At 71.8% G+C, this 55,970-nt stretch carries 57 protein-coding genes (2 of these 57 only partly in view); 13 read left to right on the forward strand and 44 right to left on the reverse strand.

What is annotated here, in order from left to right; genetic code table 11:
• Nucleotides 1-490, forward strand: partial view of a winged helix DNA-binding domain-containing protein gene (locus OO62_RS24095; protein WP_033269657.1) — the final stretch only. It extends 701 nt beyond the left edge of the window; 490 of the gene's 1,191 nt are visible here — the last part of the coding sequence; its start codon lies off the left edge, out of view; the stop codon is at nt 488-490.
• Nucleotides 491-499: 9 nt separating this feature from the next.
• Here the strand turns inward: OO62_RS24095 and OO62_RS24100 are convergent, their stop codons facing one another.
• The 3 genes from OO62_RS24100 to OO62_RS24110 form a co-directional block, all read right to left on the reverse strand.
• Nucleotides 500-997, reverse strand: coding sequence for a MepB family protein (locus OO62_RS24100; protein WP_033269658.1), 498 nt, complete (start codon nt 995-997; stop codon nt 500-502).
• Nucleotides 998-1,018: 21 nt separating this feature from the next.
• Entirely contained in the window at nt 1,019-3,253 is a 2,235-nt protein-coding gene (locus tag OO62_RS24105; protein ID WP_033269659.1) for a protein kinase family protein, read from the reverse strand.
• 239 nt (nt 3,254-3,492) lie between these two features.
• Nucleotides 3,493-5,565, reverse strand: a complete 2,073-nt coding sequence (locus tag OO62_RS24110) for a serine/threonine-protein kinase (protein ID WP_033269759.1) — start codon at nt 5,563-5,565, stop codon at nt 3,493-3,495.
• Between the two features lie 207 nt (nt 5,566-5,772).
• On the opposite strand from OO62_RS24110, the gene OO62_RS24115 reads away from it, so the two are divergent.
• Nucleotides 5,773-6,957, forward strand: a complete 1,185-nt coding sequence (locus tag OO62_RS24115; protein WP_033269660.1) for a serine hydrolase domain-containing protein — start codon at nt 5,773-5,775, stop codon at nt 6,955-6,957.
• Here OO62_RS24115 and OO62_RS24120 read toward each other — a convergent pair.
• Nucleotides 6,954-8,660: a glycerol-3-phosphate dehydrogenase/oxidase gene (locus tag OO62_RS24120; protein WP_033269661.1), complete on the reverse strand. Its 1,707-nt coding sequence runs from the start codon at nt 8,658-8,660 to the stop codon at nt 6,954-6,956. The genes OO62_RS24115 and OO62_RS24120 overlap by 4 nt on opposite strands.
• Before the next feature lie 249 nt (nt 8,661-8,909).
• Here OO62_RS24120 and OO62_RS24125 point away from each other — a divergent pair, with 249 nt between their 5' ends.
• The gene (locus OO62_RS24125; protein WP_033269662.1) at nt 8,910-10,145 is read left to right on the forward strand and encodes a nucleotide sugar dehydrogenase; all 1,236 of its coding nucleotides are present in this window, start codon (nt 8,910-8,912) and stop codon (nt 10,143-10,145) included.
• A gap of 72 nt (nt 10,146-10,217) precedes the next feature.
• Here OO62_RS24125 and OO62_RS24130 read toward each other — a convergent pair whose 3' ends face one another.
• The 4 genes from OO62_RS24130 to OO62_RS24145 all read right to left on the reverse strand — a co-directional run bounded on the left by OO62_RS24130 (nt 10,218) and on the right by OO62_RS24145 (nt 14,563).
• Complete coding sequence (locus tag OO62_RS24130) at nt 10,218-11,333, reverse strand: GuaB3 family IMP dehydrogenase-related protein (RefSeq protein ID WP_033269663.1); 1,116 nt, start codon at nt 11,331-11,333, stop codon at nt 10,218-10,220.
• Nucleotides 11,334-11,455: 122 nt separating this feature from the next.
• Nucleotides 11,456-12,958 carry an IMP dehydrogenase gene (gene guaB / locus OO62_RS24135; protein WP_033269664.1) on the reverse strand — a complete coding sequence of 501 codons (1,503 nt, stop codon included), beginning with the start codon at nt 12,956-12,958 and terminating at the stop codon, nt 11,456-11,458.
• Between the two features lie 138 nt (nt 12,959-13,096).
• Entirely contained in the window at nt 13,097-13,672 is a 576-nt protein-coding gene (locus OO62_RS24140) for a sigma-70 family RNA polymerase sigma factor (protein ID WP_033269665.1), read from the reverse strand.
• 279 nt (nt 13,673-13,951) lie between these two features.
• Nucleotides 13,952-14,563 carry a response regulator transcription factor gene (locus OO62_RS24145; protein ID WP_003948568.1) on the reverse strand — a complete coding sequence of 204 codons (612 nt, stop codon included), beginning with the start codon at nt 14,561-14,563 and terminating at the stop codon, nt 13,952-13,954.
• 382 nt (nt 14,564-14,945) lie between these two features.
• Here OO62_RS24145 and OO62_RS24150 point away from each other — a divergent pair, with 382 nt between their 5' ends.
• Nucleotides 14,946-15,278: a WhiB family transcriptional regulator gene (locus tag OO62_RS24150; RefSeq protein ID WP_033269666.1), complete on the forward strand. Its 333-nt coding sequence runs from the start codon at nt 14,946-14,948 to the stop codon at nt 15,276-15,278.
• A 135-nt stretch (nt 15,279-15,413) separates the two neighbouring features.
• On the opposite strand, the gene OO62_RS24155 is transcribed toward OO62_RS24150, so the two are convergent.
• Nucleotides 15,414-16,340, reverse strand: a complete 927-nt coding sequence (locus OO62_RS24155) for a LysR family transcriptional regulator (RefSeq protein WP_033269667.1) — start codon at nt 16,338-16,340, stop codon at nt 15,414-15,416.
• A gap of 167 nt (nt 16,341-16,507) precedes the next feature.
• On the opposite strand from OO62_RS24155, the gene OO62_RS24160 reads away from it, so the two are divergent.
• Nucleotides 16,508-17,173 (forward strand): MOSC domain-containing protein, encoded by a 666-nt coding sequence (locus tag OO62_RS24160; protein WP_033269668.1) that lies wholly within the window; start codon nt 16,508-16,510, stop codon nt 17,171-17,173.
• Between the two features lie 56 nt (nt 17,174-17,229).
• On the forward strand, nt 17,230-18,003 hold the full coding sequence (locus tag OO62_RS24165; protein ID WP_033269669.1) for an SDR family NAD(P)-dependent oxidoreductase: 774 nt from the start codon (nt 17,230-17,232) through the stop codon (nt 18,001-18,003).
• Between the two features lie 11 nt (nt 18,004-18,014).
• Here the strand turns inward: OO62_RS24165 and OO62_RS24170 are convergent, their stop codons facing one another.
• Nucleotides 18,015-19,904, reverse strand: coding sequence for a DUF2264 domain-containing protein (locus tag OO62_RS24170; RefSeq protein ID WP_033269670.1), 1,890 nt, complete (start codon nt 19,902-19,904; stop codon nt 18,015-18,017).
• 278 nt (nt 19,905-20,182) lie between these two features.
• Between OO62_RS24170 and OO62_RS24175 the strand changes: the two genes are divergently transcribed.
• Entirely contained in the window at nt 20,183-21,169 is a 987-nt protein-coding gene (locus OO62_RS24175) for a hydroxyacid dehydrogenase (RefSeq protein WP_051733562.1), read from the forward strand.
• A gap of 148 nt (nt 21,170-21,317) precedes the next feature.
• Here the strand turns inward: OO62_RS24175 and groL are convergent, their stop codons facing one another.
• Nucleotides 21,318-22,943: a chaperonin GroEL gene (gene groL, locus OO62_RS24180; RefSeq protein WP_033269671.1), complete on the reverse strand. Its 1,626-nt coding sequence runs from the start codon at nt 22,941-22,943 to the stop codon at nt 21,318-21,320.
• 133 nt (nt 22,944-23,076) lie between these two features.
• A complete protein-coding gene (gene groES, locus OO62_RS24185; RefSeq protein WP_033269672.1) occupies nt 23,077-23,385 on the reverse strand; it encodes a co-chaperone GroES in 309 nt (102 codons plus the stop codon).
• Nucleotides 23,386-23,850: 465 nt separating this feature from the next.
• Between groES and OO62_RS24190 the strand changes: the two genes are divergently transcribed.
• Together OO62_RS24190 and OO62_RS24195 are read left to right on the forward strand one after the other, a co-directional pair.
• A complete protein-coding gene (locus tag OO62_RS24190; protein ID WP_033269761.1) occupies nt 23,851-25,206 on the forward strand; it encodes an FtsW/RodA/SpoVE family cell cycle protein in 1,356 nt (451 codons plus the stop codon).
• Between the two features lie 307 nt (nt 25,207-25,513).
• On the forward strand, nt 25,514-26,692 hold the full coding sequence (locus tag OO62_RS24195; RefSeq protein ID WP_033269673.1) for a class I SAM-dependent methyltransferase: 1,179 nt from the start codon (nt 25,514-25,516) through the stop codon (nt 26,690-26,692).
• A gap of 8 nt (nt 26,693-26,700) precedes the next feature.
• Here the strand turns inward: OO62_RS24195 and OO62_RS24200 are convergent, their stop codons facing one another.
• The 4 genes from OO62_RS24200 to tsaB all read right to left on the reverse strand — a co-directional run bounded on the left by OO62_RS24200 (nt 26,701) and on the right by tsaB (nt 29,508).
• Complete coding sequence (locus OO62_RS24200; protein WP_033269674.1) at nt 26,701-27,066, reverse strand: hypothetical protein; 366 nt, start codon at nt 27,064-27,066, stop codon at nt 26,701-26,703.
• Nucleotides 27,067-27,173: 107 nt separating this feature from the next.
• On the reverse strand, nt 27,174-28,286 hold the full coding sequence (gene tsaD, locus OO62_RS24205; protein ID WP_033269675.1) for a tRNA (adenosine(37)-N6)-threonylcarbamoyltransferase complex transferase subunit TsaD: 1,113 nt from the start codon (nt 28,284-28,286) through the stop codon (nt 27,174-27,176).
• A 5-nt stretch (nt 28,287-28,291) separates the two neighbouring features.
• Entirely contained in the window at nt 28,292-28,765 is a 474-nt protein-coding gene (gene rimI / locus OO62_RS24210) for a ribosomal protein S18-alanine N-acetyltransferase (RefSeq protein WP_051733563.1), read from the reverse strand.
• 83 nt (nt 28,766-28,848) lie between these two features.
• Complete coding sequence (tsaB, locus tag OO62_RS24215) at nt 28,849-29,508, reverse strand: tRNA (adenosine(37)-N6)-threonylcarbamoyltransferase complex dimerization subunit type 1 TsaB (protein WP_033269677.1); 660 nt, start codon at nt 29,506-29,508, stop codon at nt 28,849-28,851.
• Between the two features lie 95 nt (nt 29,509-29,603).
• Between tsaB and OO62_RS24220 the strand changes: the two genes are divergently transcribed.
• Nucleotides 29,604-30,173 (forward strand): L,D-transpeptidase, encoded by a 570-nt coding sequence (locus tag OO62_RS24220; protein WP_033269678.1) that lies wholly within the window; start codon nt 29,604-29,606, stop codon nt 30,171-30,173.
• A 33-nt stretch (nt 30,174-30,206) separates the two neighbouring features.
• Here OO62_RS24220 and OO62_RS24225 read toward each other — a convergent pair whose 3' ends face one another.
• The 9 genes from OO62_RS24225 to OO62_RS24265 all read right to left on the reverse strand — a co-directional run bounded on the left by OO62_RS24225 (nt 30,207) and on the right by OO62_RS24265 (nt 38,590).
• A complete protein-coding gene (locus tag OO62_RS24225; protein ID WP_051733556.1) occupies nt 30,207-30,407 on the reverse strand; it encodes a hypothetical protein in 201 nt (66 codons plus the stop codon).
• Between the two features lie 179 nt (nt 30,408-30,586).
• Nucleotides 30,587-31,123, reverse strand: coding sequence for a tRNA (adenosine(37)-N6)-threonylcarbamoyltransferase complex ATPase subunit type 1 TsaE (gene tsaE / locus OO62_RS24230; RefSeq protein ID WP_033269680.1), 537 nt, complete (start codon nt 31,121-31,123; stop codon nt 30,587-30,589).
• 47 nt (nt 31,124-31,170) lie between these two features.
• A complete protein-coding gene (locus tag OO62_RS24235) occupies nt 31,171-32,505 on the reverse strand; it encodes an alpha/beta fold hydrolase (RefSeq protein ID WP_033269681.1) in 1,335 nt (444 codons plus the stop codon).
• Nucleotides 32,502-33,707, reverse strand: a complete 1,206-nt coding sequence (alr, locus tag OO62_RS24240; RefSeq protein ID WP_033269682.1) for an alanine racemase — start codon at nt 33,705-33,707, stop codon at nt 32,502-32,504. Before alr ends, OO62_RS24235 begins: the two co-directional genes overlap by 4 nt.
• A 59-nt stretch (nt 33,708-33,766) precedes the next feature.
• Nucleotides 33,767-34,528, reverse strand: a complete 762-nt coding sequence (locus OO62_RS24245) for a L,D-transpeptidase family protein (RefSeq protein WP_228332471.1) — start codon at nt 34,526-34,528, stop codon at nt 33,767-33,769.
• Nucleotides 34,529-34,637: 109 nt separating this feature from the next.
• Entirely contained in the window at nt 34,638-36,062 is a 1,425-nt protein-coding gene (locus OO62_RS24250) for a bifunctional ADP-dependent NAD(P)H-hydrate dehydratase/NAD(P)H-hydrate epimerase (protein WP_033269683.1), read from the reverse strand.
• An 11-nt stretch (nt 36,063-36,073) separates the two neighbouring features.
• Entirely contained in the window at nt 36,074-36,442 is a 369-nt protein-coding gene (locus OO62_RS24255) for a holo-ACP synthase (protein ID WP_033269684.1), read from the reverse strand.
• Nucleotides 36,439-38,286 (reverse strand): glutamine--fructose-6-phosphate transaminase (isomerizing), encoded by a 1,848-nt coding sequence (gene glmS, locus OO62_RS24260; RefSeq protein WP_033269685.1) that lies wholly within the window; start codon nt 38,284-38,286, stop codon nt 36,439-36,441. The genes OO62_RS24255 and glmS overlap by 4 nt, the downstream gene beginning before the upstream one ends.
• 25 nt (nt 38,287-38,311) lie before the next feature.
• Nucleotides 38,312-38,590 (reverse strand): hypothetical protein, encoded by a 279-nt coding sequence (locus OO62_RS24265; RefSeq protein ID WP_228332472.1) that lies wholly within the window; start codon nt 38,588-38,590, stop codon nt 38,312-38,314.
• Nucleotides 38,591-38,785: 195 nt separating this feature from the next.
• Here OO62_RS24265 and coaA point away from each other — a divergent pair, with 195 nt between their 5' ends.
• Both coaA and OO62_RS24275 read left to right on the forward strand, forming a co-directional pair.
• The gene (coaA, locus tag OO62_RS24270; protein WP_033269687.1) at nt 38,786-39,775 is read left to right on the forward strand and encodes a type I pantothenate kinase; all 990 of its coding nucleotides are present in this window, start codon (nt 38,786-38,788) and stop codon (nt 39,773-39,775) included.
• Nucleotides 39,776-39,789: 14 nt separating this feature from the next.
• A complete protein-coding gene (locus tag OO62_RS24275) occupies nt 39,790-40,728 on the forward strand; it encodes a DUF389 domain-containing protein (RefSeq protein ID WP_033269688.1) in 939 nt (312 codons plus the stop codon).
• A 39-nt stretch (nt 40,729-40,767) separates the two neighbouring features.
• On the opposite strand, the gene glmM is transcribed toward OO62_RS24275, so the two are convergent.
• The 4 genes from glmM to OO62_RS24295 all read right to left on the reverse strand — a co-directional run bounded on the left by glmM (nt 40,768) and on the right by OO62_RS24295 (nt 45,218).
• Entirely contained in the window at nt 40,768-42,126 is a 1,359-nt protein-coding gene (gene glmM, locus OO62_RS24280; RefSeq protein WP_033269689.1) for a phosphoglucosamine mutase, read from the reverse strand.
• 141 nt (nt 42,127-42,267) lie between these two features.
• Nucleotides 42,268-42,771: a 30S ribosomal protein S9 gene (gene rpsI, locus OO62_RS24285; RefSeq protein ID WP_033269690.1), complete on the reverse strand. Its 504-nt coding sequence runs from the start codon at nt 42,769-42,771 to the stop codon at nt 42,268-42,270.
• Nucleotides 42,772-42,815: 44 nt separating this feature from the next.
• Entirely contained in the window at nt 42,816-43,259 is a 444-nt protein-coding gene (rplM, locus tag OO62_RS24290; protein ID WP_033269691.1) for a 50S ribosomal protein L13, read from the reverse strand.
• Nucleotides 43,260-43,583: 324 nt separating this feature from the next.
• A complete protein-coding gene (locus OO62_RS24295) occupies nt 43,584-45,218 on the reverse strand; it encodes an ABC-F family ATP-binding cassette domain-containing protein (protein ID WP_033269692.1) in 1,635 nt (544 codons plus the stop codon).
• 55 nt (nt 45,219-45,273) lie between these two features.
• Here OO62_RS24295 and OO62_RS24300 point away from each other — a divergent pair, with 55 nt between their 5' ends.
• Nucleotides 45,274-46,143 carry a membrane protein gene (locus OO62_RS24300; RefSeq protein ID WP_033269693.1) on the forward strand — a complete coding sequence of 290 codons (870 nt, stop codon included), beginning with the start codon at nt 45,274-45,276 and terminating at the stop codon, nt 46,141-46,143.
• Between the two features lie 60 nt (nt 46,144-46,203).
• Here the strand turns inward: OO62_RS24300 and truA are convergent, their stop codons facing one another.
• The 15 genes from truA to rplR all read right to left on the reverse strand — a co-directional run.
• Nucleotides 46,204-47,067, reverse strand: a complete 864-nt coding sequence (gene truA / locus OO62_RS24305; protein WP_033269694.1) for a tRNA pseudouridine(38-40) synthase TruA — start codon at nt 47,065-47,067, stop codon at nt 46,204-46,206.
• Between the two features lie 126 nt (nt 47,068-47,193).
• The gene (gene rplQ / locus OO62_RS24310; RefSeq protein ID WP_033269695.1) at nt 47,194-47,679 is read right to left on the reverse strand and encodes a 50S ribosomal protein L17; all 486 of its coding nucleotides are present in this window, start codon (nt 47,677-47,679) and stop codon (nt 47,194-47,196) included.
• 128 nt (nt 47,680-47,807) lie between these two features.
• Nucleotides 47,808-48,830: a DNA-directed RNA polymerase subunit alpha gene (locus OO62_RS24315; protein WP_003956430.1), complete on the reverse strand. Its 1,023-nt coding sequence runs from the start codon at nt 48,828-48,830 to the stop codon at nt 47,808-47,810.
• Between the two features lie 133 nt (nt 48,831-48,963).
• Complete coding sequence (gene rpsD, locus OO62_RS24320; RefSeq protein WP_033269696.1) at nt 48,964-49,590, reverse strand: 30S ribosomal protein S4; 627 nt, start codon at nt 49,588-49,590, stop codon at nt 48,964-48,966.
• A 27-nt stretch (nt 49,591-49,617) separates the two neighbouring features.
• Complete coding sequence (gene rpsK / locus OO62_RS24325) at nt 49,618-50,022, reverse strand: 30S ribosomal protein S11 (protein WP_004571845.1); 405 nt, start codon at nt 50,020-50,022, stop codon at nt 49,618-49,620.
• A 64-nt stretch (nt 50,023-50,086) separates the two neighbouring features.
• Entirely contained in the window at nt 50,087-50,467 is a 381-nt protein-coding gene (gene rpsM, locus OO62_RS24330; protein ID WP_030074809.1) for a 30S ribosomal protein S13, read from the reverse strand.
• A gap of 197 nt (nt 50,468-50,664) precedes the next feature.
• Nucleotides 50,665-50,778, reverse strand: coding sequence for a 50S ribosomal protein L36 (gene rpmJ / locus OO62_RS24335; RefSeq protein WP_003956441.1), 114 nt, complete (start codon nt 50,776-50,778; stop codon nt 50,665-50,667).
• Nucleotides 50,779-50,838: 60 nt separating this feature from the next.
• Nucleotides 50,839-51,060 (reverse strand): translation initiation factor IF-1, encoded by a 222-nt coding sequence (gene infA, locus OO62_RS24340; protein ID WP_003956442.1) that lies wholly within the window; start codon nt 51,058-51,060, stop codon nt 50,839-50,841.
• A gap of 209 nt (nt 51,061-51,269) precedes the next feature.
• Nucleotides 51,270-52,106 carry a type I methionyl aminopeptidase gene (gene map, locus OO62_RS24345; protein ID WP_033269697.1) on the reverse strand — a complete coding sequence of 279 codons (837 nt, stop codon included), beginning with the start codon at nt 52,104-52,106 and terminating at the stop codon, nt 51,270-51,272.
• Nucleotides 52,107-52,211: 105 nt separating this feature from the next.
• Entirely contained in the window at nt 52,212-52,865 is a 654-nt protein-coding gene (locus OO62_RS24350; protein ID WP_033269698.1) for an adenylate kinase, read from the reverse strand.
• Complete coding sequence (secY, locus tag OO62_RS24355; protein WP_033269699.1) at nt 52,865-54,178, reverse strand: preprotein translocase subunit SecY; 1,314 nt, start codon at nt 54,176-54,178, stop codon at nt 52,865-52,867. The genes OO62_RS24350 and secY overlap by 1 nt, the downstream gene beginning before the upstream one ends.
• A gap of 384 nt (nt 54,179-54,562) precedes the next feature.
• The gene (gene rplO / locus OO62_RS24360) at nt 54,563-55,024 is read right to left on the reverse strand and encodes a 50S ribosomal protein L15 (RefSeq protein WP_033269700.1); all 462 of its coding nucleotides are present in this window, start codon (nt 55,022-55,024) and stop codon (nt 54,563-54,565) included.
• Between the two features lies 1 nt (nt 55,025).
• The gene (gene rpmD / locus OO62_RS24365) at nt 55,026-55,208 is read right to left on the reverse strand and encodes a 50S ribosomal protein L30 (protein ID WP_006604889.1); all 183 of its coding nucleotides are present in this window, start codon (nt 55,206-55,208) and stop codon (nt 55,026-55,028) included.
• Nucleotides 55,208-55,810, reverse strand: a complete 603-nt coding sequence (gene rpsE / locus OO62_RS24370; RefSeq protein ID WP_006604888.1) for a 30S ribosomal protein S5 — start codon at nt 55,808-55,810, stop codon at nt 55,208-55,210. The genes rpmD and rpsE overlap by 1 nt, the downstream gene beginning before the upstream one ends.
• A gap of 46 nt (nt 55,811-55,856) precedes the next feature.
• On the reverse strand, nt 55,857-55,970 hold the end of the coding sequence (rplR, locus tag OO62_RS24375; protein ID WP_033269701.1) for a 50S ribosomal protein L18. It continues 270 nt past the right edge of the window; only the last 114 of its 384 coding nucleotides appear in the window; its start codon lies beyond the right edge, outside the window; the stop codon is at nt 55,857-55,859.

Below are 55,970 nucleotides of genomic sequence, written 5' to 3' on the forward strand. Positions count from 1 at the left end.
CGGCCCGGCGACCGTCGAGGACCTCAAGTGGTGGACGGGCTGGACGCTGACCGACACCCGGCGGGCGGTGGCCGCCACCGGAGCCGTCGAGGTGACCCTCGACGGCGGCGTCACCGGCCTCGCCCTGCCCGACGACCTCGCACCGCTCCCCGAGCCCGAGCCCGAGCCCTGGGCCGCCCTCCTGCCCGCCCTCGACCCCACCGCGATGGGCTGGAAGGCCCGCGACTGGTACCTCGACCCGGACCACGTACCGCACCTCTTCGACCGCAGCGGCAACATCGGCCCCACGGTGTGGTGGAACGGCCGGATCGTCGGCGGCTGGGCCCAGCGCCCGGACGGTGAGATCGTCTGGCGGCTGCTGACCGGCGAGGGCGGCAGTACGGCCGCCGCCGCGGTGGAGTCCGAGGCGGCCCGGCTGGCCTCCTGGATCGGCCCGGTCCGCGTCACGCCACGCTTCCGGACGCCGCTGGAACGGGAGTTGAGCGCGTAGCGGGCCCCCCTAGGGGTGGTACAGCGCGTGGGCGCGGGCCGGGTCGGCCGGGCCGTCGGCGGGGATCGGCAGGAAGTGCCGCACCTGCCACTCCTGGGTGGCGCGGGCCTGCCGGCTGGTCGTCGTCACCCACGGCGGGTAGACGCGGAACCCCCGCTTCCCGCCGACGCCGCCGCGCGCGACGACGCCCCGCTCGGCCAGCACCTCGCGCGGGAAGACGAAGTGCCCGAAGCCGTCCGCGTCGCGGGAGCTGATGACGAACAGGTCAACGGGATCCGCGACGTCGAAGGGCCGGATCGGCCCGCCCTCGTGCCGCTGCCACACCGTGACGAACTGACCCACCTTCGTCGGCGTGGTCTTCCCCACCCGGAACCGCACGGCACGGTCGTCCAGGGTGAAGGAGTGGGCCCCGTACTCGGCGCTCTCCGCCTCGGGCACCGGCGGCGAGCAGACGAAGCCGCACGGGTCGTACACCGCGGACCGGGCCGCGGTCAGTTCGTCGTGCATGCCGTCATCGTCCCACGGCGGTCAGCCGGTCCGGTACGAGCTGGACGCCTGCTCGTAGAGGCGGTCCACCTCGCGCCGCCCGCTGTCCGGGCCGATGACCAGGACCAGGTGGTAGCGGCCGTTCTGGATCATCGCGAGGTTGCGCACATAGACCTCGCGGCCGCTGCTGTCACGCCAGCTGAAGGTGCCCTCCGCCATCGCCGTCCGGCCGACGTCGATCCGCCGCAGACCGGACGCCGAGGCCCAGCTGGCGGAGCGGTACGGAGCCAGCTCCGGCTCCTTGTTCTGGAGGTAGGCCATCGGGTCCGCGCCGAACGCCGCCGTACGGTCCCGGCCGGGCACCACCAGCAGCTCGTAGTCGCCGCCGACGTACCGCACCTGGCCCTGGCCGGTGACGCCGCGGCGCTGCCAGCCGTCGCGGACCGCGATCCGGAAGCCCTTGGGGTCGGTGCGCAGCGCGAAGCCCTTGGCGACCTCCGGGGGCGCCGCGCTTTGCGGGTCCGCGGTGCCGGCCGCGCCGCCGGCCCCCGCCCCGTCCCGGCCGCCGGTCGGGGTGGGGCTGCCGCCGGGTGCCGCGCCCGACGTCGCGGTGTGCTCCGCGCCGCGCCGCCCGGCCTTGGAGTCCTGCCCGGCCTTCGGCATGAACGCCACCGCGTAGACGACCGCGCAGACCAGGAGCAGCAGGATCGCGGTGAGCAGCAGCTGGCCGAGGTTGCGCGGGCCACCGCGCGACGGGCGGGCCGGGCCCGGCGCGAGGTCGATGCCGACCTGGCCCAGCATCTGCTGCTCGTACAGCTCCCGGTCCGGCGTCGGCGCCCGCCCCGCCGGCTGCCTGGCGGGCCGGGCCGCACGGGGCTGCCGCAGCGGCTTGGGCTGCTTCGGGGGGCGCGGCAGGCGGGCCGGCGGGGCGGGGCGTCCCCCCTGCTCCCTTGAGCTCGGGAGAGGGAAGGTCTCCTCGGCGGGCGCGGTCCACCGGCCCGCCTCCGGTGTCCGCGGGGCGGGCGGCACCGGCGCGGCGGCGGGCGCCTGCGCCGCGGGTGCCGGCTGCGCGGCCCGGGACCGCCGCGGCGGCCGGCTCTTCTTGTGCCGCCCCCGGTGGACGAGTTCGCCGCGGCGCCGCAGGATCGGCAGCCGCCGCGGGTCGCCGCCCCGCTCCAGCGCCGGCATCGTCACCGCGCGGCTGCCCGTCTCCGGCTCCGGCGCCGTCCGCACCAGGGAGCGCAGCCAGCCGCGCAGCTCCTCGAAATCCGGCCGGTCGGCGGGGTCCTGACGCAGCAGCGACTCGACGACCGGACGCAGCGCCCCGCACTCCTCGGCGACCGCGGGCGGCTCGGAGCAGACCAGCTGGGCCAGTTCGGCGGCGCTCTCCTCGGGGAACGGCGGATGCCCCTGCACGCAGCGGAACAGCAGCGCGCCGACCGCCCACAGGTCGGTGGCCGGGCCGACCGGCGGCGCCAGCTGCCAGTTCTCGTGCACCGGGCCGGCCTGCTCCGGCGCCCAGCGCTCGGTGACCGGGCCGACGACGGTCAGCCGCGCCTGCCGGGCCCGTTCGGCGGCCAGGGCGCCGGTGGGCCGGCCGTACCCGGGCGCGGTGGCGGTACCGGCCCCGGCCCGCCCCTCCGACGGTGCCTTGGTCAGCGAGACCGCGGCCTCCGCCGGCGCGTCGTACCCGCACAGCGCCTCCTGCGCCGCGCCCACCGCCAGGCCGGTCAGGACGGCCCGGCCGTCGTCACAGACCAGGACCGTGCGGGCGGTGATGTTGTGGTGCAGCCGCCCGTCGGCGTGCAGCACCCGCAGCGCGGCGAGCAGATCGGATCCGATCTCCGCGGCACGGTGCGGGGACAGCGGCCGCTCGGCGAGCAGCGCGGACAGCGGGCGGGCGGTGAGGAGTTCGCCGACGACCCAGAGGCTGCCGTCCTGCACGAAGACGTCGAAGACCTGCTCCAGCCGGGGGTGGTCGGGCAGCTGCGCCACGGTCGTGGCGGCGTCCAGCGCGCGCCGCACGGTCGGGTCCCGGGGATCGCGGTCGGCCTTTCCCGCCGCCCGGCCGCCGACGGGATGCCCCTCCGCGAAGCGGGCCGCACCGTCCCCGACGACCTCCGCCTCGACGACCTCCGGCAGCGGCACCTGACGGACCAGCACCTCCTGCCCGCTGTAGGTGTCGAAGGCGCGGGTCTCGGGGAAGTCGTCATCGCCGAGCGGCCGCACGGGCAGGCGGTAGCGCTCGGCGAGCACTCTTCCTGCGTACTCGTCCACGACGCCTCCCCGCAGCGCGCGCTGTGTCTACCGTCGCGCCGGAGCCGCCCTCCGGCACCGACGCCGTTGGTCACTTCCGGTCGCGTTCCCGCCGATTGCGGATGCGTACGGTCCTTGATGTCTCAGATGTCTCACGATACGTGTCCGCACCGACAGTCGGGGCCCGGTCGGCCGAACGACGCGCGCCGTCTCGCTCCGGCACCGGGGTCTCCGGGGTCAGCTGCCCGCCCGCGCCCGGCTCAGTCCTTCACCGCGAAGGTCTTGAACGCGGTCGTGACCACGTTCTGGCATTCCTTGTCGGACCAGGTGTCCGCCTTGCAGGTGATCATGATGGCGTAGCCGTGGTCGTCGTCCGCCCGGAAGCCGCGGTTGAGGACCCGCACCTTCTCGCCGTCCTGCTTGCGCGTGAACGACCAGTCGGCGACGGTCGGGTAGTTCCGCCACTTCACCGACTTGATGCCGAGGAGGTGGTAGTCGGTGCTGGAGCCGCGCACGCTCGGCTCCAGGCTGCGCCAGGCGGCCGCCGCGTCCTTGCCGGGCTCGGCGTTGTAGTCGACCTGGACGCGCGGGAAGCCGCCCGAGGCGCTGTAGATCGCGCCGGAGTTCTGCCCCGCGGTGTCGGTCTGCCGGAAGCCCTTGGGCATCGCCATACGGAAGTGGAAACGGCCGTTGGAGAGCTCGGCGAAGCCGTCCGGAACGCCCTTGCCGTCCTTGCCGCCCTTGTCGTCCTTGCCGCCCTTGTCCTCGACCGGGGCGGCGTCCGGCGTCTGGCCGCCCGGCGTGCCGGGACCGTTCGTCGCGCCGTCACCCTTCGCGCCGGCCGGGTCCGTGGCGGGCTTGTCCCGGCCTGCGGACGGCGTGGTGTCGCTCTTGCCGGACGCCTTGCCGCCCTTCGGCGAGGAGTCGTCGCCGCTCAGCGCGAGCGCCAGGACCGTGCCCAGCACGGCGAGGGCGACGACCACGGCCACCACGATCAGCGTGCGGCGCGGGACGACGTCGGTCAGCGAGGCCCGCGCGGCGGACGGACGGCTCCCGTCGCCAGGTCTGGACTCGGCACGGGCCGCGGCGGCGGCCGCCGCCGCGTTGCGCACGGACTGCAGGGCGCCGCGCATCCGCTGCTTGGCGGCCTCGGTGTCGAAGCCGGTACGCGACGAGGGACGGTCCACCGTCCGGCTGCCCGCGTCCGCCGCGGCGGGAGCGGCGGGGCGCCCGGCGCTCTTCCTGGGGCGCTCCGGCGCGCTCGCCGGCGTGGCCACGGCCCGCTCGGTGCCGGCCTTCGCTTCCTTCGCCTTGCCCGCCCCGGCCTTCGCGGCCCGCTCACCGGCCGCCGGCCCGGCCACCGGAGCGGCCGGCTGCTTCGCCTTGGGGCCCCGCGGCTTGGGGGCGGCGGTCTTCTTGGACGTGCCCTTGGGCTTGGCAGCCCGCTCCGCGGGCACCGTCGGCAGCGCCATCGCCCGCGTCGCGTCCATCGGCGGCTCGGGCGCCTTCTCCGGGGTGTGCACGACGTCCAGCAGCAGCGCCCGCGCGCCCGCGTCGTCCAGCCGTGCGTCGGGGTCCTTCACCAGCAGGCCGTAGATGACCTCTTCCAGCGCGCCGGCGCTCTTCGGCGGCTCGACCGGCTCGGTCATCACCGCCGTCAGCGTGGCGATCGCCGAGCCCTTGTCGTACGGCGGCACGCCCTCGACGCAGGCGTACAGCAGCCCGCCGAGCGACCACATGTCGGCCGGCGGTCCCGGCTTCTGACCGCGGGCGCGCTCGGGGGAGATGTAGGAGGGGGCGCCGACCAGCATGCCGGTCGAGGTCACCGAGGGGTCGCCCTCGACCTGCGCGATACCGAAGTCGGTCAGCACGACCCGGCCGTCGTCGGACATCAGGACGTTGGACGGCTTCACATCGCGGTGCAGGATGCCCTCGCTGTGTGCGGCGCGCAGCACGTCGAGCACCGCCAGGCCCACCTCGGCGGCGCGGCGCGGGGTGAGCGGGCCGTCGTCGCGCACGACTTCGGCCAGCGAGCGGCCCTCGACCAGCTCCATCACGATCCACGGCCGGTCGTCCTCGTCGACCACGTCGTAGACCGTCACCGCGCCGTTGTTGCGGATCCGGGCGATCGCCTTGGCCTCGCGCAGCGTACGGGTGATCAGACGACGCTTCTCGTCCTCCTCGACCCCGCCCGGGAAGCGCAGTTCCTTCACTGCGACCGTACGGCCCAGCACCTCGTCGCGTGCCCGCCAGACGGTGCCCATGCCACCCCGGCCGAGAACATCGGCGAGCCGGTACCGGCCGGCGAGCAGCCTGCCGCCCTTGCCGTCCATCTCGACCTCGTCGCCCACTGAATCCCCTCGGCAATCCAGCCGAGTTGGCAGTTGTGACGTCTCATCGATCGTCAAACTGACTCAACTCGGACAACCCACCCTGGCAGAGCCTTCATTCTCTCTCATCCGCGGCCGTGCGGAAGGCCCGGGTCGGTGCCGGACGGCACCACCCGCCCGTCATGATGGCCCCGACGAACGGGAGTCCCGATGACGATGCGCTCGCGCCGGCCGGCCGCCGTGGCGGTCGTGCTGGCCGCCCTCGCCGCCCCGGCCCTGACGGCCTGCGCCCCGGCGCCGCCCGCCGCCCGCGTCCCGCCGGTCGGCACCGTCACGCGGCCACCGGCCGCCACCGTGCCCGCACTGCGCCGGCTGGTCGAGGACGGCGCGCCGGGCGCGGCCTCCCTCGTCACCCGCGACGGCCGCTTCCACGCCTCGCGCTTCGCCACCGTCGGCGTCGCCGACCTGCGCAACGGCCGCAGGATGGGCGCACGGGACCACTTCCGGGCCGGCAGCCTGACCAAGACCCTGGTCGCGACGGTGATCCTCCAGCTGGTCGCCGAGGGCCGGCTCGCCCTGGACGGCACCGCGGCCGCGCACCTCCCCCCGGGCGTACCGGCCACCGGCGGCGGCGACGGCAGCGACCTGCGCAAGGTGACGGTGCGCCAGCTGCTGGACCACACGAGCGGTTTGTTCAACTACACCGAAGACCGCCGGCTCTCCCGGCAGCTCTACGGCAACGGCTTCGGCGCCCACCGCTACGACCGCCACACCCCGGCCGAGCTGCTGCGGATCGCGCTGGGCCACCCGCCGGCCGCGGCCCCGGGCGCCCGCTACAGCTACTCCAACACCAACTATCTGGTGCTCGGCCTGATCATCAAGGCGGTCACCGGGCACCCGTACGCCACCGAGATCCGCCGCCGCATCCTCGTCCCCGCCCGGCTCGACGACACCTCCTTCCCCGGCACCGACCCGACGCTGCCGGCGCCGCACGGCCGCGCGTACTCCCGCATCGGCGACCGTCGGGTGGACGCGACGTCCCTGGACCCCAGCCGGGCCGGGGCGGCCGGCGAGATGGTCACCACCCTCGGCGACCTCAACCGCTTCTTCTCCGCGCTGCTCGCCGGCGCGTTCCTGCCGCCGCGCCAAATGGCCGAGATACGCAGCGAGAAACGCACCGGCGGCACCTACGGCCTCGGCCTCTACGCGACGAAGCTGCCCTGCGGCGTCACGGTCTGGGGCCACAACGGCGACATCAACGGCTCCTTCGCGCAGACCGCGGGCACCGCCGACGGCCGGCACGTCGTCAGCTACCGGGTCAACACCGACGCGGCCGACCGGGCACACGGCACGGACGTCCTGACCGCGGAGTTCTGCCGGGCACCGCGCGCCTAGAGCGGCACGATGTCCGGGGCGCCGAGCCGCGCCGCGTCCGCCGTCAGGTCGTCCGGCTGCCGCTGCGATTCGCGCTCCGCCTCCACCCGCTTCTGGTAGTGCGTGATCTCCTTCTCGATCTGGGCGTCATCCCAGCCCAGCGCGGGCGCCATCAGCTCGGCGACCTCACGGGCGCTGCGGGTGCCCCGGTCGAAGGTCTCGATCGAGATCCGCGTACGGCGGGTCAGCACGTCGTCGAGATGGCGCGCGCCCTCGTGCGTGCAGGCGTAGACCGCCTCCGCGCGCAGGTAGTCGTCGGCGGCCGCCAGCGGTTCGCCCAGCGAGGGATCGGCCACCACCAGCTCCAGCAGCTCCTCGGCCAGCGAGCCGTAGCGGTTCAGCAGATGCTCGATCCGCGCCACGTGCAGCCCGGTGCGCGCCGCGATCCGGGCCCGCGCGTTCCACAGCGCCTTGTAGCCCTCGGCCCCGACGAGCGGCACGTCCTCCGTCACGCACTCCGCGACCCGCCGGTCGAGCCCGTGCACTGCCTCGTCCACCGCGTCCTTGGCCATGACCCGGTACGTCGTGTACTTGCCGCCGGCGACGACCACGAGACCCGGCACCGGATGCGCCACGGTGTGCTCCCGCGACAGCTTGCTGGTGGCGTCCGACTCCCCCGCCAGCAGCGGCCGCAGCCCGGCATACACGCCCTCGACGTCGTCCCTGGTCAACGGGGTCGCCAGCACCTCGTTGACGTGCCCGAGCAGATAGTCGATGTCCGCGCTGGACGCCGCCGGGTGCGCCTTGTCCAGATCCCAGTCGGTGTCGGTCGTCCCGATGATCCAGTGCCGCCCCCACGGGATGACGAACAGCACGCTCTTCTCGGTCCGCAGGATCAGCCCGGTCGTCGAATGGATCCGGTCCTTGGGGACGACCAGGTGGATCCCCTTCGAGGCGCGGACGTGGAACTGCCCGCGCTCACCGATCAGCGCCTGGGTGTCGTCCGTCCACACCCCGGTGGCGTTGACGATCTGCTGCGCCCGGATCTCGTACTCGGTGCCGCCCTCGACGTCCTCCACCCGCGCGCCGACCACCCGCTCGCCCTCGCGCAGAAAACCCACCACCCGCGCCCGGTTGGCGACGTGCGCGCCATAGGCGGCCGCGGTCCGTACGAGGGTGGCGACGTACCGCGCGTCGTCCATCTGCGCGTCGTAGTACTGCAACGCGCCCACCAGCGCGTCCTTCTTCAGGCAGGGCGCCACCTGCAGCGCCCGCTTGTGCGAGAGGTGCCGGTGGAGGGGCAGCCCGCGGCCGTGCCCCGACGACACCGACATGCCGTCGTACAGCGCCACGCCCGATCCGGCGTACCAGCGCTCCCAGCCCTTGTGCTGGAGCGGATAGAGAAACGGCACCGGCTTGACCAGATGCGGCGCCAGCCGCTGCAACAGCAGCCCGCGCTCCTTGAGGGCCTCGCGCACCAGCGCGAAGTCCAGCATCTCCAGATACCGCAGACCGCCGTGGATGAGCTTGCTCGACCGGCTGGACGTGCCCGAGGCCCAGTCCCGCGCCTCCACCAGCCCCGTGCACAGTCCCCGGGTCGCCGCGTCCAGAGCGGTCCCCGCCCCGACGACCCCGCTGCCGACCACGAGGACGTCCAGCTCCCGCTCCGCCATTCGGGCGAGTGCCTCCGCCCGTTGCGCCGGTCCCAGTATCGCTGTCTTCACCGCTGCCTCCCGCTGCTGTCGGGGCCACTGTGATCGGGGGCCATGCCCCGTCCGTCGATTCTGACCGCGCCAAGAGCCGCCATCCACCCTTCACTCAAGGGGGCAACACCCGGCGACCTTGATCCACCAATCCCCATTCTGGGCCAAATATCCGCTTAGTCTACTTATGCACTCTCCGCAGACGTCATGCGCCGACCGCGTACATGACGCCCCTGTCACGCGCAGTCGCTCGGGAAGGACGGCCGCAGCATGCCCGCAGACCTCGCCGTCATCGGACTCGGTCACCTCGGCCTCCCCCTCGCCCAGGCCGCCACCACCGCCGGTTTCACCACCCTCGGCTACGACCCCGCCCCACCCACCGCCACCGACGGGCCGCTGTCCGCCACCGAACTCCGCCGGCTGCTGTCGGCGGGCTTCCGCACCACCACCGACCCCACCGCCCTGGGCCGGGTCCGTACCGCCGTCATCTGCGCACCCACCCCGCTCGGCCAGGACCGCTCCCTCGACCTCACCGCCGTCGCCGACGCCGCGCGCACCCTCGCCGCCCATCTGCGCCCGCACACCACGGTCATCCTCGAATCCACCGCCTACCCGGGCACCACCGAGGAATTCCTGCGCCCCCTGCTGGAGGACGGCTCCGGCCTCACCGCCGGCCGCGACTTCCACCTCGCCTGCTCACCCGCCCGCCACGACCCGGGCAACCGCACCCACCGCTACGCCAACACCCCGAAGGTCATCGGCGGTCTCACCCCCGCCTGCACCGAAGCCGCCGCCGCCTTCTACGGCCGCCTCACCGACAAGGTCGTACGCGCCCGCGGCCCCCGCGAGGCGGAAACCGCCAAACTCCTGGAAACCAACTACCGGCACATCAACATCGCCCTCATGAACGAGATGGCGGTCTTCTGCCACGACATCGGCGTCGACCTGTGGGACGTCATCCGCTGCGCCGAGACCAAGCCCTTCGGCTTCCAGTCCTTCCGCCCCGGCCCCGGAGTCGGCGGCCACGCCGCCCCCATCGACCCCAACCACCTTGCCTACAAAGGACGTTCACCGGAACACCCGCTGCGCATGGTCGAGTGGGCACAAGAGGTCAACGACCGCATGCCCCACTACGTCATCCAGCGCTGCGCCACCCTCCTGAACGAGCACGGCAAGTCCGCCCGCGGCGCCCGCGTGCTGCTGCTCGGCGTCACCTACAAGCCGGACGTCGGCGACCAGGCGGGCTCCCCCGCCTGGGAAATCGCCGCCCGCCTGCGGGAACTCGGCGCGCACGTCACGTACCACGACCCCTACGTCCCGCGCTGGACCGTCCTGGACCGCCCCGTCCCCCGCGCCGACTCGCTCTACGAAGCCGCCGCCGCCGCGGACCTCACCCTGCTCCTCCAGGCCCACCGCACCTACGACCTCCAGGGCCTGTCGGTCAAGGCGCAACTCCTCCTGGACACCAGAGGAGCCACCCCCACCGGCTCCGCCCACCGCCTGTGAGGGGAGCCCCAAAAACCGGAAGCCCGGCCGCGTGGTGAGGCGGCCGGGCTTCCGTTCTGCAAGGGGGGAGGACTAGCGCCGCGGCGCCACCGTCACCTCGACCCGCTGGAACTCCTTCAGCTCCGAGTACCCGGTCGTCGCCATCGCCCTGCGCAGCGCGCCGAAGAAGTTCATCGAGCCGTCGGTGGTCGTCGAGGGCCCGAGCAGCACCTCCTCGGTCGTGCCGACCGCACCCAGGTCCATCCGCTTGCCGCGCGGCACGTCCTCGTGGACCGCCTCCATGCCCCAGTGGTGGCCACGGCCCGGCGCGTCCGTCGCACGGGCCAGCGGGGAACCCATCATCACCGCGTCCGCACCGCAGGCGATCGCCTTCGGCAGGTCGCCGGACCAGCCCACGCCACCGTCGGCGATGACGTGCACGTACCGGCCACCGGACTCGTCCATGTAGTCCCGGCGGGCGGCCGCGACGTCGGCGACCGCGGTCGCCATCGGGACCTGGATGCCCAGGACGTTGCGGGTGGTGTGCGCGGCGCCGCCGCCGAAGCCGACCAGCACACCGGCCGCGCCGGTCCGCATCAGGTGCAGCGCCGCGGTGTACGTGGCGCAGCCGCCCACGATCACCGGGACGTCCAGCTCGTAGATGAACTGCTTGAGGTTCAGCGGCTCGGCCGCCGACGACACGTGCTCGGCGGAGACCGTCGTCCCGCGGATCACGAAGATGTCGACACCGGCGTCCACGACGGCCTTGGAGAACTGCGCCGTACGCTGCGGCGACAGCGCCGCGGCGGTGACCACACCCGCGTCGCGCACCTCCTTGATGCGCTGCCCGATCAGCTCTTCCTTGATCGGGGCCGCGTAGATCTCCTGGAGCCGGCGGGTGGCGGTGGCCTCGTCCAGCTCGGCGATCTCGGCGAGCAGCGGCTCCGGGTCCTCGTAGCGGGTCCACAGCCCTTCGAGGTTGAGGACGCCCAGACCGCCCAGCTCACCGATGCGGATCGCGGTCTGCGGAGAGACCACCGAGTCCATGGGAGCGGCCAGGAACGGCAGCTCGAAACGGTAGGCGTCGATCTGCCAGGCGATCGAGACCTCCTTCGGGTCGCGGGTGCGGCGACTGGGTACGACGGCGATGTCGTCGAATGAATATGCCCGGCGGCCGCGCTTGCCGCGCCCGATCTCGATCTCAGTCACGTGTGTGGCCTTTCCTCTACGTCTGCGGTTCCAGTATCCCCGACACACCGGAGCCCGCGGCCGGGGTGCGGCCGCGGGCTCCACGGTAGGGCCGTGCCAGGGGGTGTCCAGAGGCGCAGCGCCTAGCGCCGGGAGTAATTCGGCGCTTCGGTGACCATCTGGACGTCGTGCGGGTGGCTCTCCTTGAGACCCGCCGCGGTGATCCGGACGAACCGGCCCTTCTCCTTGAGCTCGGGGATGTCGGCGGAGCCGACGTAGCCCATGGAGGCGCGCAGACCACCGACGAGCTGGTGGGCGACCGAGGCCAGCGGGCCGCGGTAGGGCACCTGGCCCTCGATGCCCTCGGGCACCAGCTTGTCCTCGGAGAGGACGTTGTCCTGGAAGTAGCGGTCCTTGGAGAAGGACCGGCCCTGGCCGCGGGACTGCATGGCGCCCAGCGAGCCCATGCCGCGGTACGACTTGAACTGCTTGCCGTTGATGAAGACCATCTCGCCCGGCGACTCCTCGCAGCCGGCCAGCAGTGAGCCCAGCATCACGGTGTCCGCGCCGGCCGCGATGGCCTTGGCGATGTCACCGGAGAACTGCAGCCCGCCGTCACCGATCAGCGGCACGCCCGCGGCGTTCGCGGCCTGCGCGGCCTCGTAGATCGCGGTGACCTGCGGGACGCCGACACCGGCGACCACGCGGGTGGTGCAGATGGAGCCGGGGCCGACACCGACCTTGATGCCGTCGGCGCCCGCGTCGATCAGCGCCTGGGCGCCGTCCCGGGTCGCGACGTTGCCGCCGACGACGTCGACGCTGATGTTGGACTTGATCTTGGCGATCATGTCGAGGATGCCGCGGCTGTGGCCGTGCGCGCTGTCCACGACGAGGAAGTCCGCACCGGCCTCGACCAGCGCCTGCGCCCGCTCGTACGCCGCGTCGCCGACACCCACCGCGGCACCGACGACCAGCCGGCCCTCGGCGTCCTTGGCGGCGTTCGGGTACTTCTCGGCCTTGACGAAGTCCTTGACCGTGATCAGGCCCTTGAGCACACCCGCGTCGTCGACCAGCGGCAGCTTCTCGATCTTGTGGCGGCGCAGCAGCTCGATGGCGTCGTCGCCGGAGATGCCGACCTTGCCGGTGACCAGCGGCATCGGCGTCATGACCTCGCGGACCTGCCGGCTGCGGTCCATCTCGAAGGCCATGTCGCGGTTGGTGACGATGCCCAGCAGCTTGCCCGCCGCGTCGGTGACCGGCACACCGCTGATACGGAACTTGGCACACAGGGCGTCGGCCTCGGCGAGGTCGGCGTCCGGGCGGACCGTGATCGGGTCGGTGACCATGCCGGACTCGGAACGCTTCACCAGGTCGACCTGGTTGGCCTGGTCCTCGATGGACAGATTGCGGTGGAGTACGCCCGCACCGCCCTGCCGCGCCATGGCGATGGCCATGCGCGCCTCGGTGACCTTGTCCATCGCCGCCGACAGCAGCGGGATGTTGACCGTGACGTTGCGCGAGACCCGGGACGCGGTGCTCACCGCGTTCGGCAGCACCTCCGACGCGCCGGGCAGCAGCAGCACGTCGTCGTAGGTCAGCCCGAGCATGGCGAATTTGGCGGGCATACCGTCGACGTTGTCACTCATGACACCTTCCCCAATGCTCTTGCCTCAGCGCGGACTCCCATGCTAACGGCCTGGAGAAGTGTCCCAATCCACGAGCGATGAGGGCCTCGTCACTTGTGGATTCGTACGGCGATTTCCGGCCGCCCGTGAAGCCCGCGGTTACTGCTCCGCGAGCGCCCGCAGCCTGCTGAGCGCGCGGTGCTGGGCGACCCGGACCGCACCGGGCGACATCCCCAGCATCTGCCCGGTCTCCTCGGCCGTCAGCCCGACGGCGACCCGCAGCAGGACCAGCTCGCGCTGGTTCTCCGGCAGGTTCGCCAGCAGCTTCTTGGCCCACTCGGCGTCGCTGCTCAGCAGCGCCCGCTCCTCGGGGCCGAGGGAGTCGTCGGGCTGCTCGGGCATCTCGTCGGACGGCACGGCCGTGCTGCCCGGATGCCGCATCGCGGCCCGCTGCAGATCGGCGACCTTGTGGCCGGCGATGGCGAAGACGAACGCCTCGAAGGGCTTGCCGGTGTCGCGGTAGCGCGGCAGCGCGCAGAGCACCGCGACACACACCTCCTGCGCCAGGTCCTCGACGAAGTGCCGGGCATCACCCGGCAGCCTCGACAGACGGGTGCGGCAGTAGCGCAGGGCGAGCGGATGCACATGGGCCAGCAGGTCGTGGGTGGCCCGCCGGTCACCCTCGACTGCGCGTGCAACGAGATCGCCGATCTCCTGCTTCCCGTCCTCACGCATCGGACCATGGTGCCTTGGCGCCGCACGATCCGCGGCATCAGGTCCGTACTTGTGCACTGAAGCGTTATGCGCGGCAGGTGCGCCGGCTGTCATCTCCTGCGCCCTCCCCTCGTGCCCGACCGACCCGTCCCCGAGGAACTCCATACCTCCAAGGATGCGGCACCGCGCGGCGAATCGGACCGCCGCCGTACGCGGGCGGTTGCGGGGCACCATGGCGCCCCGCCCGCCGCAAGGCGGGCGGGGATCTTCACTCCCCCGCATCGCTGCACGTCACAACGCCTAGCGGACCAGTCCCCAGCGGAAGCCGAGCGCCACCGCATGCGCCCGGTCCGAGGCGCCGAGTTTCTTGAAGAGGCGCCGGGCGTGGGTCTTGACGGTGTCCTCCGACAAGAAGAGCTCACGGCCGATCTCGGCGTTGGAGCGGCCGTGACTCATGCCCTCCAGCACCTGGATCTCGCGTGCCGTGAGCGTCGGGGCGGCCCCCATCTCGGCGGACCGCAGCCGGCGCGGGGCGAGCCGCCACGTCGGGTCCGCGAGCGCCTGGGTCACCGTCGCCCGCAGCTCGGCGCGCGAGGCGTCCTTGTGCAGATAACCGCGGGCGCCGGCGGCGACCGCGAGCGCGACGCCGTCGAGGTCCTCGGCCACCGTGAGCATGATGATCCGGGCGCCCGGGTCCGCTGACAGCAGCCGGCGCACGGTCTCGACACCGCCGAGACCGGGCATCCGTACGTCCATCAGAATCAGATCCGAGCGATCGGCACCCCAGCGGCGGAGGACTTCCTCGCCGTTGGCCGCGGTCGTCACACGCTCGACGCCGGGCACGGTCGCAACCGCCCGACGGAGCGCCTCTCGGGCAAGCGGGGAGTCGTCGCAGACGAGGACGGATGTCATGACCGCCCTCCGCAGCTGATGCGCGTCACCTTGAGCCTCCAGGCTGGTACATATCGTCACCTGTGCGATTGACGGCCGCCTCGGACACCTGCCCGAGGGCTACCTCTGCCAATCGCCTCCGCACACTCAACGACGGTCACTCGAAAGAGTTACGGCTTCGCTGACCGTATTCAGCACGCTCCGTGAGGAGCCGGATACGCAGACGACTCGTCGCGCGACCGGCGTCCGCGCGTGCACCCTATGCCCTATTTGGCTCTCTTTCTTCCATTTTCGTGTCGACTATGACTAGATTCGCAATGAGTCATATTTACATCTACTTCGACAGTAGATGTACGGTCGTTGGCACCGAGCCCGAATCAGCATCGCTTCGAGGGGACAAGCAATGGCAGATTTCTCCCGCCTCCCGGGCCCGAACGCAGACCTCTGGGACTGGCAGCTGCTGGCCGCCTGTCGCGGCGTCGACAGCTCCCTCTTCTTCCATCCCGAGGGCGAGCGAGGAGCGGCCCGCAGCGCGCGTGAGACATCGGCGAAGGAGGTATGCATGCGCTGCCCCGTGCGGGCCGAGTGCGCGGCGCATGCACTGGCCGTTCGCGAGCCCTACGGGGTCTGGGGCGGCCTGACGGAGGACGAGCGCGAGGAGCTCATGGGCCGGGCCCGCCACCGGCTGATCCCCGCGACCTCCATGACCGGTCATCCGGGCGCTGCGGGCACCTGACAAGTACACCTGTTGCAGAAACGTTCCTGCACATCGAAGCGACGCCGGGAGCGCGGATCTCCCCTGCCCGACGGGCAGCTGCCCGTCGGTTTTGCATGTGCCGGTGGGCGGACGCCCACCGGGCGCCCTCGGCCGTCAGCGCGTGGGGGCGCGCCGGCCCGCCGCGTCGGCCAGCTGGTCGAGCGTGGCCTCGACGGCGGGGACATGGGCCAGGTCCGGCAGGGTGAGCGCGACGATCTCCCGCTGCACCGCGGGCTCCAGCCGGATCGCGGTGACCCCCTTGGCGCGCACCGACTCCAGCGTGAGCTCGGGCAGCGCGGCGACTCCCAGGCCCGCGCCGACCAGGCCGATCACGGCCGGGTAGTCGTCCGTCGCGAAGTCGATGCGGGGGCTGAAGCCGGTGCTCTCGCAGACCTCCACCAGGTGGCGGCGGCAGCGCGGGCAGCCCGCGATCCACGGCTCGTCGGCGAGTTCCGCGAACCGCGCGGCGCCGGCCTTCGCCAGCCGGTGGCCGTCCGGCACCAGCCCGATCAGCCGGTCCGCCAGGACCGGCCGTACCACCAGGTCCTCCCACTCCGCCGCGGCCGCCGGGTCGGCGCCGCGCACCTGCGGGTAGCGGAAGGCCAGTGCGATCTCGCAGTCGCCGTTGCGCAGCATCTCGATCGACCGCGGCGGCTCGGCCTCGACCAGCGAGACCCGGGTGCCCGGGTGGGCGGCGCGCATCCTCGCCAGGGCGGTCGGCACCAGCGTCGAGCTGCCGGAGGGGAACGACACCAGCCGCACCCGGCCGGCCCGCAGGCCCGCGATGGCGGCGACCTCCTCCTCGGCGGCGGTCAGCCCGGCCAGGATGCCGACGGCGTGCCGTACGAGTGCCTCGCCCGCCTGCGTCAGCCGCATCTCGCGGCCGGTGCGGACCAGCAGCGGGGTGCCGGCGGACTGTTCCAGGGCCTTCATCTGCTGGCTGACGGCCGGCTGGGTGCAGCCCAGTTCGCGCGCCGCGGCGGAGAACGAACCGGTCCGGGCGACGGCGCGCAGCACACGGAGATGACGGGCCTCGATCACGTATCGAGCATAAGCGGAACTTGGGGTGGTGAGGAAAAATGCGGTCGCCACTTTTGGGTGGGAATGGCCGGCGTGGCCGGGCCGGTGTGCCCCGTAGGGGGCGGGGCACACGAAGGTACTGACCGGGTGTTCCGGAAACCGCACCCGATCGAGCAACGGAGCGTCGTATGAAACTGCTGACCGTGAACGTGGGGCGGCCCGCGCCCACCGACCACACCGACGCCCCGGGCGGCACGGGCATCGACAAGCGCCCCGTGGCCGGCCCGGTGGCGGTCACCGCGCCCGGTCCCAAGGGCAGCGGCGGCAGCGGGCTGGCCGGCGACGCGGTGGTCGATCTGCGCCACCACGGCGGCGACGACCAGGCGGTGTACGCCTACGCCCGCGAGGACCTGGACGCCTGGGAGCGGGAGCTGGGCCGCGAGCTGGCCAACGGCGTCTTCGGCGAGAACCTCACCACCTCGGGCGTCGAGGTCACCGGCGCCCGGATCGGCGAGCGCTGGCGGGTGGGCCCGCGGCTGCTGCTGGAGGTGAGCTGTCCGCGGATCCCCTGCCGTACGTTCCAGGGCTGGCTGGGCGAGCACGGCTGGCTGCGGCGGTTCACCCGGGCGGGGGTGCCCGGCGCGTACCTGCGGGTCATCGAGCCGGGCGAGATCCGCGCCGGGGACGGCATCGAGCGGGTGCACCGGCCGGACCACGAGGTGACCATCGGGCTGATGTTCCAGGCGCTGACGACCCGGCGGGAGCTGCTGCCCCGGCTGCTGGAGGCGGACCGGGCGCTGCCCGAGGAGGCGCGGCGCAGGGTCGTGAAGTACCTGGAGCGGCAAGGGAGTTGAGCGCACGGCCGGACGGGGGGCCGGGGCCCGGTGCCGGGGCGGATAGCGTGCCCCGTATGACGACTGCATTGATCACGGGAGCGACGGCGGGCATCGGGGCGGCGTTCGCCCGGCGGCTCGCGAGCGACGGCCACAGCGTGGTGCTGGTGGCACGCAACGAGAAGCGGCTGCGCGAGCAGGCCACCGAACTGCACGACCGGCACGGCATCGAGGCGGAGGTGCTCGTCGCCGACCTGGCCACCGAGGAGGGCATCACCGCCGTCGAGGCCCGGCTGACGGATGCCAAACACCCGGTCGATCTGCTGGTGAACAACGCCGGCTTCGGCAACAAGGGCGAGTACCTCGAAGTGCCGATGGCCGAGGAGCTGACGATGCTGAAGGTGCACTGCGAGGCGGTGCTGCGGCTGACCACGGCGGCGGTGCGCGGCATGCGGGACCGCCGGCGCGGGGCGGTGGTCAACGTGGCGTCGGTGGCGGCGTTCGTACCGCGCGGCACGTACGGCGCGAGCAAGGCGTGGGTCGTGCAGTTCACCCAGGGCGCGGCCCGCGACCTGGCCGGCAGCGGGGTGCGGCTGATGGCGCTGTGCCCGGGTTTCGTGCGGACCGAGTTCCACGAGCGGGCCGGGATGGGGACGGACAACATCCCGGGGTGGATGTGGCTGGACGCGGACAAGCTGGTGGACGCGGCGATGAAGGACCTGGTGCGGGGGAAGTCGCTGTCCATCCCCGACCCGCGGTACAAGGCGCTCATGGGCGCGGTGAAGCTGGCACCCCGCGGTGTCCTCGGGGGGCTCACGTCCCGTACGGGGCGCAAGTACGGGCCCCGCTGACGCGGCGTCGCTCACGGCACGGCGCCGCCAGCGGACAGGGTCAGGTCGCTGGTGGTGCCGTCGTCGTGCCAGGTGACGTGGACGGTGTGGCCGGTGCGGTGGGCCGTGGTGCGCACGGTCGCCAGGGTCCGTACGGGGGCGGGGTCCGGGTCCCCCGTGAGGGAGGCCAGCGCCAGGAAAAGGGTGCCCCGGGGGTCCGGGGTGGTGGCGCCCTCCAGGACGGCGGTCTCCGTGCCGGGGCCGGCCAGGGTGCTTCCCGTAGGGGTCAGGCGGGGCGGACCGTCGTAGCCGTGGACCGGGTGGAGCTGGGCCGCGGGACCGTCGGAGGTGACGGCCCAGCCCGTCTGGCGTACGGGGGTGCCCGGGGCGGCGCCGGTGACCAGATGGGCGCGGAGTTCGGCCCGGCCGTGCACGAGGGTCGCGGACAGCACGCGGACGCCGCGGAGTGCGGTGCCGTCCGGGCCGCGTGGGGTGTGCGTGGAGGAGGCCCGGTCGGGGCCGGTGGTGTGCGGGGTGGCGGGGCCGCGGGTGGTGGGCCGGCCGGCGAGCAGCAGCGCGAAGTGGTTGTCCGGGAGCGCCGGCCCGGCGGTGGGGGTCGTGGGGCCGGTGCGGGTGGAGTACGCGAAGCGGTCGTAGGACGGGTCGGACGCGGCGAGCGGGGAGTTGCTGCCGTGGTTGTGCACGCGGACCAGGCCGTCGGACGCGGTGGACTGCAGCAGCAGGCCGGTGGGGCCCAGGGGCCGTACGATGTCCGCGCGTTCGGCGGGGAGGGGTTCCTCGGGGTCGGTCCAGGTGGGGTGCCCGGCGGGCAGCAGCAGGCCGAGGAATCCCTTGGCCGCCCAGTAGGGGGAGCCCGGACCCGAGTAGCTCTGCAGCATCGGCGGGTGGGGCCGGTACCAGCCGAGCGGCAGCAGCCCGTCCCCGGTGACGGCGCCGCGGTCGAGGAAGTGGCGCAGCGCCCCGGAGGCGAGGCGGCGGGTGGCGCCCGGGGTGAGCGGGGTGTGGCCGGTGAGCGCGCCGAGCCAGGGGGCGGCGGTGGCGGCGAAGCGGTAGGTGAGTGAGCGGCCGAACGGCAGCGGCGCGCCATCGGAACCGAAGAGGCGGGTGTAGTCCTCCAGTTGGTCATGCAGGCGGTCCCCGTAGGTGGCCGCCAGGGCGTGGTCGGCACTCAGGTGCGCGTGCAGGACGGGGTAGAAGTGCAGCGCCCAGGCGTTGTAGTGGTCGAAGGCCCGGTTGTCGCCGTCGGAGTACCAGCCTGCGCCGCGGTACCACTCCTCGACGCGTGTCAGGGCCCGGTCGACGGCCGCCTGGGCGCGGGCGGTCTCGATGCCCGCGTCGTGCAGGAAGCCGCCGACGGTGAGGCCGAAGAGCCACCAGTTGTTGTCGACGGGTGACGGGCCGAGGGCCGGCAGCAGCCAGTCGGCGATCCTGCCGCGGACCGCCTCGTCGAGGGTGTCCCAGAGCCGGCGACGGGTCAGCCGCAGGCCGAGGGCGAGAGACGCGGCTTCGACGCGGGCCTGGCGGACGGCGTCGATGCGCGGCCAGGAGTCGGGGTCGGCGGGCGTCAGCCCCCGGTCGGCCGTCGGCCGCCGGGTGCCCGCGGCCAGGCCCTCGGCGTAGCGGGTGAGATGGGCGTGCGGGTCGTCTCCCCCGCTGCCGGCCACGCGGAGGGCGGCCAGCAGGAACGTACGGGCGAAGCCTTCGAGGCCGTCGGAGCGGGGGCCGGAGGAGCTGGGGCGGGGGCCGGGGAGGGTGAGCAGGCCGTGGCGCGGGGAGAAGTAGGGGCGGGTGGCACACAGCAGGCCGTCGGCGGTGGCCTCCCAGTGGGCGCGGGTCCAGCCGGTGCGTGGGCTGAGCCGGCGGTCCTCGGGCGGGAGGGGGAAGGGGTGGGGTGCGGGCACGGCGCCTCCCGGGGGCGCAGGAGGACGGCGATTCTCCCGGCAGGTCTGACGGAACGTCAAGAGAAGTGCGAAACGGAGGAAGACGCCGCATGACCACATCGCCCCCCACCGGCCCGCACCACCGACCCACGGGAGGGGACGGACCGCAGGACGAGGTCCGCGGGGCCCCCGCCGCACCCGGCGACGTCCCCGCCGCGGGAGCGACGGCGGGAGTCACCCCCGACGACGGGGGGAGCGCGCCGCACGCGGCGAAGCGGCGGCCCGCCCTGCTGCTGTCGATGGGTCCCGGCATCGCCGGCCGGCTGCTCGACCCGCGCCACCACACCCGCCTCGCGGCCCTGGCCCGTACCGACTCCCGGCTCGTCGCCCACGAGCTGGCCGATCCGCCGCCCGCCGTCGCCGCCGCCCTCGCCGAGGCGGAGGTGCTGCTCACCTGCTGGGGCGCACCGCCGCTCACCGCGCGGGTGCTGGACGCGGCCCCCCGGCTGCGGGCCGTCATCCACGCCGCCGGCTCGGTCAAGCACCACGTCACCGACGCCTGCTGGGAGCGCGGGATCGCCGTCAGCTCGGCGGCCGCCGTCAACGCCCTCCCGGTCGCCGAGTACACCCTCGCCATGATCCTGCTGGCCAACAAGCGCGTGCTGCACTCCGCCCGCCGCTACCGCGCGCTGCGCGCCCCGCACGACTGGCAGGTCGAGCTCGCCGACGCCGGCAACTACCGCCGCACCGTGGGCGTCATCGGCGCCTCCCGCATCGGCCGCCGGGTCATCGAGCTGCTCCGCCCGTTCGGGCCGGCCGTGCTGCTGCACGATCCGTACGTGACGGCCGCGGAGGCCGCCCGTCTGGGGGTGCGGCCGGTGTCGCTCGGCGCGCTCTGCGCCGGCAGTGACGTCGTCACCGTGCACGCCCCGCAACTGCCCGGCACCCGCCATCTGCTGGGCGCCCGCGAACTGGCCCTGATGCCCGACGGCGCGACCCTGATCAACACCGCCCGCGGCTCCCTGGTCGACGAGTCGGCGCTGCTGCCCGAGCTGGTGTCCGGCCGCATCGACGCCGTCCTGGACGTCACCGAGCCCGAACTCCCGCCCGCCGACTCGCCGTTGTACGAGCTGCCCAACGTGCTGCTCACCCCGCACGTCGCCGGTTCGCTGGGCACCGAACTCCACCGGCTCACCGACCACGCCCTCGACGAACTCGACCGGTACGCCCGCGGTCTGCCGTTCGCCGACCCCGTCCGCCCGGAGGACCTGGGCCGCTCGGCGTGACGGCCGGGGCCCGGGGCCGGCCCGAACCGGCCCCGGAACGCCGGAGACCCGGCCCCGGAACGCCGGAGACCCGGCCCCCGCCATCGGCGGGAACCGGGTCTCCGGTACGACGGGCGTCACGCGCCCGTCGTCACGGCGTCGCCTTGCGTCAGTGCGCGTGGCCGTGGCCGTGACCGGCCTCGGCGCCCTCGTCCTCGGCCGGCTTCTCGACGACCAGGGTCTCGGTCGTGAGCAGCAGCGAGGCGATGGAGGCGGCGTTCTCCAGGGCGGAGCGGGTGACCTTGACCGGGTCGATGACGCCGGCCTTGACCAGGTCGACGTACTCGCCGGTGGCGGCGTTGAAGCCGTTGCCCTTCTCCTGCTCCGCGACCTTGGCGGTGATCACGTAGCCCTCGAGGCCCGCGTTCTCCGCGATCCAGCGCAGCGGCTCGACGACGGCGCGACGGACGACGGCGACACCGGTGGCCTCGTCGCCCTCCTTGCCGAGGGAGCCCTCCAGCACCTTGGCGGCGTGGACCAGCGCGGAGCCACCACCGGAGACGATGCCCTCCTCGACCGCGGCGCGGGTCGCGGAGATGGCGTCCTCCAGACGGTGCTTCTTCTCCTTGAGCTCGACCTCGGTGGCCGCACCGACGCGGATGACGCAGACGCCACCGGCGAGCTTGGCGAGGCGCTCCTGGAGCTTCTCGCGGTCCCAGTCGGAGTCGGTGCTCTCGATCTCGGCCTTGATCTGAGCGACGCGCGCGGTGACGTCCTCGCTCTTGCCGCCACCGTCGACGATGGTGGTGTCGTCCTTGGTGACGGTCACGCGGCGGGCGGTACCGAGCACGTCCAGACCGGCCTGGTCGAGCTTGAGGCCGACCTCCTCGGCGATGACGGTGGCACCGGTGAGGGTGGCCATGTCGCCGAGCATCGCCTTGCGGCGGTCACCGAAGCCGGGGGCCTTGACGGCCACGGCGTTGAAGGTGCCACGGATCTTGTTGACGACGAGGGTGGAGAGCGCCTCGCCCTCGACGTCCTCGGCGATGATCAGCAGCGGCTTGGAGGCACCGGCCTGGATGATCTTCTCCAGCAGCGGCAGCAGGTCCTGGATGGACGAGATCTTGCCCTGGTGGATCAGGATGTACGGGTCCTCGAGGACGGCCTCCATACGCTCCTGGTCGGTGACCATGTACGGCGAGAGGTAGCCCTTGTCGAAGGCCATGCCCTCGGTGAAGTCCAGCTCCAGACCGAAGGTGTTGGACTCCTCGACGGTGATCACACCGTCCTTGCCCACCTTGTCCATCGCCTCGGCGATGAGCTCACCGACCTGCTTGTCCTGCGCGGACAGACCGGCGACGGCGGCGATGTCGGCCTTGTCGTCGATCGGGCGGGCGCTGGCGAGAAGGTCCTCGGAGATGGCCTTGACCGCCGCGTCGATGCCCTTCTTCAGCGCGGCCGGGGACGCACCCGCGGCGACGTTGCGCAGACCCTCGCGGACCAGCGCCTGGGCCAGCACGGTGGCGGTGGTGGTGCCGTCACCCGCGATGTCGTTGGTCTTGGTCGCCACCTCCTTGACGAGCTGGGCGCCCAGGTTCTCGTACGGGTCGTCGACCTCGACCTCACGGGCGATGGTGACACCGTCGTTGGTGATGGTGGGGGCGCCGAACTTCTTGTCGATGACGACGTTGCGGCCCTTGGGACCGATCGTCACCTTCACCGTGTCGGCAAGCTTGTTGACGCCGCGCTCAAGGGCGCGACGGGCGTCCTCGTCGAACTTCAGGATCTTCGCCATGGGTTGCTTCAAGTCCTCTCATTGCGATCCTCGGCACGCAGTGGGGACCGCGGTCTCAAACGGAACTGCGCCCCTGCCCCGGGTTGTTTAGACGCGGGAACCAGGGGCGCAGATCACGGCAATTCGGGGTGACTTACTTCTCGACGATCGCGAGCACGTCACGCGCCGACAGAACGAGGTAGTCCTCGTTGTTGTACTTCACCTCGGTGCCGCCGTACTTGCTGTAGAGCACGACATCGCCGACCTTGACGTCGAGCTCGACGCGCTTGCCGTCCTCGAAGCGGCCCGGGCCCACGGCCAGGACGACGCCCTCCTGGGGCTTCTCCTTGGCGGTGTCCGGAATGACCAGGCCCGAGGCCGTGGTCTGCTCGGCGTCGAGCGGCTGGACCACGATGCGGTCCTCAAGCGGCTTGATGGCAACCTTGGAGCTGGTGGTCGTCACGATCCGACCTCCCCCTTCGGAGATCTCACGGGGTTAACTGTCTGAGGTGGCGACCAGGTGGATCCGTCGTCGCGGGTGCCGGACCTGCCCGTCGCTGTGTCTGGCACTCCCCAGTGGAGAGTGCCAACGCCGAGACTATGACGCGGTTAGCACTCGGTCAAGCGGAGTGCCAGCGCGCCGGGATCCGATCTGCCAGGACCGCACGATGACGGAAGGCCGACGGATGGCCGACCAGGCCGGTTTCCCTGCCAAATCGGACACACCTTCCCGTTCCCTCGCAACCACGCCACCGGCTGCCTCGTCTACCTCCCCGACTGCCCGGTCGGCGAAGCGCGCCTGGGCATGTCTTATGGATCAGCCCGGAACGCCCGCGGCCCTGACCATCGATGGCGGAGGAATGCCGTGCGTGGACTGACCAGCTCTTCCCGGGCGGCCGGGCAGCCGGAGAGTGACGCCGAGCGCACCATGACGTTCGCCGCGCTCGAACGGGCACCGGACCGCCGCCGGACCGAGGCGTGGCTGCTCGCCCTCGTCGTCGCGATCGCCGTCTTCGGCTACGCCTACACCGGCCTGTCGATGACCGGCCGGCTCCCGGGCGGGCTGGCCGGCTTCTCGGTGAGCATGCTCTTCGTCGCGCTGGTGCCGCACCTGGTCCTCCGCCGCTTCGCGCCGCGCGCCGATCCGCTGATCCTGCCGCTGGCGACGCTGCTCACCGGGATCGGCCTGGTACTGCTGCACCGGCTGGACCTCACCTACGCGCAGACCCCCCGGCTGAAGATCGCCGAGGCGGCCAGCGGTCAGCTGGTGTGGACGGTGATCGGGGTGGCCGTCTGCATCGCCATCCTGCTGGTGGTGCGCGACCACCGCATCCTCCAGCGCTACATCTACCTGACGATGGTCGTCGCGCTGGTGCTGCTGATGGCTCCGGCGTTCTTCGGCGCCGACATGTACGGCGCCAAGCGCTGGATCCTGCTCGGGCCGCTGTCGCTGCAGCCCGGCGAGTTCGTGAAGATCATGATCTCGGTGTTCTTCGCGGGCTACCTCACCGTCAGCCGCGACGCGCTGGCGCTGGCCGGCCGCCGGGTCATGGGCGTCCAGCTGCCCCCGGGCAGGCAGCTCGGCCCGATCTTCACCATCTGGGCGATCAGCCTGCTGGTGCTGATCTTCGAACGCGACCTGGGCACCTCGCTGATCTTCTTCGGCGTCTTCGTGATCATGCTCTACATGGCCACCGACCGCACCAGCTGGGTGGTGTGCGGCCTGTTGATGGCCGTCGTCGGCGCGGCCGTCGTCGGCTCCCTCGAACCCCACGTCCACGGCCGGGTCACCGCCTGGCTGGACCCCATGCGGGCCTTCACCAAGCAGGGCGTGGCGGACGGCATGTCCGACCAGCTGGGCCAGGCGCTGTTCAGCTTCGGCAGCGGCGGCATCAGCGGCACCGGCCTGGGCCAGGGCCACCCCGAGCTGATCGGCTTCGCCGGCAACAGCGACTTCATCCTCACCACCGTCGGCGAGGAACTGGGCCTCACCGGCGTGATGGCGATCGTCATGCTGTACGTACTGCTGGCACAGCGCGGGCTACGGGTCGGACTGACCGCCCGCGACCCCTTCAGCAAGCTGCTCGCGGTCGGCCTCGCCGGGGCGCTGCTGCTCCAGGTCTTCGTCGTCGCCGGCGGCGTCACCGGCCTCATCCCCCTCACCGGCAAGGCCCTCCCCTTCCTCGCCAAGGGCGGCTCCTCCCTCGTGGCGAACTGGGTGATGGTGGCCCTCCTGCTCCGCATCAGCGACCACGCCCAGCGGCGGCGTGAGCCGGTGCGGTGACTTCCCACGCTTTTGTCCGTCCCGCCGTGGTGGTTGCTCGCCGTGGCGCCTGCGGCGGGCCGGGTGGTCTGTGGGTGCGGTGACGGACCTCCGGGGCCTTGTGTGTGGACTGCTTCGCTTTACGTCCACACACAAGGCCCCTCCCGGAGGAGCGGCACCGCACCCAACAACAACCCAGCCCGCCGCAGGCGCAACGGCGAGACGACACACGGCGGGAAAGCCAACAACGTGCGGCGGCGCCGCAAAGCGCAACGGCGAGCAACAACCACGGCGGGACGGCCGAAAACGTGGGAGGGACAATGACTCCGTGAGTGATCTGGACGTCTTTGCTGCCCTTCTCGCCCCCGAGGGGCAGACGTTGTTGGACGAGTTGCGGGACCACGACCCCGCCGACGAGCTGGCGGCAGCCACCCGGTTGCGGCGGGACCACCCCGCGCCGCTGGTCTCCGCGGCGCTCGGGCAGGCGCGGCTCCGGCAGCGGGCGGCGGCGAAGTTCGGGGCGGACGCGCAGCGGATGTACTTCACGGCCAACGGCGTCGAACAGTCCACCCGGGCGACGGTCGCCGCCCACCGTGCCGACCGGCTCGCCGCGCTGGGCGTGCGGTCGGTGGCGGACCTGTGCTGCGGCATCGGCGGGGACGCGCTCGCGCTGGCGCGGGCCGGGATCCGCGTACTGGCCGTCGACCGGGACCCGCTGGCCTGCGCGGCGGCGCGGGCGAACGCCGCGGCGCTGGGGCTGGCGGAGCTGATCGAGGTGCGCGCGGCGGACGTGACGGAGGTGGACACCGCCGGCTGGGACGCGGTGTTCGTCGATCCGGCGCGCCGCAGCAAGGTCCGGGGCGGCCGGATCTTCGACCCCGAGGCGTACTCGCCGCCGCTGTCCTGGGCCGTCGAGGCCGCGCGTACCGCCCCGTTCGCGGCGTTGAAGATCGCGCCGGGCGTGCCGCACGAGATGCTGCCCGAGGACGCCGAGGCGGAGTGGATCTCCGACCGGGGCGAGGTGAAGGAGGCGGTGCTGTGGTTCGGTACGGCGCCGGGTGCCCGCCGCGCCACCCTGCTGCCGGCCGGTGACTCGCTGCTGGGCGCGGGCCTGCCGGACCCGGAGGCCGGTCCGGTGGGCCGCTATCTGTACGAGCCGGACGGCGCCGTCATCCGCGCCCATCTCGTCGCCGAGGCCGCCGCCGCACTCGACGGCCGGCTCATCGACCCGACCATCGCGTACGTCACCGCCGACGCGCTGCGCCCGACGCCGTACGCGACCGCCTACGAGATCACCGACGTGCTGCCGTTCAACGTCAAGCGGCTCAAGGCGCTGCTGCGTGAGCGCGGGGTCGGCACCGCGGTGATCAAGAAGCGCGGTTCGGCGGTCGAGCCGGAGGAGCTGCGCAAGAAGCTGAAGCTGGGCGGCGGCGGGAACTCCGTCACGATCTTCCTGACCCGGGTCGCCGGCGCGCCCACGATGCTGCTGGGGCAGCCGGCGCACTGAGCGGGGGCTCAGGCCAGGTCGGTGAGGTCCTCGGCGTAGATCTGGGAGAGCGGCTGCGGGCCGACGTACTGCTGGCAGGTGCACTGTCCGGCCTCGAACTGGACCGGTTTGCGGTCGGCGTCCCAGGCGACCGCGATCTCCACCACCTCATGACACTTGCCCTTTTTGTCATGCTTGGCGAGGTGATGGGTGCAGCCGCACACCGGCTCCGGCGGCTTCTGGGCGGCGGCCAGTTCCTGCCGCACCTGACGGGCCGACCCCAGGCGCTCCATCTTGCGCTCGTGACGGGTGCGCAGGGCCGTACGGGCGGTGTCGGCGACCTTCGCGAAGCCGCCCGCCATGAAGAAGATGAAGACCCACCAGAACCAGTCCACAGCCTGCCGCCTCCCCACGCGCGCGCCCGGTGCCGCTCCAGGGTAAGACCTCGGGGCGGGCGGGGTGCCGGAGGAGGCGGCGGTTGTCACCGATCCTCAGAAGATGGTCACGAGTAGAGGTTCTGCTTGCTCACCTCGTGGACGTGGTCGTGGTGGTGGGCGGGGGCCTCGCCGGGCACATGGGGTTCGGTGACCGGAAGCGACGAGTCCGCCGAGAGGTCCCAGGCGGACGCCGCCCGGCCGCGGGCCACCATCTCCGCACCCAGGGCCGCGACCATCGCGCCGTTGTCGGTGCACAGCTTGGGCCGCGGCACCCGCAGCGTGATACCGGCGTCCTCGCAGCGGCGCTGGGCCATCGCCCGCAGCCGGGAGTTGGCCGCGACCCCGCCGCCGATCATCAGGTGGTCCACGCCGTTGTCCTTGCAGGCGCGTACGGCCTTGCGGGTCAGCACGTCCACGACGGCCTCCTGGAAGGACGCCGAGACGTCCGCCACCGGCACCTCCTCGCCGGCCGCCCGCTTGGCCTCGATCCAGCGCGCGACGGCCGTCTTCAGGCCGGAGAAGGAGAAGTCGTAGACCGGGTCGCGGGGGCCGGTCAGGCCGCGCGGGAAGCGGATCGCGTCGGGGTTGCCCTCGCGCGCGTAGCGGTCGATGACCGGGCCGCCCGGGAAGCCGAGGTTCAGCACCCGCGCGATCTTGTCGAACGCCTCGCCGGCCGCGTCGTCGATGGTCGAGCCGAGCGGGCGCACGTCGGAGGTGATGTCGGGGGCCAGCAGGAGGGAGGAGTGGCCGCCGGAGACCAGCAGGGCCATCGTCGGCTCGGGCAGCGGGCCGTGCTCCAGCTGGTCGACGCAGATGTGCGAGGCGAGGTGGTTGACGCCGTAGAGCGGCTTGCCGAGGGCGTAGGCGTACGCCTTGGCCGCCGAGACGCCGACCAGCAGCGCGCCGGCCAGGCCGGGCCCCGCGGTGACCGCGATGCCGTCCAGGTCGCTCGCCGCGACCCCGGCGTCCTTCAGCGCCCGCTGGATGGTGGGGACCATCGCCTCCAGGTGGGCCCGGGAGGCGACCTCGGGCACCACGCCGCCGAAGCGCGCGTGTTCGTCGACGCTGGAGGCGACCGCGTCGGCGAGGAGGGTGTGGCCGTGGACGATGCCGACACCGGTCTCGTCGCAGGAGGTCTCGATGCCGAGGACGAGCGGTCCACCGCGTGAGTCAGCCATGATCGTCAAGTTCCTTGTACGGAGGGTGCTTCGGAGGAGGTCTGGGTGGGGCGGCGCATCACGAGCGCGTCGACGTTGCCGGGCTGGTAGTAGCCGCGGCGGAAGCCGATCGGCTCGAAGCCGAAGCGCTCGTAGAGGCGCTGGGCGCGGAGGTTGTCGACGCGTACCTCCAGCAGCACCTCGTGGCACTCGAAGTCCGTCGCGGCACCGAGGAGTTCGGTCAGCAGGCGGGCGCCGAGGCCGGTGCCCCACTGGTCGCGGACGGTGGCGATGGTCTGGACGTCGCCCGTGCCGTCGACCGCGGCCAGCCCGGCGTAGCCGACCAGCCGGCCCGACAGCTCGGCGACGAGGTAGCGGCGGCTGGCGCCGGGGCCGCGGGCGTGGGCCAGCTCGGACCAGAACATGCCGACCGACCAGGCGTCCTCGGGGAAGAGGTCGCGCTCCAGCTCCAGCACCGGCGCGATGTCCCACCAGCGCATCTCGCGCAGCACCGCGGCGGGCCGCGGGGAGCCGCCGTTCGGCGGTGCCGTGGAGGGGCGGGGGTGGTGCGACGGGCCGGCGGTCACTTGGGGGTGACCACCTTGTAGTTGGCGGGCACCTGGGCGTCCGGGCGGCGCAGGTACAGCGGCCGCGGCGGCAGCAGTTCCTCGCCCGCGGCCAGCTTCTCGGCGGCCAGCGCGGCGAGCGCGGCCGCGGACTGGTGCTCCGGCCCCTCGCGCCGTACGCCGGTGAAGACCGTGTCGTAGAGCAGCGCGCCCGCGCCCACGGCCGGGACGCCGGCCACCTGGTCGGCGAGGTCGGCGGGGCGGTCGACGGCCGGTTCGGTCAGCCGGGTCCGGGCGTCCGCGTAGCGCGCCCAGTAGACCTCTTTGCGGCGGGCGTCAGTGGCCACGACGAAAGGCTCGGTCAGCCCCGAGGCGTAGGCGAGGCCGTCGAGCGTGCACAGGCCGTGGACGGGGACGTCGAGGACCGCGCCGAACGTGGCGGCGGTCACCAGGCCCACCCGCAGCCCGGTGTACGGCCCCGGTCCCACGCCGACCACGATCTCGCTGACCTCGTCGAGCTTCCGGCCGGCCTCGCCCAGCACCCGGTCGACGGCGGGCAGCAGCAGCTCGCCGTGGCGGCGCGCGTCGACCTGCCGGGATTCGGCGAGGATGCCCGTCCCGTCGTGGAGCGCGACCGTGACGGCGGGGGTGGCGGTGTCAAGAGCTAGCAGCAGCACGCCCTCAAGCCTACGGCGCGGCCGGTGGTGCCCCGTCCCCTGCTACCGTCGCCCCGGAGCAGGGGAACGCAGGAACAGGGAGAGGTGGCACAGCGGTGCCCGCTAAGAGCAGCACGATCGTCACCGCGCTGACCACGGCCGCCGTGGTCGCCGTCGGGGTGCTCGGCTACCAGGCCGCGGCGTCCGCCCCGGCCACCCTGACCCAGGCCCGCAGCGACGGTCACCACAGCACGCCGCAGGGCAACCGCGACCAGCCCGGCAAGAAGGCGAAGCCGCCGGCCCCCGCACCGGTCCCCGCCGCCTCCGGCACCGGCCGGCGGGTGGTCTACTCGCTCGGCGGCAAGCGGGTCTGGCTGGTCGACGCCAAGGGGAAGACCGTGCGCACGTTCACCGTCGCGCCGAGCACGGTGAGCCCGGCGCCGGGGAGCTACGCGGTCGGCTCGCGCTCGGTGAGCGTGACCGGCTCGGACGGCATCGCGATCGAGCACGTGGTGCGGTTCACCACGGTCAACGCGGTCACGGTCGGTTTCAGCGCGGCGGTCGACGGCTCGCGGCCGGACCCCGGCGCGGCGAAGAAGACCGGCGGAATCCGTGAGTCACGGGACGACGGCAAGGCGCTGTGGGACTTCGCACTGCACGGCACCAAGGTCGTCGTGGTCTCCTGACCGGTCCTCGGTCCGACAATTCGCCCCTACGGGCTACGCCGCGTCGCGGCCGCCGGTGGACGGGGCGTCCCCGCCCTCCGCTTCCGGCTCGCCCCGGCGCCCCGCAGGCTTGTCCTGACGGGTCTCCTCGTCGGCGTCCGGAGGCGTGGAGACGGCGCTGGCCGCGGCGCAGGCGGCGAGCAGCTCGTTCATCGTCGGCGGCGTCTCGCGCGCATCGTGCTGGTGGGCCGACATGGACGCCTCCTGGGGCTCCTGGGGCAACGCGACAGAAGCTAGGCTCGCTACTTAGGCACACCTAACTGGGGTCTCCACCCATGTGACCACGCCCGGTACCGGCTACGCAACATCTTGCCGACGCCTTGTCGGAAACTACCGGGTCTGTGACGTGCGGGAACCCATCGGCCGCGGTCCCGTCAGCAGATCTCCAGGTCCGGCAGCCCGGCGTCCGCCCAGCGCGCACCGTAGCCGGTGACCGTCACCTCGCGGACGTCGTCCACGTCCTCCTCCGGGTGCCCGGACAGGCGCTCCGCGCCGTCCCCGCCCACGGCCCGGCCGATGACCACGTGCAGCCGGTCGTCGGAGAGCTCCTCGACCTTGCCCTCGCCCCACTCCACGACCACCACCGAGGCGGGCAGCGACACATCGAGGTCCAGGTCCTCCATCTCGTCCAGCCCGCCGCCGAGCCGGTAGGCGTCGACGTGCACCAGCGCGGGGCCGCCGACCAGCGAGGGGTGGACGCGGGCGATGACGAAGGTGGGCGAGGTCACGGCACCGCGTACGCCCAGCCCCGCGCCCAGGCCGCGGGTCAGTGTGGTCTTTCCGGCGCCCAGCTCACCGGTGAGCAGCACCAGGTCGCCGGGGCGCAGCAGAGGGGCCAGTCTGCGGCCCAACTCCTGCATCTGATCGGGGGACTTGACGGTGACATGCGCGACGGCGTCGGTGGTGCTCATGTCGCAAATGGTACGGCCCGGCGCCCCGCGGTGGCGGCGCCCACGACTCAGGCCCGGGCGTGCCGGGAGTTACGGGCCGCCGCGCCGGCCCGCTCCACCAGCGACACCAGGTGCTCGTTGACCAGCTCGGGCCGCTCCAGCATCACCAGGTGGCCGGCGCCCGGCACGCACACCAGTTCCGCGTCGGGCAGCACCTCGGCGATCGTCCGGCTGTGCTCGGCGGGGGTGATCAGGTCGTTCTCCCCGGCCAGCACCAGCGCGGGCACCGCGTCGTACGCCACCAGCGCCTCGGTCTTGTCGTGCACCGCGAACGCCGGGAAGAACTCGGCGACCACATCGATCGGGGTCCCCTCGATCAGCCGCTCGCCGAACCGCGCGATGCCCGGGTCGACGTCCTCCGGCGTCCCGAACGAATAGCGCTTGACCAGGCCCGCGAAGAGATCGGCGGTGACCTGCCGGCCCCGTTCGACCAGCTCGTGCTGCCAGCCGAGCGCCTTGAGCACGCCCGGCGCGAGGCGGTGGAACGCCTTCATGCCCATCGACGGCAGCCCGTAGGTGACCTCGCTGAGCCGCCCCGCCGAGGTGCCGATCAGCGCCACCCCGACCACCCGCTCGGCGACGTACTCGGGGAACTGGTCGGCCAGCGCCATCACCGTCATCCCGCCCATCGAGTGCCCGACCAGCACGATCGGCCCCTCGGGCACCGCGGCGTCCAGCACCGCCTTCAGGTCGCGGCCCAGCAGATCGATGGTGACGTTCTCCGTGCCGTCGATCTGGCTGTGGCCGCGCGCCGAGCGGCCGTGGCTGCGCTGGTCCCAGTGGACGGTGCGCACCGTGCCGCGCAGCGCGGCGCGCTGGAAGTGCCAGGAGTCCTGGCTCAGGCAGTAGCCGTGGCTGAAAACGACCGTGGGGGCCGCCGCGCGCCGCCCCAGCGCCGCCGTCAGCCGCTTGCGCAGGCTGCCGTGGGCCTCCTGCGCGGCGCGGGCCGGTTTGCCCCGGGCGGGCCGGTCCTGCTTGCCGTTCCGGGCACCCTTGGCGCCCTTGCCGTTCGCCGCCGCCGGGCCGTCCACCTCCGCGGTGTCCGCCTCGTCGACCTCGTAGTACAGCTCGGTGCCGTCCTCGGCGACCGCCGCGCCCGGTGTGCCGCGCAGCGTGCCGTACGGGCCGGCCGCGTCCAGCGCGAGGCGGGCCCGGCGGCGCATGCCGCGGCCGACCGTCATCCGCTCTATCGCCACACCGGCCGCCGCGCCCGCCGCGACCACACCGATCGCGGCGCCGGCGAGGCCCGCGTGCCGGCCCGCCTTGGCCCAGTTGTTCGCGGCCTCGGCGGCGATCTCCGCCGCCGCCTCGACCGCCTCCACGGCGTCGTTGCCCTCGGTCATGCCGTACCCCCCGTGAACGCGGTGTCGCCCTCGGCTGCTTCGGCTTCTGCCGCTCCGCTCCGTATGCCACTGCCCACATAGACGCGCGGCACCCGGGTTCCGATCCGGGTGACGATTTCGTAGCCGATGGTTCCGGCCGCCCGGGCCCAGTCCTCCGCGGTCGGCTCGCCGCGGTCGCCGGGGCCGAAGAGCACGGCCGTCTCGCCCTCCTGGGCGCTGTCGCCGCCCAGGTCCACCACGAACTGGTCCATCGCGATCCGCCCGGCGACCGTCCGCCACTTGCCGGCGACCAGCACCGGCCCGGTGCCGGAGGCGTGCCGCGGGACGCCGTCGGCATAGCCGAGCGGGATCAGCGCGAGGGTGGTCTCGCCGGGCGTGGTGTACAGGTGCCCGTACGAGACGCCGTGGCCGCCCGGGACCCGCTTGACCGACGCGAGCGCGGCCTCCAGGGTCATCGCCGGCCGCAGCCCGAAGTCCTGGGGAGTGCCGAGCTCGGGGCTGGGCGAGATGCCGTAGATGCCGATGCCGGTCCGCACCAGGTCGTAGTGGGCGTGCGGCAGGGTGAGGGTGGCCGGGGTGTTGGCGATGTGCCGCACCTCGGGGCGCAGCCCGGCCGCCCCGGCGGTCCGCAGCGCGTCCTCGAACGAGGCGAGCTGGGCGGCGATCGAGGGGTGCCCCGGCTCGTCGGCGCAGGCGAAGTGCGACCAGACGCCGGTGACGGTGAGCGCGCCCTCGGCCTCGGCGGCGCGGGCGGCGGCGGTCAGCTCCGGCCAGTCGGCGGGCTGGCAGCCGTTGCGGCCGAGACCGGTGTCGATCTTGAGCTGGACGCGGGCGGTACGGCCGCAGGCGCGGGCCGCCGCGACCACCTCGCGCAACGCCCACAGCCCGCTCACCGAGACGTCGATGTCCTGCTCGACGGCTCTGCCCCAGGGCCCGCCCGGCGTCCACAGCCAGCTCATCAGCCGCCCGGTGTCGCCGGCCGCGCGCAGCGCGAACGCCTCCTCGGGCAGCGCGGTGCCCAGCCAGGTCGCCCCGGCCTCACGGGCGGCGCGCGCACAGTGCACCGCGCCGTGTCCGTAGCCGTCGGACTTGACCACGGCCATCAGCTCTGCCCCGGGCGCACGGTCCCGCAGCGTGCGGACGTTCGACCGCACGGCGGCGAGGTCGATCACGGCACGGGCGCGCTTCGCTGTCTCGTTCATCCCCCTCAGTGTCGCAGGCGCCGCTGCGGCGCCCGGGGGTACCGGCGGCAAAACCACGCTCACCCGACGGGTTTCCGCCCCCAGACGTGCACCACATCGCCCTTCTTCAGCAGGTCCCACAGCCTGCGGGCGTCCGACCAGGTCAGATTGATGCAGCCGTGCGAGCCGGCGCCCGCGTAGATGTCCTCGTAGACACCGTGCAGCGCTTCCCCGCGGTCGAAGAACTGCGCGAACGGCATCGGCGTGTGGTACAGGTTCGAGGTGTGGTTCCGGCTGCGCCGGTAGATCCGGTACGTGCCGGTGCGGGTCTCCATCGTCGGCTGGCCGGAGCGGATGGTGACCGGGTCGAAGATCACCGCCCCGCCCTGCTGCACCCACAGCAGCTGCCGGTTCAGATCCGCGCACACGGTCCGCTCGGGACGGTCCGGGCAACGGCCCGCCCGGTTGGGGTCCTTCCTGGCCCGCATCAGCCGTACGGCGGCGCCGGTCGCCCGGCCCGCGTAGCCGGTCGCCGGTGCGATGCGGTGGGCCCGCTGGAACCGCCGGATAGCCCGGCAGTCCCCCGCGCTCTGCCGCCCGTCCACGTCCCGCCCCAGATAGCGCTCGGCCTGCCGCTGGTACGGCCCGGTGGGGGTGGCGCAGCGCGGCGCCCGTGCGGGCGTGTCGCCCTGCCCCGGCCGCTGCGGACCACGCGCGGCACCGGGAACAGCTGCGCGCGGGTCAGCCGCGTACCGGGCGGACGACGGGGTGGCCGCCGCGGGCGGCCCGGCCAGGGGGAACAGCGAGGCGCAGACCAGCAGCGCCACCAAGGTGCGTTTCATGCCCTCACGCATGCCGTGCCCGGTGCGCCGCACCGCCCGCCCGGAGCGAGGTTCGCCCTGGTGCCCGCGGCTTTCCCCCGCGGGGCGTAACGGCCGGCGAACCGGCCTGTCAGGCCGTCACATCCCGCCAGGCGGCCGGGAGATGACCGGCGACCTCGGTGGCGATGATCGGCGCGCCGTCCGGCCCGGCGGCCCGGCGCGCCGCGAGGCCGTGCAGATACGCGCCGACCGAGCCCGCGTCGCGCGCCGGCAGCCCCGCGGCCAGCAGCGACCCCGTCACCCCCGACAGCACGTCCCCGCTCCCGGCCGTCGCCAGCCAGCCGGTGCCCGTGGGATTCACCCGCACCGGCCCGCTCTCCGCGGCGACCAGCGTCGTCGAGCCCTTGAGCAGCACCGTGGCCGCGTAACGCCGCGCCAGCTCCCGTACGCATTCCAGCCGCGCGGCCTCGACCTCCTCCCGGCCGCGGCCGAGCAGCGCCGCCGCCTCCCCGGCGTGCGGGGTGAGCAGCGTCGCGGCGCTGCGCGCGCGGACCCGCTCCGGCGTCAGGAAGCGCAGCCCGTCCGCGTCCACCAGCACCGGCACGTCCGACGCCAGGACGTCCTCCAGCGCGTCGGACTCCTCGCCGAGGCCGGGCCCGATCACCCAGGACTGCACCCGGCCCGCCTTGTCCGGCGGCCCGGCGTGCACCAGCGTCTCGGGGAAGCGCGCCAGCACCGCGTCCGCGGCCGGCCCGACGTACCGCACCGCCCCGGCGCCGCCCCGCAGCGCCCCGGCCACCGCCAGCACCGCCGCGCCCGGATAGCGCGCCGATCCGGCGACCACACCGACCACGCCCCGCCGGTACTTGTCGCTCTCCGGCGCCGGGTACGGCAGCAACTCCGCCACGTCCGCGTGCTGCAGCGCCTCGATGTCGGCCTCCTCGGGCAGCGTCAGCCCGATGTCCACCAGCCGCAGCGCGCCGGCCCGCTCCCGCGCCGGATCGATCAGCAGCCCCGGCTTGTACGCGCCGAACGTCACCGTCGCGTCGGCCCGTACCGCCTCGCCGTGCACCTCTCCGCTGTCCGCGTCCACCCCGCTGGGCAGGTCCACCGCCACCACCGGAGCCGACTCCCGTGCGGCGCGGGCGAGTTCGGCGGCCTCCGGGCGCAGCCCGCCGCGCCCGCCGATCCCCACGATCCCGTCCACGACCAGATCGGCCCACGCGAGGTCGCGCGGCGCGTCGGCCGAGACCCGCCCGCCGGCCCGGCGCAGCGCGGCCAGGCCGCCCTGGTGGACCCGTTCGGGCGAGAGCAGCACGGCGGCCACCCCGGCGCCCCGCCGCGCCAGCCGGGCCCCGGCGTACAGCGCGTCCCCGCCGTTGTCCCCGCTGCCCACCAGCAGCACCACCCGGCTGCCGTAGACCCGTCCCAGCAACTCCGCGCAGGCGGCCGCCAGTCCGGCCGCCGCCCGCTGCATCAGGGTTCCTTCGGGCAGCCGGGCCATCAGCTCCTGCTCGGCGGCCCGCACGGTCGAAACGCTGTAGGCAGTCCTCATGCGGACCAGTCTCACCCCTCGGCGATGACCACGGCGGAAGCGACCCCCGCGTCGTGGCTCAGCGACACGTGCCACGACCGCACCCCCAGCGCCGCCGCGCACCGCTCGACGGTGCCGCGGACCCGCAGCCGCGGGCGTCCGCTGTCCTCGACGTACACCTCGGCGTCCGTCCAGTGCAGCCCGGCCGGCGCGCCGAGCGCCTTGGCCACCGCCTCCTTGGCGGCGAACCGCGCGGCCAGCGAGGCGGTGCCGCGCCGCTCGCCGCTCGGCAGCAGCAGCTCCGAGGGGATGAACAGCCGGTGCGCCAGCTCCGGCGTACGGTCCAGCGCGGCGCCGAAGCGGTCGATCTCCGCGACGTCGATCCCGACCCCGATGATCACTCCACCGTCACCGACTTGGCCAGGTTGCGCGGCTGGTCGACCTCGTTGCCCCGGGCGGTGGCCAGCTCGCAGGCGAACACCTGGAGCGGGACGGTGGAGACCAGCGGCTGGAGCAGCACCGGGGTGCGCGGGATCCGTACGAGGTGGTCGGCGTACGGCACCACCGCCTCGTCGCCCTCCTCGGCGATCACGATCGTCCGGGCGCCGCGGGCCCGGATCTCCTGGATGTTGGAGACGATCTTGTCGTGGAGCACCGAGCGCCCGCGCGGCGACGGCACCACGACGACGACCGGCAGATCGTTCTCGATCAGCGCGATCGGGCCGTGTTTGAGCTCGCCGGCGGCGAATCCCTCCGCGTGCATGTACGCGAGTTCCTTGAGCTTGAGCGCGCCCTCCAGCGCCACCGGATAGCCGACGTGCCGGCCGAGGAACAGCACCGTGTCCTTGTCGGCGAGACCGCGCGCCAGCTCCCGCACCGGCTCCATCGTGCCGAGCACCTGCTCGACCTGGGTGCCGATGGCGGCCAGTTCGCGCACCACGGCCCGGACCTCGTCGCCCCACTTCGTGCCCCGTACCTGCGCGACGTACAGCGCCACCAGATAGCAGGCGACCAGCTGCGTCAGGAACGCCTTCGTCGACGCCACCGCGACCTCGGGACCGGCGTGCGTGTAGAGCACCGCGTCGGACTCACGGGGGATGGTGGAGCCGTTGGTGTTGCAGATGGCGAGCACCTTCGAGCCCTGCTCACGGGCGTGCCGCAGCGCCATCAGGGTGTCCATGGTCTCGCCGGACTGGCTGATCGCGATCACCAGCGTCCGCCGGTCCAGGATCGGGTCGCGGTAGCGGAACTCGCTGGCCAGCTCGGTCTCGCAGGGGATCCGCGTCCAGTGCTCGATCGCGTACTTGGCGATCATCCCCGCGTGGTACGCCGTCCCGCACGCCACGATGATGACCTTGTCGACCTCGCGCAGCACCTCCGGCGGGATCCGCACCTCGTCCAGCGACAGCACCCCGGAGCTGTCGATCCGGCCCAGCAGGGTGTCCGCGACGGCCTTCGGCTGCTCGGCGATCTCCTTGAGCATGAAGTAGTCGTAGCCGCCCTTCTCGGCGGCCGACGCGTCCCAGTCGACGTGGTACGCGCGGACCTCCGCGGGCGCGCCGTCGAAGTCGGTGACCGTCACCCCGTCCCGGCGCAGCTCCACCACCTGGTCCTGGCCCAGCTCGATCGCGTCGCGGGTGTGCGCGATGAACGCCGCCACGTCGGACGCGAGGAACGCCTCGCCGTCGCCGACCCCCACCACCAGCGGCGAGTTGCGGCGCGCCCCGACCACCACGTCCGGCTCGTCCGCGTGCACCGCGACCAGGGTGAAGGCACCCTCCAGCCGCCCGCACACCTGCCGCATCGCCTCTGCCAGCTCACCGCAGGACGAGTACGCCTCGGCGAGCAGGTGCGCCACCGCCTCGGTGTCGGTCTCGGACACCAACTGGTGCCCGCGCTCGGCGAGTTCGGCGCGCAGCGCGGCGAAGTTCTCGATGATGCCGTTGTGGACGACCGAGACCCGGCCGGCGTTGTCCAGATGCGGATGGGCGTTCTCGTCGGTGGGCCCGCCGTGGGTGGCCCACCGGGTGTGCCCGATGCCGGTCGACCCGGCCGGCAGCGGACGGTCCGCCAGCTCCTTCTCCAGGTTGGCGAGTTTGCCGGCCTTCTTCGCCGCGGCCAGACCGCCGTCGGCCAGCACGGCGACGCCCGCCGAGTCGTAGCCGCGGTACTCCAGGCGCTTCAGACCGGCCAGGACGACGTCTAGGGCGCTCTGCCCGCCCACATATCCCACGATTCCGCACATGGAGGCAGCCTACGACGCCCGCGGATCAATACCCGCGCGCTATCCGGTGGTGCGCCTCGCGCACCGTCTCCAGGAACTCCTCGTCGGCCTCCGCGTCCGTGCCCGGCCCGCCGGCCGGTTCGTAACGCTCCAGGAAGTCCCCGAGGTCCTCCCCCAGGTCCTCCTCCGGCAACTCCTCGGCCAGCTCGGCGTACACCCGCGCCACGAATCCGTCCGTCGCGGCGTCCGCTCCGCGGCCGCCGACCGCGCCGATGGTCCTCCCCCTGGTCCGCAACCCCCGCAGACCGGCCTTCCGCGCTCGCACGCCCACCCCCAGCTCTCGTCCGCGGCCCGCCCGCGCGGCCGCTCCCCGCCGCCGACCGTACCGGGCAAACCCCCTCGGGTACAGACACGCAGGTGGCGAACCACCCAACTCCGGCCCGACGGCCACAAGCCCGCCCCGAGGGCCCGCCGGCCACCCCGAGATGAACGGCGCATTGCGGCTGCGCACAATGGGCGCGTGCCCTTGACGACCGATCCGCAGCAACGACGCCGCGCCGACAGCTCGCCGTACGTCGATCTGACACGCGCGCAATGGAGCGCCCTCAGGGAGAAGACCCCGCTGCCCCTGACGGCCGAAGAGGTCGAACGGCTGCGCGGCCTGGGCGACGTCATCGACCTCGACGAGGTGCGCGACGTCTACCTCCCGCTCTCCCGGCTCCTCAACCTCTACGTCGGCGCGACGAGCAATCTGCGCGGCGCCCTGAACACCTTCCTGGGCGACGCGGGCGGCGGCCAGGGCTCCCAGCCCGGCACGCCGTTCGTCATAGGGGTCGCCGGCAGCGTCGCGGTCGGCAAGTCGACCACCGCCCGGCTGCTCCAGGCCCTGCTCGCCCGCTGGCCGGAGCACCCCCGTGTCGAGCTGATCACCACCGACGGGTTCCTCTTCCCCAACGCCGAGCTGCACCGGCGGGGCCTGATGTCCCGCAAGGGCTTCCCGGAGTCCTACGACCGCCGGGCGCTGACCCGCTTCGTCGCCGATGTGAAGTCGGGCCGGGCCGAGGTCACCGCCCCCGTCTACTCCCACCTGATCTACGACATCGTGCCCGGCGAGCGGCTCACCGTGCACCGCCCCGACATCCTCATCGTCGAGGGGCTCAACGTCCTCCAGCCGGCGCTGCCCGGCAAGGACGGCCGCACCCGCCTCGGCCTCGCCGACTTCTTCGACTTCTCCGTCTACGTCGACGCCCGCACCGAGGACATCGAGCAGTGGTACCTCGGCCGCTTCCGCAAGCTGCGCGAGACCGCCTTCCAGAACCCGTTCTCGTACTTCCGCAAGTACACCCAGGTCTCCGAGGACGAGGCCCTCGACTACGCCCGCATGATGTGGCGCACCATCAACAAGCCCAACCTGCAGCAGAACGTCGCCCCCACGCGCGGCCGGGCGAACCTGGTGCTCCGCAAGGGCCCCGACCACAAGGTGCAGCGACTGTCGCTGCGGAAGCTCTAGGGAGTTCGGCAACCGTGCTGCATCTGCGACTGATGGTGCCCGCCGACCGTACGGAAGAGGTCGTCGAGCTGCTGGAGACGACCGTCGGCACGACACATCTGGCAGTGCTGAGCGGTGCCGCCCGCGAGCCGCGGGGCGATGTCGTGCTGTGCGACGTGGCCCGGGAGGCCGCGGACGGGCTGCTGACCCGGCTGCGGGCGATGGGCCTGGACCGGACCGGTTCGATCGCGATCGAGCACATCGACCTGTCGCTGTCGCTGCGCGCGCAGCGGGCGGCGGACGAAGCCCCCGGCGAGGGCGTGGACGCCGTCCTGTGGGAATCGCTGTCCGACGCCACGCACGAGGAGTCCACGCTCTCCGTCACCTACCTGGCGTTCCTGACGCTGGCGACGATGATCGCGGCCTGCGGTGTGGTCCTCGACAACGCGATCCTGATCGTCGGCGCGATGGCGGTGGGACCGGAGTTCGGCCCGCTGGCCGGCTTCTGCACCGCGCTGGTCCGGCGCGCACCGCGGCTGGCCTGGCGCTCGCTGACGGCGCTGCTCGTCGGGTTCGCGGTGGCGACCGCGGTGACCGTCGGCTTCAGCCTGTTCATGGACGCGGTCGGGCTCTTCCACGTCGAGGCGCTGGACGCCGCCCGGCCGAACACCAACTTCATCTACCGGCCGGACTGGTTCTCGTTCGTGGTCGCCGTGCTCGCCGGCATCGCCGGCGTGCTCTCGCTGACCTCCGCCAAATCCGGCGCGCTGGTGGGCGTGGCGATCTCGGTGACCACGGTCCCGGCCGCCGCCAACGCCGCGGTCGCCCTGGCCTACCGGGAGTACGCCCAGTCCTGGCACTCCCTGGAGCAGCTGCTGCTGAACCTGGCGGGCATCGTCCTCGCGGGCACGCTGACCCTGGCCACCCAGAAGCTGCTGTGGTCCCGGCACGGCGCGGGCCCGGCCCCGCACTGACATCGCTGTCGAGCGGGGCCGGGCCCAGGCACCGGAAGGTCAGCCCAGCGCGGACTTCACCACATCGGCGAGGCGCTCCGCCACGGCCCTGGCCTGCTCGATGTCCGCGGCCTCCACCATGACGCGCACCAGCGGCTCCGTACCGGACGGCCGCAGCAGCACCCGGCCGGTGGCCCCCAGCTCCCGCTCCGCCTCGGCGACCGCGGCGGTCAGCTCGGGCGAGGTGGCCACCCGCGAGCGGTCCACGTCGGGGACGTTGACGAGGATCTGCGGCAGCCGCTCCATGACGCCGGCCAGCTCGCCGAGCGTACGGCCGGTAGCCGCGACCCGGGCCGCCAGCATCAGCCCGGTCAGCGTGCCGTCGCCGGTGGTGGCGTGGTCGAGCACGATGACGTGCCCGGACTGCTCACCGCCCAGCGCGAAGCCGTGCGCCTTCATCTCCTCCAGGACGTAGCGGTCGCCGACCGCGGTCCGTACGAGCTCGATGCCCTCGCGCTCCAGGGCCAGCTTGAAGCCCAGGTTGGACATGACCGTGGCGACCACGGTGTTCTTGCGCAGCACGCCCGCCTCGCGCATGCCGAGCGCGAGGACGGCCAGGATCTGGTCGCCGTCGATCTCGTTGCCCTCGCGGTCCACCGCCAGGCAGCGGTCCGCGTCACCGTCGTGGGCCACACCCAGGTCGGCGCCGTGCTCGACGACCGCCGCGCGCAGCTGGCCGAGGTGGGTGGAGCCGCAGCCGTCGTTGATGTTCAGGCCGTCGGGGTCGGTACCGAGCGTGACGACCTCGGCGCCGGCCCGGGCGAACGCCTCCGGCGAGACCCGCGACGCCGCGCCGTGCGCACCGTCGATGACGACCTTCAGCCCGTCCAGCCGGTTGGGCAGCACGCCGACCAGGTGCGCGACGTAGTTGTCGAAGCCCTCGTCGTAGACGGTGACCCGGCCCACCCCGGAACCGGTCGGCCGCTCCCACGGCTCGCCGGAGCTGTGCGCGCGGTACGTCTCCTCGATCCGGTCCTCCAGCTCGTCGGCGAGCTTGTGACCGCCGCGGGCGAAGAACTTGATCCCGTTGTCGGGCATCGGGTTGTGGCTGGCGGAGAGCATCACACCGAGGTCCGCACCCAGCGAACCGGTCAGATAGGCGACCGCCGGGGTCGGCAGCACGCCCACGCGCAGCACGTCCACACCGGCGCTGGCCAGCCCGGCGACGACCGCGGCTTCCAGAAACTCCCCGGACGCGCGTGGATCGCGTCCGACCACCGCCACCGGGCGGTGCCCTTCGAAGGTGCCCACTTCGGCCAGTACATGTGCCGCGGCCACCGACAGACCGAGCGCCAGCTCCGCCGTCAGGTCCGCATTGGCGACGCCGCGTACCCCGTCCGTGCCGAAGAGTCGTCCCACTGGTGTCCTCCGAGTTGTCGAGCTTGGACCAGAGCCTTGAATCCAGGTATACGCCCCTGGTCACGGATAGCCGAACGCCCCGGCAGCACGGTCGGTGCCACCGGGGCGTTCGCCAAGAGCTGCATGGTGCAGCGCGCGCGATTAGCGCTTGCTGTACTGCGGCGCCTTGCGGGCCTTCTTCAGACCGGCCTTCTTGCGCTCGACCGCACGGTCGTCACGCTTGAGGAACCCGGCCTTCTTCAGCGCGGGGCGGTTGTTGTCCACGTCCGCCTCGTTCAGCGCACGGGCCACGCCCAGGCGCAGCGCACCGGCCTGGCCGGAGATGCCGCCGCCGGAGATGCGGGCGATCACGTCGTAGCGGTTGTCGAGCTCGAGCACCTTGAAGGGCTCGTTGACTTCCTGCTGGTGCACCTTGTTGGGGAAGTAACCCTCAAGGGTGCGGCCGTTGATCTTCCACTGGCCGGTGCCCGGGACGATCCGGACGCGGGCGATGGCGTTCTTGCGACGGCCCAGGCCGGCGGCCGGCTGCGGGTCGCCGAAGCGGGACGCGAGGGACTCGGAGGTGTACTCCGACTCCACGACCTCGGTCTCGGTGGTGTACTCCTCGACCTCGTCCAGCGGGGTCTCGGGGGTGGTCTCAGCCACGATGCTCCTCAGATTCTCTGTCGTCTTAGGGGGTGTGGCCGGACTTACTGCGCGACCTGGGTGATCTCGAACGGGACCGGCTGCTGCGCAGCGTGCGGGTGCTCGGCACCTGCGTAGACCTTCAGCTTCGAGAGCATCTGACGGCCGAGGGTGTTCTTGGGGAGCATGCCCTTGATGGCCTTCTCGACGGCCTTCTCGGGGTTCTTGTCGAGCAGCTCGTCGTAGCGGACCGAGCGCAGACCACCCGGGAAGCCGGAGTGGCGGTAGGCCAGCTTCTGCGTCCGCTTGTTGCCGGACAGGTGCACCTTGTCAGCGTTGATGATGATGACGAAGTCACCCATGTCAACGTGAGGGGCGTAAACCGGCTTGTGCTTGCCGCGCAGGAGGGACGCGGTCTGGCTGGCCAGACGGCCCAGGACAACGTCCTGCGCGTCAATGATGTGCCACTGGCGCTGGACATCGCCGGGCTTGGGGCTGAACGTACGCACGTCTTAGCCTTCGCTTCTTCAGAGTGGTTTCCCCTGGTCGTCAGACCGTGGGGACGGGTCCTGTACTGGTCACCGCGGCTGATCACACAGCAAGGCGGCGCTACGGGTGACGCAACCCGATCGTCCGCCGCTGGTGACCGGTCCGGTGGACCGGCGTAAGGGCCCCTCACGTGAGATAGAGCAAGCCAATACGCATAACGAACTGGCAGAATACCGGGCCCTCCCCAGCGGGGTCAAAACGCCCCCCGAACCCGCGTGCGGTCCCGTCCTGCCGTCGCCACCGCGGCCCCTCCATTCTCCCCTCCCCGGGCCCCGTCCGCACCGCTACCGCTCCCGTGCCACCCGCCGCTCGTCCCACACCGGCTCCGGCGTCTCCCGCACCACGCCGTCCGCGCCGAACACCAGGAACCGGTCGAAGGACCGCGCGAACCACCGGTCGTGCGTCACCGCCAGCACCGTCCCCTCATACGCCTCCAGCCCCTCCTGCAGCGCCTCCGCCGACTCCAGGTCCAGGTTGTCGGTCGGCTCGTCGAGCAGCAGGGCCGTACTGCCGGAGAGCTCCAGCAGGAGGATCTGCAGACGCGCCTGCTGGCCCCCGGAGAGCCGCTCGAAGGGCTGCTCGGCCTGCTTCTCCAGCTCGTAGCGGCGCAGCGCCGACATGGCCTGGCCCTTGTCCTTGGCGTGCTCGGTCCACAGGATGTCCAGCAGGGTGCGGCCCCTGAGCTCGGGGTGCGCGTGGGTCTGCGCGAAGTGGCCGGGCACGACCCGGGCGCCCAGCTTCCAGGTGCCCGTATGGGCCACCGGACGGTCGCTGTCCCCCGCCAGCAGACGCAGGAAGTGTGACTTGCCCGACCCGTTGGAGCCCAGCACCGCGACCCGCTCCCCGTAGAAGACCTCCAGGGAGAACGGCTTCATCAGGCCGGTCAGCTCCAGGTTCTCGCAGGTCACGGCACGTACGCCGGTGCGCCCGCCGCGCAGCCGCATCGTGATCTCCTGCTCGCGCGGCGGCTCCGGCGGCGGCCCGGCCTCCTCGAACTTCCGCAGCCGGGTCTGCGCCGCCGCGTAGCGCGAGGCCATCTCGTGGCTCACCGCGGCGGCCTGCCGCAGATTGATCACCAGCTTCTTGAGCTGGGCGTGCTTCTCGTCCCAGCGCCGGCGCAGCTCCTCGAAGCGGGCGAAGCGCTCCTTGCGGGCCTCGTGGTACGTGTCGAAGCCGCCGCCGTGCACCCAGACGTCGGAGCCCGCCGGCCCCGGCTCGACGCTGATGATCTTCTCCGCGGCGCGGGCCAGCAGCTCCCGGTCGTGCGAGACGAACAGCACCGTCTTGCGGGTGGTGCGCAGCTGCTCCTCCAGCCACCGCTTGCCCGGCACGTCCAGATAGTTGTCCGGCTCGTCCAGCAGCAGCACCTCGTCGGTGCCGCGCAGCAGCGACTCCAGCACCAGCCGCTTCTGCTCACCGCCGCTGAGTGTGCGCACCTGCCGCCACTGGGCCTTCTCGTACGGCATCCCCAGCGCGGCCGTCGTGCACATGTCCCAGACCGTCTCGGCCTCGTAGCCCCGCGCCTCCGCCCAGTCGCTGAGCGCCTGCGCGTACGCCATCTGCGCGGCCTCGTCGTCCGCCTCGGCCGTCATCAGGGCCAGCTCGGCGGCGTCCACCGCGGCCGCCGCGTCCCGGATCCGCGGCTGGGCCACCGACACCAGCAGGTCCCGGACCGTACGGTCGTCGCGCACGGAGCCCACGAACTGCGGCATCACGCCCAGCCCGCCGCTGACCGACACCGTCCCGCCGTGCGGCTCCAGCTCCCCCGCGAGCAGCCGCAGCAAGGTCGTCTTGCCGGCGCCGTTGGCCCCGACCAGCGCCATCGAGGCGCCCTCCGCCACCCGGAAGGACACGTCCCCCAGCAGGACCCTCCCGTCCGGCAGGTAGTACTCGAGGTGTCCGGCTTCCAGATGTCCCATGGGCGGATTGTGACCGGCCGCCAGGCGTTCCACCAACCGCATTAGGATGCGCGCCATGAGTTACGGGCAAGGCGGGCCCTTCGACGGCCCCGGGGGATCAATGTCGTCCACTCCGGACTGGGACGCGCTCGCCGACGAGAGCGAGGCGCGGTCCCGACGCAAGCGCTGGATGTGGATCGGCGGCGGCGCACTGGCGGCCCTCGCGGTGGCCGGCATCGTCGCGGCCGCCGTCATGGCCGGCGGCAGCTCGCCCGGCGGCAATCCGACCGCCGCCCCCAGCTCGTCCGACCAGGCCGCGCCGGACGACAAGCCGTCCTTCCCCGACGTCTCCGTGCCGCCGCCGCCCAACCCGCGGGACTACATCACCGACCCCAAGAAGGACACCGCGCCGCTCACCCCCGCCACCCTCTTCCCGCAGAAGAGCATGATCGTCGGCGAGCACAGCTACCCCCGCACCAACACCGCCACCACCAAGGACTGCACCGCCGGCGCCCAGGGCGCCCTGGTGTCCTCGCTCGCCCACAACGGCTGCAAGCAGCTGCTGCGCGCCACGTACTCCAAGGGCGGTGTCGCGGTCACCATCGGCGTCGCGGTCTTCAACTCGCCGGCCCAGGCCGCCAAGGTCATGAACGAGGCGCGGACCAACCTGATGCCGCTGCCCGGCGGCGGCGTCCCCTCGGACTTCTGCCAGGGCCACAAGTGCCGGATGGCCACCAACGCCACCGGCCGCTACGCCTACTTCACGATCGCCGGCTACCTCGACGGCAAGGACGTCGTGGCCTCGGAGACCAAGGCCCGGCAGATCGCACGGGACGGCGGCGCCTACGCCTTCAGCCAGATCACCCAGCGCGGCAAGGACCAGGCCGCGAAGGCCGCCGAGAAGCAGCTCGAAGAGGCCCGCAAGAAGGCCGGCCAGTCGTCCTGACGCCCCCGGTGGCGCCGCCCTGCGACGGCGCCACCACCGCTCCTCCGGGCCGGTCCCGCCTCAGCAGCAGCCGGCCCCGGAGGACGCCCCCAGCGTCCGCTTGTTGCGCGCCTCCTTGTTGCGCGCCCGCAGGCCCTCGTCGGCCGGATAGCCGACCTCCTCCAGCGTCAGCCCGTGCGGCCGTACGACGTGCACCGCGGAGTCCCGTACGCCGGCCGCCAGCACCTTCGCCGGCCACTCCGGCGGCCGGTGCCCGTCGCCGACGAACAGCAGCGCTCCGATCAGCGAGCGCACCATGTTGTGGCAGAAGGCGTCCGCCCGCACCGTCGCCGTGATGATCCCCTCCGCGTCCCGCACCAGGCTCAGCTCCTGGAGCGTGCGGATGGTCGTCGCGCCCTCCCGCTTCTTGCAGTACGCGGCGAAGTCGTGCTCACCGAGCAGCGGCCGGGCGGCCTCGTTCATGGCCGCCACGTCCAGCGGCCAGTCGTGCCACAGCACATGGCCGCGCAGCAGCGGGTCCACGCCCGCGGGATGATCGGTCACCCGGTACGCGTACCGCCGCCAGATCGCCGAGAAGCGCGCGTTGAACCCCTCGGGCGCCTCGGCCACCGACCACACCCGCACGTCCTTCGGCAGCCGCCCGGCCAGCCGCTTGCGCAGCTTCTCCCGGTGCTCGGCCCAGATCCCCTCCGGCAGGTCCACGTGCGCCACCTGCCGCCGCGCGTGCACCCCCGCGTCCGTCCGCCCGGCCACCGTCAGCTCGTACGGCTCCGGCGACCGCGTGACCGTACGCAGCGCGTCCTCGATCTCCGCCTGCACCGTCCGCTGCCCGCCGGCCTGCTTGGCCCAGCCCGAAAAGTCCTTGCCGTCATAGGCAAGGTCCAGCCGCACCCGGACGTACCCGGGCTCCACCTCGTCACTCACGCCATCAATCCTCTCAGGGCCCGCACAACGAAAAGCGGGCCCGTCCCCAAGGGACGGACCCACTCCTCACAGCCAGACGAACGCCTCAGGCGTCCGAGTCACCTCCGCTGACGCGGAGCAACGGACTCAGGCGTCCTTGGACTCCTCGGCCGGGGCCTCGGTCGACTCGGCCTTGGCCTCGGTGGCAGCCTCGGCGTCCTTGGCGGCACGCTTGGTGGCCGCCTCGGCCTCACCGGTGGCCTGCTGGGCCACGGTCAGCGCCTCCACCAGCTCGATGACGGCCATGGGAGCGTTGTCGCCACGGCGGTTACCGATCTTGGTGATGCGGGTGTAGCCACCCGGGCGGTTCTCGAACCGCGGGGCGATCTCGGTGAAGAGCGTGTGCACGACGCTCTTGTCCGAGATCAGCTGCATGACCTGGCGGCGGTTGTGCAGGTCCGCCTTCTTCGCCTTGGTCACCAGGCGCTCCGCGTACGGACGCAGACGACGGGCCTTGGCCTCGGTCGTCGTGATGCGGCCGTGCTCGAAGAGAGCGGTGGCCAGGTTGCGCAGCATCAGACGCTCGTGCGCGGCGCTGCCGCCCAGACGGGCACCCTTGGCGGGCTTCGGCATGGTGTATCTCCTTCATTGCTGCACCGGCCGTATCAGGTACCGGTGTCAGTTCCCACGAGGCGGCCGCCCCGCGGAAGATTCACACGACTGGGGTCCGGGGCAGCGCCCCGGACCCCAGCCGGACAAACTCAGTACTGCTCGGTCTCCACGAAACCGGCGTCCGCGTCGTCGTCGGCGCCGAAGGCGTCGGCGGCGGCGGTCGGGTCGAAGCCAGGAGGCGAGTCCTTCAGCGCGAGGCCCATACCGGCCAGCTTCGCCTTGACCTCGTCGATCGACTTCGCACCGAAGTTGCGGATGTCGAGCAGGTCCGCCTCGGAGCGCGCCACGAGCTCACCCACGGAGTGGATGCCCTCACGCTTGAGGCAGTTGTACGAGCGAACGGTGAGCTCGAGCTCCTCGATCGGCAGCGCGAGGTCGGCGGCGAGGGCGGCGTCCGTCGGGGACGGGCCCATGTCGATGCCCTCGGCGTCGATGTTGAGCTCGCGGGCCAGGCCGAACAGCTCGACCAGGGTCTTGCCGGCCGACGCCATGGCGTCGCGCGGGCGCATGGCCTGCTTGGTCTCGACGTCGACGATCAGCTTGTCGAAGTCGGTGCGCTGCTCGACACGGGTCGCCTCGACCTTGTACGTGACCTTGAGCACCGGCGAGTAGATGGAGTCGACCGGGATACGGCCGATCTCCTGCCCCACCTGCTTGTTCTGCACGGCGGAGACGTAGCCGCGACCGCGCTCGACGGTCAGCTCCATCTCCAGCTTGCCCTTGCCGTTGAGCGTGGCGAGGACCAGGTCGGGGTTGTGGACCTCGACACCGGCCGGCGGCGCGATGTCCGCGGCGGTGACCAGACCCGGGCCCTGCTTGCGCAGGTACATCACGACCGGCTCGTCGTGCTCCGAGGAGACGACCAGCTGCTTGATGTTGAGGATGAGGTCGGTGACGTCCTCCTTGACGCCCGGCACGGTGGTGAACTCGTGCAGGACACCGTCGATGCGGATGGACGTGACCGCCGCACCCGGAATCGAGGACAGGAGGGTCCGACGCAGGGAGTTTCCGAGGGTGTAGCCGAAGCCCGGCTCCAGCGGCTCGATCACGAACCGGGAGCGGTATTCGTCGACGACCTCTTCGGTCAACGAGGGACGCTGAGCAATCAGCATGTTTTCGGTCCTTCAGTCGTGGACGCCCGCTATTTGACGCCCGCTGTACTGACAAGGGTACGGGCGGCACGCGACCAAAGGTCTCGTACCGCCCCCACCCAACGGCTCGTACCTGTGGCAGAGCCGGCGAGCCTTACTTCGAGTAGAGCTCGACGATCAGCTGCTCCTGCACCTGGGTGTCGATCACCTGGCGCTCGGGCATGCTGTGCACGAGGATGCGGAGCTGCGAGGGGATCGATTCCAGCCAGGCCGGAACGGTCTTCTCGCCGGCCTCGGCCTTGGCCACCTCGAAGGGGGTCAGGTTCCGAGAGCCCTCGCGGACCTCGACGATGTCGTTCACTGCCACACGAGCCGACGGGATGTCGGTCTTGCGGCCGTTGACGGTGATGTGTCCGTGACGCACCAGCTGACGGGCGTGGTCGCGGGACTTGGCGAAGCCGGCCCGGTAAACCACGTTGTCGAGGCGGGTCTCAAGGATGCGCAGAAGGTTCTCACCGGTCTTGCCGGTCTTCTGGTTCGCTTCCTTGTAGTAGTTCACGAACTGCTTCTCAAGGACACCGTAGATGCGGCTGCACTTCTGCTTCTCACGAAGCTGGAGCAGGTACTCGCTGTCCTTGGTGCGCCCGCGACCGTGCTCACCCGGGGGGTAAGGACGGATCTCGATCGGGCACTTTGCGCTCTCGCACTTGCTCCCCTTGAGGAAGAGCTTCTGCTTCTCCCGACGGCAACGCTTGCAGTCGGCCCCGGTGTAACGCGCCATTGTCTAGTTGTCTCCTACTTCAGGTGGTCAGACGCGGCGACGCTTGGGCGGGCGGCATCCGTTGTGCGGGGTGGGGGTGACGTCCTGGATCGAACCGACCTCGAGGCCGGTGGCCTGGAGCGAGCGGATCGCGGTCTCACGGCCGGAGCCGGGACCCTTGACGAAGACGTCAACCTTGCGCATGCCGTGCTCCTGCGCGCGGCGGGCGGCCGACTCGGCGGCCATCTGCGCGGCGAAGGGGGTGGACTTGCGCGAGCCCTTGAAGCCGACGTGGCCGGCAGAGGCCCAAGAGATCACATTCCCGGTCGGGTCGGTGATCGAGACGATCGTGTTGTTGAACGTGCTCTTGATGTGAGCGTGCCCGTGGGCGACGTTCTTCTTCTCCTTGCGGCGCACCTTCTTGGCGCCGGCCGTACGGCCCTTCGGAGGCATGAATTTCTCCCGTGGAGGTGGTCGGTCCTACAGCGAAGACCGCTGGTAAGCGTCCTGCTGAGGACTACTTCTTGCCCGGCTTCTTCTTGCCGGCGATCGCGCGACGCGGGCCCTTGCGGGTACGGGCGTTCGTGCTGGTGCGCTGACCGTGCACCGGCAGACCGCGGCGGTGACGCAGACCCTGGTAGCAGCCGATCTCGACCTTGCGGCGGATGTCGGCCTGGATCTCGCGACGGAGGTCACCCTCGGTCTTGAGGTTGTTGTCCACGTACTCGCGGATCTTGATGAGGTCTTCCTCAGCAAGGTCGCGAACACGGGTGTTCGGGTTCACGCCGGTGGCGGCGAGGGTCTGCTGCGAGAGCGTCCGCCCGATACCGAAGACGTAGGTGAGGGCGACCTCCACACGCTTTTCGCGCGGGAGATCAACGCCTGCGAGGCGTGCCATTGATGTGGCTCCTGATGGCTATTCGGAGGTCTTCCGCAGCACCGTTCCCGTAAGACTCTGACGAATTACGAGCCGGGTCCCCGGCCTCCGAGCCGGGGGTGTCGTCCCCACGCGAGCGATGCGGGGGGTCGGGTGTCTGCGTATGTACGTGTGTGCTTGCGTCGCGCGAACTGCGAAATGCAGGTGGTCGGCGTGCGTCAGCCCTGGCGCTGCTTGTGGCGCAGGTTGTCGCAGATGACCATGACCCGGCCGTGGCGGCGGATCACCTTGCACTTGTCGCAGATCTTCTTGACGCTCGGCTTGACCTTCATGGGATGTGAGGTTCTCCGGGTCAGTGCCGTCACCCCACGGGAGCGGGGCGCCGACAAGATCTACTTGTAGCGGTAGACGATCCGGCCACGCGTCAGGTCGTAGGGAGAAAGCTCCACGACGACCCGGTCATCCGGGAGGATACGGATGTAGTGCATCCGCATCTTGCCGCTGATGTGCGCGAGGACCTTGTGACCGTTCTGGAGCTCCACCTTGAACATGGCGTTCGGGAGGGACTCGATCACGGTGCCCTCGATTTCGATGGCACCTTGCTTCTTGGCCACGCTTCGCCCTTCGAATCGGCTACCTTGATCAACTCCCGCACCACCGGGCTGTCTACCTACAGACATACGGATGCACGAGAGCCGACGCGTCAGTCTACGTCAGTGCCCAGGAAAAGACGAATCCAGGATTATTGCCCACCCGCAGAGATCCTTACGCCAAAGGGCCGCGGCACGCGACGGACCGGGGGTCACTCCCCGCCCTCGAGCCCTTACGCCAGCGGGTCGGGCGCGGCGGTGATGCCCAGCTCGGCCAGCTTGGCCTTGCCGCCGTCCGGCGCGGTCAGCACCAGCGGGCCGTCCTCGGTCAGCGCGACCGAGTGCTCCCAGTGCGAGGACCAGCTGCCGTCGTTCGACTTGACCGTCCAGTCGTCCTCGAGGACGTGGGTCTTGGCCGTGCCGAGGTTGACCATCGGCTCGATCGCGATGCAGAAGCCGGGCACCAGCTTCGGGCCGCGGCCGCGCTTGCGGTCGACGTAGTTCAGCAGGTGCGGGTCCATATGCATCTGCGAGCCGATGCCGTGGCCGCCGTAGTCCTCGACGATGCCGTACTTACCGCTCGCCGGGCGGGGCTGGCGCCGGATGTAGCCCTCGATCGCCTTGGAGATGTCCACCAGGCGGTTGCCCTTGGCGACCGCCGCGATGCCGGCCCACATCGACTCCTCGGTGACCCGGCTGAGTTCGACCAGCTCCGCGGAGTGACCGGACCCGACGAAGGCGGTGTACGCGGCGTCGCCGTGCCAGCCGTCGACGATCGCGCCGCAGTCGATGGAGATGATGTCCCCGTCCTGGAGCACCGTGTCGGTGTCCGGGATGCCGTGGACGACGACGTCGTTCACCGAGGTGCAGATCGTCGCGGGGAAGCCGCCGTACCCGAGGAAGTTCGACTTCGCACCGTGCTCGGCGAGCACCTTGCGTGCCGCGTCGTCCAGGTCCTTGGTCGTGGCGCCCGGCACCGCGACCTGTCGGGTCGCCGCGTGGATGGCGGCGACCACCAGCCCCGCCTCGCGCATCTTCGCGATCTGCTCGGGGGTCTTGATCTCCACCATGCGGGGCGCCTTCCGCCTTCGTTCTCGTCCTGCGTGTGCCGTGCTTGACCAACAGTACGGCCGCGGTGCCCGTGAGGGACACCGCGGCCGTACGGAGCTGCCGGTTTACTTACCGCGCTGGAGGGCCGCCATGGACCGCTCCGTGACCTCTTCGACCTTGCCGAGGGCGGGGATGGTCACGACCAGCCCCTGCTCCTTGTAGTAGTCGATGATCGGCTCGGTCTCCGTGTGGTAGACCTCCAGCCGCTTGCGGACGGTCTCCTCGCGGTCGTCGTCACGCTGGTACAGGTCGCCGCCGCAGACGTCGCAGACGCCCTCGGCCTTCGGCTTGTTGTACTCGACGTGGAAGACGTGACTGCTGTCGTTGCGGCAGATCCGCCGGCCGGCGATCCGCTTGACGACCTCGTCCTCCGGGACCTCCAGGTCCAGGACGGCGTCCAGCTTGAGGTTCTTGTCCTTGAGGTACTCGTCCAGCGCCTCGGCCTGGCGGAGGTTGCGCGGGAAGCCGTCCAGGAGGAAGCCCTCGGCGGCGTCGGGCTGCTCCATGCGGTCCTTGGCCATGCCGATCGTGACCGAGTCGGGTACCAGGTTGCCGGCGTCCATGTAGGACTTCGCCTCAACACCCAGGGGTGTCCCCTGGCTGATGTTGGCCCGGAACAGGTCCCCCGTGGAGATGTGCGGGATCGCGAGGTTCTTGGCAAGGTACGCAGCCTGTGTACCCTTGCCGGCCCCCGGGGGTCCGACGAGGACGATTCGCATCAGCGGAGGAACCCTTCGTAGTTGCGCTGCTGAAGCTGGCTCTCAATCTGCTTCACGGTCTCCAGGCCCACACCCACGATGATGAGGATGCTCGTCCCGCCGAACGGGAAGTTCTGGTTCGCGTTGAACAGCACCAACGCCACTGTTGGTACGAGCGCGATCAGCCCCAGGTACAGCGAGCCCGGCCACGTGATCCGGTTGAGCACGTAGCTGAGGTACTCGGCCGTCGGGCGACCAGCCCGGATACCCGGGATGAAGCCACCATACTTCTTCATGTTGTCGGCAACTTCTTCGGGGTTGAAGCTGATGGCGACGTAGAAAAACGCGAAGAAGACGATCAGCAGGAAGTACGTAACGATGTAAACCGGGTGATTTCCCTTGGTGAAGTTGGTGGCGATCCACGTCGCCCATGCCGCCTTCGACCCGCTGAACTGTGCGATGAGAGCTGGAATGTAGAGCAGCGATGACGCGAAGATGACCGGAATCACACCGGCCTGGTTCACCTTGAGCGGGATGTAAGTGGACGTACCGCCGTAGGACCGGCGCCCGATCATCCGCTTCGCGTACTGCACCGGAATGCGCCGCTGGGCCTGCTCGACGAAGACCACCAGGGCGACCATCGCGAGGCCGACCAGGATGACCGCGAAGAACTCGATCCAGCCGTCGGCGAGCTTGCCGGTGAGCTTGATCTGCCACAGGGCGCCCGGGAAGCCGGCGGCGATCGAGATGAACATCAGGATCGACATGCCGTTGCCGATGCCGCGGTCGGTGATCAGCTCACCGAGCCACATGATCAGGCAGGTGCCGGCGGTCATCGTGATGACCATGGTGATCGTGGTGAAGATCGAGTTGCTGGGGATGATCTCGCTGGCGACCGGGCAGCCCTGGAACAGCGCGCCGTTGCGGGCCACCGCGATCAGGCCGGTGCCCTGCATCACGGCAAGCGCGACGGTCAGGTACCGGGTGTACTGCGTGATCTTGCCCTGTCCCGACTGGCCCTCCTTCTTGAGGGCCTCCAGCCGGGGGATCACCACAGTCAGCAACTGCAGAATGATGCTTGCCGTGATGTACGGCATGATCCCCATCGCGAAGATGGTGACCTGCAGCAGCGCACCACCGCTGAACATGTTCACCAGCCCGAAGAGACCGGTGTTGGAACCGGCCTGCTTCATGCACAGCTGAACGTTCGAATAGTTCACGCCGGGCATGGGAATGTGGGTGCCGAGCCGGTAGAGCAGCACGATGCCCAGCGTGAACAGCAGCTTCTTGCGCAGGTCAGGCGTCTTGAACGCCTGGGCGAACGCGGTGAACACGGAGCCTCCTGCACCTCACACGTCCAGTGTGGGCAAATGACGGTGGTCGATCTCGGTGAGTGCCTGTGTGAGCTATCCCGGGGCCTTACCCCGCGATAACAGATGGCAGCTTGGGCTACCCTACCGGGTCGCGCCTCGGGAGCGGGGGGTTCGCCGATCAGGAATACCGCGCATCGCACGCGGTATCCGCCGCGGGAGGCCCATTCCGGGCCCCGCGGACTCTTCAGGGCGTCGCTCACGGCCCCACCGGGCCCCTCCCCCGGTCTCCGCGGCTCACAGGTCTTCGGAGCGCCGGCCCCGGCCGTACAGCAGGCACGACGACGGACAACGCAAAGGGCCGGCCCTCCGAGGAGGACCGGCCCTTGTGCCGTGCTGTCAGCGAACTCAGGCGTTGATGAGCTCGGTGACGGTGCCGCCGGCAGCGGCAATCTTCTCCTTGGCGGAGCCGGAGACGGCGTCAACCGTCACCTGCAGCGCCACGGAGACCTCGCCCTGGCCCAGGACCTTGACGAGCTCGTTCTTGCGCACCGCGCCCTTGGCAACCAGGTCGGCCACCGTGACCTCGCCACCCTGCGGGTAGAGCTCGGCCAGCTTGGCCAGGTTCACGACCTGGAACTGCTTGTGGGCGGGGTTCTTGAAGCCCTTCAGCTTCGGGAGGCGCATGTGGAGGGGCATCTGCCCACCCTCGAAGCGCTCCGGAACCTGGTAACGGGCCTTCGTGCCCTTGGTACCACGACCAGCGGTCTTACCCTTGGACGCCTCACCACGACCGACACGGGTCTTGGCGGTCTTGGCACCCGGGGCGGGCCGGAGGTTGTGGACCTTCAGCGGGTTGTTCTCCGCCATGTCAGTCGACCTCCTCAACCGTCACGAGGTGGCGGACGGTGTGCACCATGCCGCGGAACTCGGGACGGTCCTCCTTGACAACCACGTCGTTGAGCCGCTTGAGGCCCAGCGAACGAAGGGTGTCGCGGTGGTTCTGCTTGCTACCGATGTAGGACTTCGTCTGCGTGATCTTGAGGTGCGCCATTACGCGGTCACCCCTGCACGCGCCCGCAGCAGAGCGGCGGGAGCAACGTCCTCCAGCGGCAGGCCACGACGCGCCGCGATCTCCTCGGGGCGCTGAAGGCCCTGAAGCGCGGTCACCGTGGCGTGCACGATGTTGATCGGGTTCGACGAACCGAGCGACTTGCTCAGCACGTCGTGGATGCCCGCGCACTCCAGAACGGCACGCACGGGGCCACCGGCGATCACACCGGTACCGGGGGAAGCCGGCTTGAGCAGGACAACGCCCGCAGCCTTCTCGCCCTGGATGGGGTGAGGGATGGTGCCCTGGATACGGGGGACCTTGAAGAAGTTCTTCTTGGCCTCTTCCACGCCCTTGGCGATGGCAGCCGGAACTTCCTTGGCCTTGCCGTAACCGACACCTACGGTGCCGTCACCGTCGCCCACCACGACCAGCGCGGTGAAGCTGAAACGACGACCACCCTTGACAACCTTGGCGACGCGGTTGATCGCGACAACGCGCTCAACGTACGCGGTCTTCTCGGCGGCAGCGCCACCGTCGCGACCCTTCCGGTCCCGCCGCTCGCCGCCACCGGCACCGCTCCCGCGGCGCTGGGGTCCAGCCATTGGATTTACCTCTCTCTGTTACGTCCGCTAGCTCCGGAACCGGGGCTTAGAACTTCAGCCCGGCTTCGCGGGCGGCGTCGGCCAGAGCGGCAATCCGCCCGGCGTACTGCTTGCCACCACGGTCGAACACGACGGCCTCGACACCGGCGGCCTTGGCACG

Source organism: Streptomyces lydicus (assembly GCF_000717345.1).
Classification (GTDB): domain Bacteria; phylum Actinomycetota; class Actinomycetes; order Streptomycetales; family Streptomycetaceae; genus Streptomyces; species Streptomyces lydicus.

Coding starts and splice junctions, on each gene's coding strand:
- OO62_RS24100 (WP_033269658.1), bottom strand. CDS start 997: ATGCACGACGAACTGACCGCGGCCCGGTCCGCGGTGTACGACCCGTGC.
- OO62_RS24110 (WP_033269759.1), bottom strand. CDS start 5,565: ATGGACGGCAAGGGCGGCAGGCTGCTCGCCGGCCGGTACCGGCTCGCC.
- OO62_RS24115 (WP_033269660.1), top strand. CDS start 5,773: ATGACGATGCGCTCGCGCCGGCCGGCCGCCGTGGCGGTCGTGCTGGCC.
- OO62_RS24125 (WP_033269662.1), top strand. CDS start 8,910: ATGCCCGCAGACCTCGCCGTCATCGGACTCGGTCACCTCGGCCTCCCC.
- guaB (WP_033269664.1), bottom strand. CDS start 12,958: ATGAGTGACAACGTCGACGGTATGCCCGCCAAATTCGCCATGCTCGGG.
- OO62_RS24140 (WP_033269665.1), bottom strand. CDS start 13,672: ATGCGTGAGGACGGGAAGCAGGAGATCGGCGATCTCGTTGCACGCGCA.
- OO62_RS24145 (WP_003948568.1), bottom strand. CDS start 14,563: ATGACATCCGTCCTCGTCTGCGACGACTCCCCGCTTGCCCGAGAGGCG.
- OO62_RS24150 (WP_033269666.1), top strand. CDS start 14,946: ATGGCAGATTTCTCCCGCCTCCCGGGCCCGAACGCAGACCTCTGGGAC.
- OO62_RS24160 (WP_033269668.1), top strand. CDS start 16,508: ATGAAACTGCTGACCGTGAACGTGGGGCGGCCCGCGCCCACCGACCAC.
- OO62_RS24165 (WP_033269669.1), top strand. CDS start 17,230: ATGACGACTGCATTGATCACGGGAGCGACGGCGGGCATCGGGGCGGCG.
- OO62_RS24175 (WP_051733562.1), top strand. CDS start 20,183: ATGGGTCCCGGCATCGCCGGCCGGCTGCTCGACCCGCGCCACCACACC.
- groL (WP_033269671.1), bottom strand. CDS start 22,943: ATGGCGAAGATCCTGAAGTTCGACGAGGACGCCCGTCGCGCCCTTGAG.
- OO62_RS24190 (WP_033269761.1), top strand. CDS start 23,851: ATGACGTTCGCCGCGCTCGAACGGGCACCGGACCGCCGCCGGACCGAG.
- tsaD (WP_033269675.1), bottom strand. CDS start 28,286: ATGGCTGACTCACGCGGTGGACCGCTCGTCCTCGGCATCGAGACCTCC.
- rimI (WP_051733563.1), bottom strand. CDS start 28,765: ATGCGCTGGTGGGACATCGCGCCGGTGCTGGAGCTGGAGCGCGACCTC.
- OO62_RS24225 (WP_051733556.1), bottom strand. CDS start 30,407: ATGTCGGCCCACCAGCACGATGCGCGCGAGACGCCGCCGACGATGAAC.
- tsaE (WP_033269680.1), bottom strand. CDS start 31,123: ATGAGCACCACCGACGCCGTCGCGCATGTCACCGTCAAGTCCCCCGAT.
- OO62_RS24235 (WP_033269681.1), bottom strand. CDS start 32,505: ATGACCGAGGGCAACGACGCCGTGGAGGCGGTCGAGGCGGCGGCGGAG.
- alr (WP_033269682.1), bottom strand. CDS start 33,707: ATGAACGAGACAGCGAAGCGCGCCCGTGCCGTGATCGACCTCGCCGCC.
- OO62_RS24245 (WP_228332471.1), bottom strand. CDS start 34,528: ATGAAACGCACCTTGGTGGCGCTGCTGGTCTGCGCCTCGCTGTTCCCC.
- OO62_RS24250 (WP_033269683.1), bottom strand. CDS start 36,062: ATGAGGACTGCCTACAGCGTTTCGACCGTGCGGGCCGCCGAGCAGGAG.
- glmS (WP_033269685.1), bottom strand. CDS start 38,286: ATGTGCGGAATCGTGGGATATGTGGGCGGGCAGAGCGCCCTAGACGTC.
- OO62_RS24295 (WP_033269692.1), bottom strand. CDS start 45,218: ATGGGACATCTGGAAGCCGGACACCTCGAGTACTACCTGCCGGACGGG.
- OO62_RS24300 (WP_033269693.1), top strand. CDS start 45,274: ATGAGTTACGGGCAAGGCGGGCCCTTCGACGGCCCCGGGGGATCAATG.
- rplQ (WP_033269695.1), bottom strand. CDS start 47,679: ATGCCGAAGCCCGCCAAGGGTGCCCGTCTGGGCGGCAGCGCCGCGCAC.
- OO62_RS24315 (WP_003956430.1), bottom strand. CDS start 48,830: ATGCTGATTGCTCAGCGTCCCTCGTTGACCGAAGAGGTCGTCGACGAA.
- rpsD (WP_033269696.1), bottom strand. CDS start 49,590: ATGGCGCGTTACACCGGGGCCGACTGCAAGCGTTGCCGTCGGGAGAAG.
- rpsK (WP_004571845.1), bottom strand. CDS start 50,022: ATGCCTCCGAAGGGCCGTACGGCCGGCGCCAAGAAGGTGCGCCGCAAG.
- rpsM (WP_030074809.1), bottom strand. CDS start 50,467: ATGGCACGCCTCGCAGGCGTTGATCTCCCGCGCGAAAAGCGTGTGGAG.
- rpmJ (WP_003956441.1), bottom strand. CDS start 50,778: ATGAAGGTCAAGCCGAGCGTCAAGAAGATCTGCGACAAGTGCAAGGTG.
- map (WP_033269697.1), bottom strand. CDS start 52,106: ATGGTGGAGATCAAGACCCCCGAGCAGATCGCGAAGATGCGCGAGGCG.
- OO62_RS24350 (WP_033269698.1), bottom strand. CDS start 52,865: ATGCGAATCGTCCTCGTCGGACCCCCGGGGGCCGGCAAGGGTACACAG.
- rplO (WP_033269700.1), bottom strand. CDS start 55,024: ATGGCGGAGAACAACCCGCTGAAGGTCCACAACCTCCGGCCCGCCCCG.
- rpmD (WP_006604889.1), bottom strand. CDS start 55,208: ATGGCGCACCTCAAGATCACGCAGACGAAGTCCTACATCGGTAGCAAG.
- rpsE (WP_006604888.1), bottom strand. CDS start 55,810: ATGGCTGGACCCCAGCGCCGCGGGAGCGGTGCCGGTGGCGGCGAGCGG.